This window comes from Ruegeria sp. CI8, assembly GCF_056536865.1.
Window position 1 is genome coordinate 1 of the sequence record NZ_JBQFQL010000002.1, and the last position, 55,920, is coordinate 55,920.

Consider the following 55,920-nt stretch of genomic DNA (forward strand, 5'->3'; position numbering starts at 1 on the left):
GCTTCGGCTTCGGCTTCGGCTTCGGCTTCGGCTTCGGCTTCGGCTTCGGCTTCGGCTTCGGCTTCGGCTTCGGCTTCGGCTTCGGCTTCGGCTTCGGAAGGGCTTTGTTCAACCTGTTCTTCCGGGTCAAGCGTGTAGGCGTCAGTCTTGGCGTCGACCGCTTCTGGCACCTCATCGACCTTGGGGTCGTCGGCCGGTTTCTGGTCTGTGTCTTTCTTGGCAGCCACCGTCACTTCCCCCTGTCGATTCCCATAAAACCTGACGCGCAGACGCGACCAAGTTAATCCGCGCCCATCGCGCCCTCAAGCCGGATCGCGTATTTAACGAGTTTTTTCACGGCTTTCCGCATTTTCTTGGGCGTCGGGCGTTTGGCAATCCGCAAGCGGGCAATCGCCAAGTTTTCAAGGGGCTCGGCGGTCGGTTCGCTCATCACGGCGACCAAAAGCGGTGCCGGTCCGGGCCAAATGTCGGCAAATTGTCGCGCGGTTCGCGGCGAGAACAAGGGCGCAATCACCGGGGCAGAACCAGACGCAGCCGCTTTGGCCTCGGGTGTCAAAGGCAGCAGCTGCTGGCGATAGACCGGCTGTTCCCGCACGGTCAGCCCCAGTTCGGTCAGCCGGGCCGCGATGTTTCCCCGGCTGTGTTCGCCGCGCAGATGCAGCAGCGGGCTGTCCGGGCGCTCTTTCAGCAGTTTGGCCACCAGTTCCTCGGCGGTTTCGCCGGCCATCCGGGCCTCCCACCCGGCCTGGCGGGCCGTTTCGGTGGTGGCCGGCCCCACGCAATAGGCCGGCAGATCCCGGCGCACATCCTGCGCCGCGGCGGCCGCCACGCCATTGGCCGAGGTGAAGATCAGGCCCCTGACTCCGGTCGTGTCCACCGCCTGTTCCATTGGTCGGATATCCAGCAGCGGGGAATAGACCACCTGAACCCGCGACCGCAAACGTTCGGGCAGCTGCGCCACGAACCTTTCCGAGGCGGCGCGGGGGCGGGTCATCAACAGGTACACGGGCGGGCGTTCGGGCCTTGAGGATTGTTTGCTGCGGCGCGGGGTGATACCCCGCGACCAGATCATGATGCAATGGTTCAGGCCGATGGTGCAAACACTTACCGTTCTGGGATTGGAAAGCAGCTGCGATGACACGGCGGCGGCCGTGGTGCGGCAGACCGAGGGCGAACCGGCGCAGGTTCTGTCTTCGGTCGTGCATGGCCAGACGGATCTGCACAGCGCCTTTGGCGGCGTGGTGCCCGAGATCGCGGCCCGCGCGCATGCCGAAAAGCTGGATATCTGCGTGCAGCAGGCGTTGGAGCAGGCGGACCTGACCCTGCGGGACATGGACGCCGTTGCCGTGACCGCCGGGCCGGGGCTGATCGGCGGGGTCATGTCCGGCGTGATGTGCGCCAAGGGGATCAGCGCGGCCACCGGCCTGCCGCTGATCGGCGTCAACCACCTGGCCGGCCATGCGCTGACCCCGCGCCTGACGGACGGGATCGCCTTTCCCTACCTGATGCTGCTGGTGTCCGGTGGGCACTGCCAATACCTGATCGCCCATGGTCCCGAGCGGTTCACCCGGCTGGGCGGCACCATCGACGACGCCCCCGGCGAGGCCTTCGACAAGACCGCGCGCCTGTTGGGCCTGCCCCAGCCCGGCGGCCCCTCGGTCGAGGCCGAGGCGCGCGATGGCGACCCCAAACGCTTTCGTTTTCCGCGGCCACTGCTGGACCGGCCCGGATGCGATCTGTCCTTTTCCGGGCTCAAGACCGCCTTGATGCGGATGCGCGACCAGATCGTGGCCGAAAAGGGCGGGCTGACGCGTCAGGACCGCGCCGATCTGTGCGCCGGGTTCCAGCAGGCGGTCGTGGATACGCTGGCCGAGAAGACCCGCCGCGCCATCGCCCTGTATCTTGACATCAGCCCTGCCGAGCCGGTGATCGCTGTGGCCGGGGGCGTTGCGGCAAATACGGCCATTCGGACTTCGTTAAAGTCTATTTCCGCGGATTCCGGCGCGCGGTTTACTGCCCCGCCGCTGCACCTGTGCACCGACAATGCGGCGATGATCGCCTATGCCGGATTGGAGCGGTTCCGGCTGGGCGCGCGTGACGGGCTCGATCTGACCGCCCGGCCCCGCTGGCCGCTGGACCAGACCAGCCCGGCCATGCTGGGCGGCGGGCGCAAGGGAGCCAAGGCATGAACGTCTCGGTCCTTGGATCGGGCGCCTTCGGAACCGCGCTGGCGATCTCACTGGCGGGCAAGGGTCCGGTCACCTTGTGGGCCCGGTCGGGCGAACAGGCGCAGACGATGCAGGCCACCCGCCGCAACGACACGCGCCTGCCGGGTGTCACCCTGCCCGACGCCATCACGGTGACCGCTGAAATCACCCTGGCCTGTCAAAGCGCCGTGTTGTTGCTGGCCGTGCCCATGCAAAAACTGCGCGATGTCCTGTCGGACCATGCGGCGGACCTGCAGGGTCGCACCCTTGTGGCCTGCTGCAAGGGCATCGAACTGTCCACCGGTCTGGGTCCGATTGCCGTGATCGAACAGGTGCTGCCCGGCGCCCGCACTGCCTTGCTGACCGGGCCCAGCTTTGCCGACGACATCGCCCGCGGGTTGCCTACGGCGCTGACACTGGCCTGCGGCGACGCGGACCTGGGCACCCGGTTGCAACAGACGCTGAGCACCGCCAACCTGCGGCTCTACCGGACCAACGACGTAACCGGGGCCGAGCTGGGCGGAGCGTTGAAGAACGTGATGGCCATCGCCTGCGGGGCCTGCATCGGCGCGGGTCTGGGGGACAGCGCCCGCGCGGCCCTGATGACGCGCGGCTTTGCCGAGATGCAGCGCTTTGCCGAGATCCGCGGCACCCGGCCCGAAACCCTGATGGGCCTGTCGGGTCTGGGCGATCTGGTCCTGACCTGCTCGTCTGACCTGTCGCGCAACTTCCGGTTCGGCCTGTCGCTGGGCCGCAGCGAGTCCTTTGACGCCGCGACCACCGTTGAAGGCGTGGCCACGGCAAATGCAATGGCCGCCATCGCCGCGGCCGAGGGGCTGGACATGCCCATCTGCCAGACGGTGGCGCAGCTCAGCCGTGGCGCCTACAGTGTCGCCGAGGCCCTGCAATCCCTGCTCAATCGCCCACTCAAGGAGGAATGACATGCTTATCGCCCTGATCGCCCGCGACAAGGACGGCGCCCTGCAGACCCGGCTGGACAACCGCGCCGCGCACCTGGCCTATATCGAAGAAACCGGCGTGGTCGCGCAGGCCGGGCCGTTGCTGAACGGCGATGCCATGATCGGATCGCTGGTCATCCTGGATGTCGAGGATCTGTCCGCCGCACAGGCCTGGGCCGATAACGATCCCTACGCCAAGGCCGGTTTGTTCAAATCGGTCGAACTGATCCCGTGGAAGAAGGTCATCGGCTGATGGCGTATTGGCTGTTCAAATCCGAACCCTCGACCTGGAGCTGGGACCAGCAGGTCGCCAAGGGCGACGCGGGCGAGGAATGGGACGGGGTGCGCAACTATCAGGCCCGCAATTTCATGCGGCAGATGAAGCTGGGCGACCGGGGGTTTTTCTATCATTCGCAGAAGGACAAGGCGATCGTCGGCATCGTCGAGGTCTGCGCCGAGGCCCACCCCGACAGCACCACCGACGACGACCGGTGGGACTGCGTGGACATCAAGGCGGTACGCCCCTTCGTCAAACCGGTCACGCTGGACCAGATCAAGGCCGATCCGCGACTGATCGACATGGTGTTGGTGAAAAACTCGCGCCTGTCGGTGCAGCCCGTTTCGGATGCCGAATGGGCGGTGATCTGCGAACTGGGCCAGACCGAACCGGATTAAAAAAGGGAAGGCCCTGACGATGCAGAACCTTCCCTACCCCGCGTGCTCCCTACTCACCACACGCAAAGAAATCTCTGGTTCTGACCGTCCTGGTCACGAGGCGAATGTAGCCCAAGGCACGGCGGTTTTTCAAACATGAAATCAATAGATTATGATTCAAATGCAAAACGCCCGCCGAACCAGTCGGGCGGGCGTTTCTGAATGTCGCGGCGGGATCAGCCGTAGACCGACTCTTTGCCGAAATGCTTGGTCAGTATGTAATAGACCACCGCGCGGTATTTGTTGCGCTCGGACATGCCATAGGTCTCCATGGCTTTGTTGATCGCGGCCATCAGCTCGGGGCCATCCGACAGGCCCAGTTTCTTGATCAGGAAGTTGTTCTTGACCGTTTCCAGCTCACCTTCCTGGCTGGCGGCCACGGTTGCGGCATCCGCGTCATAGATGGCCGGGCCGCACCCAATGGTAACCTTGGTCAGCAGGTCCATGTCCGGCGTCATACCGCATTTGTTCTTCAGATCATCCGCGTATTTGGCGATCAACTCGTCACGTTTTCCCATTGTCCTCTCCTGTGTGGGTTGGGTTCCGGCCTTTGCGGCGCTGGCTGAACGGTAACGGCTGACAGCTTTTCAACAAAGGGAAAAATCCGACGGTTTCCCCCCAAGGCAGGGATACGCGCACCCGCGGGTTGATCATTGTTTCACTTTTATTTAACATTTTAGTTAATCATTGAGTCGAGGAGACTGCCATGACCATCGCCCTACCGAACGAAAGCGCCGAGTACCGAACCGCCCGAAATGCCCTGTTGGCCGCCGAAGCCGATCTGCGTGCGCGGGTCGAGGAAGTGGCCGCGCTGCGCCGGACCTTGCCCAAGGGCGGCCAAATCCCGCAGGATTACGCCTTTCGGGACCTAGGGGACAAAATTGCCCCGATTTCAAGCCTGTTCGGTGATCATGACACTCTGGTCGTGTATTCGCTGATGTTTGGCCCCAAGGCGCAGGACCCCTGCCCCATGTGCTCGGCCTTTCTGGACGGGCTGACCGGGCAGGTCGCACATCTGACCCGAAAAACCGCCTTTGCGGTCGTGGCGCAGAATACACCGGATGCCCTGGCTGCGCTGAACCAGCGCATGGGCTGGCAGGGTCTGCCGCTCTATTCCGCGTTGGATACAACGTACCAGCAAGACTATCTGGCCGAGACCGAGGACGGAAACCAGTTGCCGATTCTGAACGTGTTTCAACGCGATGCGCAGGGAATCCACCATTTCTGGAGCTCCGAGCTGTTCTTTCAGCCCAGCGACTGGCATCCACGCCATGTCGATGCTGCCTGGCCCCTGTGGAACATTCTGGACCTGACGCCGCAGGGCCGCGGCGATTTCGTGCCGCCGCTCCGCTGAGCGCAACAAAAAAGGCGGCCCAGATGGCCGCCTTCTCCGCTTATTTCTGACAGATCAATACCGGTAATGCTCGGGCTTGAACGGACCTTCGGGCGTAACGCCGATGTAGTCCGCCTGTTCCTTGTCCAGCTTGGTCAGCTTGACGCCGATCCGGTCCAGATGCAGGCGTGCAACTTTCTCGTCCAGGTGCTTGGGCAAGATATAGACCTTGTTCTCGTACTGGTCGCCTTTGGTGAACAGTTCGATCTGGGCCAGAACCTGATTGGTGAACGAAGCCGACATCACGAAGGACGGATGCCCGGTGGCATTGCCCAAGTTCAGCAGACGGCCTTCGGACAGCAGGATGATGCGGTTGCCCGAGGGCATCTCGATCATGTCCACCTGGTCCTTGATGTTGGTCCATTTGTGGTTTTTCAGGCTGGCCACCTGAATCTCGTTGTCGAAATGGCCAATATTGCCGACAATGGCCATGTCCTTCATCTCGCGCATGTGCTCGATGCGGATCACGTCCTTGTTGCCGGTGGTGGTGATGAAGATGTCGGCGGTCGAAACCACGTCTTCCAGCAGAACCACCTCGAACCCGTCCATGGCGGCCTGCAGGGCGCAGATCGGATCAACCTCGGTCACCTTCACGCGGGCGCCCGCGCCGCGCAGGGACGCGGCCGAGCCTTTGCCCACGTCGCCATAGCCACAGACCACGGCAACCTTGCCGGCCATCATCGTGTCGGTGGCGCGGCGGATACCGTCGACCAGCGATTCCTTGCAGCCGTACTTGTTGTCGAACTTCGACTTGGTGACGCTGTCATTCACGTTGATCGCCGGGAACGGCAGGTGGCCGTCCTTGACCAGCTGATACAGGCGGTTGACGCCGGTGGTGGTTTCCTCGGACACGCCCTTGATCTGATCGCGTACCTTGGTGAACCAGCCCGGGCTGGCGGCCATCCGCTTCTTGATCTGCGCCTTGATGACTTCTTCCTCTTCCGAGGACGGGACGGGGATGATGTCCTCGCCCGCCTCGGCGCGCGCGCCCAGCAGGATGTACAACGTGGCGTCGCCGCCATCATCCAGGATCATGTTCGGGCCGTCTTCGAACAGGAAAGACTTGTCGAGATAGTCCCAATGCTCTTCCAGAGTCTGTCCCTTGATGGCAAAGACCGGAATGCCCGCCTCGGCGATGGCCGCCGCCGCGTGGTCCTGGGTCGAGAAGATGTTGCACGACGCCCAGCGCACATCCGCGCCCAGCGCGACCAGCGTTTCGATCAGAACGGCGGTCTGGATCGTCATGTGCAACGACCCGACGATGCGCGCCCCTTTCAGCGGCTTGCTGTCGCCGTATTCCGCACGCAGAGCCATCAGGCCCGGCATTTCGGTTTCCGCGATATCCAGTTCCTTTCGGCCGAACCCGGCCAGTGAAATGTCTTTGACGATGTAGTCGCCAGCCATCAGATGCTCCATTCCGATCAACAACGGTTTGGGCAGCCCCTAACACCGTTGGGGAAAAGTGGCAATGTGGGTGGCAGTGGACCGCGAGCGGCGCTCAGTTCAACTGGGCGTCCCCTCGGCTTGGATCTTTGGGATCGCTTCAAAGAAATCGGTGCCGGCGGCGACAATGCAGCTGATGCCGTTGGCGTGGGTCACCAGAACGGTATAGGTCCCGCTTTCGCGTGAGGCCCATACCTCCATGACCGTTTGTCCGCCTCGCGAGTTCTGCAAGCCGCCAAAGGCAAGCTCCTCTGAATAGGTTTGCTGCAGTTTGGCGATCACATCTCCGCGCAAGGCACAGTTCTGTGCCAATGCAGGCGGCGCGGCCGCAGCCATTCCAAAGACAAGTGCCAGTCCGAATACACGCTTGAACATGACAGGCTCCTTTCGGTTGGGTTTCAATCCGAGAGGGGCACACTGGGAGGAGCGCGTGCCCCCCTCAGTCTTCATGTCGTGATCACAAGGTGCCGGTTCAAAGCACGATTGCTCAAGAAATTGTTGGCAGCCAGTGATCAGGATGGCTTAAGCATAGCATAAATCCGGGTCGCGGGCACGGTGGACAAGATGGGGCATGGCAGAATGGCAACACAACCCAGGGCATGGCAACGGATGCTGTCAGGCCGCAGGCTGGACCTGCTGGACCCGACGCCGGTGGATATCGAGATCGAGGATATCGCCCATGGGCTGGCTTTCGTGGCGCGCTGGAACGGCCAAACGGCGGGTGATTTCGCCTATTCCGTGGCCGAGCATTCCCTGCTGGTCGAAGAACTGTTTGGCCGGATCGCCCCCAAGGCGCCGGTGAAATGGCGGCTGGCGGCGCTGCTGCACGATGCTCCGGAATATGTGATCGGCGACATGATCTCGCCGGTGAAGGCGGCGGTCGGCCCCGGCTATGGCGCGCTGGACGACCGGCTGGCGGCGGCGATCCACATCCGCTTCGGGCTGCCCGCCGCGGTGCCGAAAACGGTGAAACGTCAGATCAAGAAAGCCGACCGGATCAGCGCGTGGATGGAGGCCACCCAGATCGCGGGGTTTTCCGAGGCCGAGGCGACCAGGTTCTTCGGCCGACCGGACGCGGCGGTGATGGAGGGGTTGCAGATCACCCTCAGGCCACCAGTTGAGGTGCGGCAGGCATATACGGCGCGGCATGCGGAGCTGTTGGCGGAGCTATGAAACTCGACTGGTAACGGAATCTTGCTTGCCCCCAGCCGCATATTTGCCTTTGCGGCGCCCACGCAGCCCGTTTGTCTAAACTCCGAAGAACGGCCTCATTTACTCGATATCGTACCGCAGAGAAGACACTGCTTGAGCCAAAAAGAGCGGCTCCAGCGTTCGTCTGTTGACAGAAGAACGGCACCGTCAGTCTAATGAGGCGCAACCGAGCCGAGTGATCGTCGTTGTATGAAACGCCTCAGAATTGGAACTTCGGATCTACCGCGCGCATTCCGGCTTCTGTGTTTATCCACAATGATGTTGCTGGGAGCGGCTTCATGCGGCCGCCCGCCGGAATTGGTAGGGATCGATAATCCAAGACTTCCTGCATCTGAGGTAGAAGAGGCCAAGCGCCAAACAGTCTTCATTGCCACGACGCGTCAAGCGTCCGGAGCAGAAGGGGTCTTCTTTTCCGGTGACCGCGGTGAGGGTTTGGGCTTGGCTTCAGTAGTCGTCACCATCCCGCCAATTCACAAAGCAGGAAAAATTGAAAGAGCCAGCTCTCTGCCACCTATTGCCTCAAAGCACTTCACCATAGTTGAACCAAAAGTCTATGCTTCGGAAGCCGCCTTTGTTTCTGAAATTGACAATCAACTCCTGAACCTCAGCGTTTCCGACAGAAACGTTCTGGTCTTTGTGCACGGCTACAACACGACCCTGAGCGATGCCATCCTTAGATTGGCACAGTTTGTCGAGGATACCGAGTATGACGGGATCCCCGTATTGATGTCATGGGCGTCTGCTGCAGAGACTCTGAAATACGTCTACGATATCAACAGCGCCCTCGCTGCCAGATCAGACTTTTTGAAAGCCGGTGAGATCATTTCGCGATCACAGGCTCAACAATTTGACATACTCGCGTTTTCGATGGGAGCGTTCCTTACGATGGAAGCCATCTCACAAGCCGAAATTGCTGGCGAGTTCAATCCCAACAAGAAAATTCGAAACATAATTCTGGCGGCACCCGATATCGATTTGGCGGTATTCGAAAGCCAGCTCTCAACTATCACCCACGACAATCAGAAGATCTTTGTTCTCGTATCCTCGGACGACGGAGCCTTGAGTTTTTCGAAGTTCATTTCTGGCGGAGTCGACCGTGTTGGCGCGGCCGATGCCGCCGAACTCGCAAGGTCAGGAGTCACCGTTATTGATCTCAGCCAAGTACAGGACTCTCAAAGCACAAGTCACTCGAAATTTGCTTCGTCCCCTGAGGTTGTTCGAATTGCTGGTGAAGCAATCCGCACAAGCAGACGGACCGGTAGGCGTTCCACTACAGAACTTCAGGACCTTATTGGCGAAGGTTCGGTGGAAGTTGTAGTCGAACCTTAATTTCTTGATTTCCCAAGCCTGTCGCCAGAACAGTGCCGATCGGCAAAACGCTACCGCGGGCTGCGTTTCGCCAGAATCCGCTGCAAGGTCCGGCGGTGCATGTTCAGACGCCGCGCTGTTTCCGAGACGTTTCGGTCACACAGCTCGTAAACCCGCTGGATGTGCTCCCACCGCACGCGGTCGGCGCTCATGGGGTTTTCGGGGGGCGGGGGCAGTTCGTCGCCCTTGGCCAGCAGCGCGTTGGTTATGTCGGTGGCGTCGGCAGGTTTCGACAGATAGTCGGTGGCGCCGATTTTCACCGCCGCCACGGCAGTCGCAATTGCACCGTACCCGGTCAGAACCACGACCCGGCTGTCGGGGCGCTTTTCCCGCAGCACCTCGACCACGTCCAGCCCGTTGCCGTCCTCGAGCCGCAGGTCCACCACGGCAAAGGCAGGCGGGCGGGCGGTGGCGATCGCGCGTCCGGCGGCGACGGAACCGGCGGTTTCCACCTCGAACCCGCGCTTCTCCATAGCCCTGGCGAGACGTCTCAGAAACGGCTCGTCATCATCCACCAAAAGCAGGGATTTGTCGGGGCCGATGTCAAGCTGAGCACTGTCTGCCATAGTGTGGTCTTTCTGCTATTTCATGCCGATAGGCTTTGAGATGAGTAATAGCAGCGCCACACCAAAGGTCAAACCGACGGTTACTCTGCCGCCTGGTCCACAAAGCAGGCAACGGTGTCGGCCATCTGCTCGGCCGTCGCGTCGCGTTTGAAAAACTCAAGGAACCCATCCTGCGGCGTGACGAGGTAGGTAAATGTCGAATGGTCGACGAGGTAGTACTCGTCGCTCTTGTCCTGGGCCTTGTAATAAGTCTTGTAGGCCTGGCTCGCGGCCTTAACCTGTTCCGGCGTGCCGGTGAGGCCAATCATCTTTTCATGCAGGTTGTAGGCAAAATCCCCCACGACGTCGGGGGTGTCCCGGTCCGGGTCCACCGAGATGAAGATCGGAGTGACCGAATAACCGCGCTCGGTCAGCAGGTCGACGGCCTCGGCATTGCGGGTAGTATCCAGAGGACAGACATCGGGGCAGAAGGTGTAACCAAAATAGATCAGCGAGGGCTCGGTGATCACGTCCTTGTTGGTCACGGTTTCACCCTTGGAGTTGATCAACTCGAACGGGCCGCCGATGGTTGCGGTGCCGCCTGCAATCTGGCTGGACCGGCACTGGGCAAACTTGTCATCCGAGCCGCCGCCGCGCGTCATCAGCCACATGGCGCCCAAGCCCACGGCCAGCACGACGGTTGCAAGAATGGCATAAAGGCGGGTCATGGCGAAATTCCTGACGCATGGGGTTGTTGATCGGTTCGGCCGGGACACCTATCAAGTTGACCAGCGGACGCAACAGGACATAATCGCCCGATGACGGATTCCAACACCAGCCTCTGGCGCGGACAGGAACGCAGCAGCTGGATCCGGCTGCGCACGCTGATCCTGCTGCGGTGGGTGGCAATCATCGGTCAGATCACGGCCATCACCGTTGCCCAGCAGACCTATCACGTCCAGCTGGAGCTTGGGCTGTGCTACCTTGCCATCGGTGTTTCGGTCATGGGCAACCTGACCGCCATCCTGCTGTTCCCGCAGAACAAACGCCTGTCGGAATTTGAAAACTTCCTCATGGTGATGTTCGACCTGTTGCAGCTGGCTTTCCTGCTTTATCTCACAGGCGGTCTGAACAACCCGTTTGCCCTGCTTTTGCTGGGCCCCGTGACGATTGCGGCCAACGTCATGAGCACCCGGTCGACCTTGATCATCGGGGGCGCCGCAATCGTGCTGGCGACGCTTCTGGCCCAGTTTCACCTGCCGCTGCGCACCGATCTCGGCCTTGTTCTGGACATTCCCGACATCTTGCTGTTCGGCAACTGGGCCGCCATCGTGATCGCGATCGTATTCATCGGCGCCTATTCGCACCGCATCAGCGCCGAGGTTCAGTCGATGTCCGAGGCGCTGGCCGCTACCCATATGGCCCTGGCGCGCGAGCAGAAGCTGACCGACCTCGGCGGCGTTGTCGCCGCCGCAGCGCACGAGTTGGGGACGCCACTGGCCACCATCAAGCTGACCAGCTCGGAACTGATCGAAGAATTGGACGACCGCCCGGACCTGAAAGAAGACGCCGCCCTGATCCGCGAACAGGCCGACCGATGCCGCGACATCCTGCGCGACATGGGTCGGGCCGGCAAAGATGACCTGCACCTGCGCCAGGCACCTTTGTCCGCCGTGATCCACGAGGCGGCCGAGCCCCATATACACAGGGGCAAACAGGTACATTTTGACGAAGGCCCGGGGCCTGACGGGGATGTCCAGCAGCCCTCGATCCTGCGCAAGCCCGAGATCATTCATGGCCTGCGAAACCTGATCCAGAACGCCGTGGACTTTGCCCGCGCACAAGTCTGGGTCGAGGCCGAATGGACGCCGGACAGGATCACCGTCAGCATCATGGATGACGGGCGTGGTTATCCGTCACACATCATCGGCCGTATCGGTGACCCGTTCATGCGCCGCAGACGCGCCGAAAGCGATCTGCGCACACGCCCCGAATATGAGGGTATGGGGTTGGGCCTATTCATCGCAAAAACGCTCTTGGAGCGCAGCGGCGCCGAACTGAAATTTGCAAATGGGTCAGACCCTTACCAGGCGGTGACGGACCAGGCCGAGCGACGCGGCGCGATCGTGCTGGTGACATGGCCGCGCAAGCTGATCGATGCGCAGACAGGCGACAACCCGGTGCCGTCGGGCGTGAACGAACGGTTCCAGGTCTGAGTTAAGACACCGTTAACTATTTAAGCGCAAAGTCGGGTCCGGTTTGTTTTTGGGGTAGGCGGCACTGTGGCCGACTGGATCATACTTGCGGCGACCAGCCTGGTTTCGTCGGGCTTTGCCCTGCAGTGGCTCATGCCGCGCCGTCCGCGGCGCGGTGACAATTTTGGTTTGTCTGCGCCGGCTTCGTTGTTGGATGCGGTGTTTCTGTTCAACGGAAGCCGCCTGATCAGCCATTCCGACATCGCCTTGTCCGGGTTCGAAGCGGTGAATGACTGGGATGATCTCAGGCGCCTGTTGCAGCGCGACTTTCCGGCCTTCCCCGAGACTTACGAAACCGTCCGCCAGCAAGGCAATATCGTGGTTTCGGCGATAGATTGTACGGTCGAGCGCGAGGTTCGGTGTGAATGGATCGACGGCATCGTCCGGGTGCAGTTGCGTGATCTGACCGGCATCACCGAACCGACAAGGAGGGATCCGAACGATCCGATCCGCCTCGCCATGGACCGCGCGCCCTATCCCGTGTGGCTTCTGGATCATGCCAACAAGGTAAGATGGTGCAACGCCGCCTATGTTGCACTGGCCCGCAAGGCGCGCGGGCAGGACACGGATCTGACGCAACCCATGTTCCCCGAACTGACCGAAGAATCGCGGCCCGGCAAGAAGACCCGGGTTTCGATTCCGGTGAAGGATAGCAGCAGCAAGTTGTGGTTCGATCTGACGCATGTGGAGCTGGACGAAGGTCACCTGCATTACGCGGTCGACGTAAACGCCATTGTCGAGGCCGAGACCGCCCAGCGCAAATTCGTCCAGACGATGACGAAAACCTTCGCGCAACTGTCGATCGGCCTGGCAATCTTTGATCGAAACCGCCAGTTGGCGCTGTTCAACCCCGCCTTGATCGACCTGACCGCATTGCCGCCCGACTTCCTGAGTTGCCGGCCGAATATCTCAAGCTTCTTTGACCGCCTTCGGGATCAGCACATGATGCCCGAACCCAAGAACTACCGCAGTTGGCGCCGGCAGATGAACGATCTTCTGGAAGCAGCCGAGGACGGAAACTATCAGGAAACCTGGTCACTACCGTCGGGCTCAGTCTATTCGGTCAGCGGTCGCCCCCATCCCGACGGCGCCGTCGCCTTTCTGTTCGAGGACATCACGGCCGAGATCACCCTGACCCGCCGGTTCCGGTCCGAGATGGACCTTATGCAGTCAATCCTCGACAAGCTTGCGGACGCCGTCGCCGTTTTTGCCGATGACGGGACACTGGCTTTCACCAACTACGCCTACCAGCTGCTGTGGGGAGACTCGGACGAGGTCGGCTTTGAACCAGCCACGGTTCTGGACGTCACGCGCCAGTGGCAGTCGCGATGCCAGGCCAATCCAATTCTGGGTGACATTCGGGACTTCGTGGAAATGCGCAACAACCGGGCCGAGTGGAGCTCTGATCTGTACAAGCGCGACGGCACCCGCCTCTTGTGTACGGTCAGCCCTATCCAGAATGGCGCAACCATCGTCCGGTTCACGATCGAACACGCGCGTGGAGAAACGCCGGATATGTTGCAGATCACCGCCTGAACCGGGTTGCAGAGGGTTCGGCCCCCGTTCATTGTGGCGCCATGAATTCGCCCGCTTCGATCACTCTGACATCACCGGAAGAAACCGCCGATCTGGCCAGCCGCCTGTCCGCCCATTTGGCGCCCGGCGACGTTATTTTGCTGGACGGCCCAATCGGCAGTGGCAAAACCCATTTTGCACGCAATCTGATCCAATCGACCCTGCCTGTGCCCGAAGATGTGCCATCGCCCACATTCACGCTGGTTCAGGTTTACGAGGGTGAAGCCGGCGAAATCTGGCACTCCGATCTGTACCGGCTTACCTCGGTGGATGAGATCGAGGAATTGGGCCTGACCGGGGCCTTTAATACGGCGATCTGCCTTGTGGAATGGCCTGACAAGCTGGGTCCGCTACAACCGGCCTCGGCCCTGTTGGTGCAGTTTCATGCCGACCCCGCTGCCGAAGAAACCCGACACCTGACACTGACGTGGTCCGACCCCAAGTGGACCGAAAAACTGAAGAGGATCGCATGATCAACCGCGCAGTTCTGGCCGAGGCGCTGGTCGCACGGACCCCTTGGGCCAAAGCCTCTCGCGCGCCGCTGGCTGGAGACGCCTCGAACCGCCGGTATGAACGCCTGACCGACCCGGATACCGGGCGGACCGCCGTTTTGATGGACGCGCCCCCGGACAAGGGGGAAGACGTGGAACCGTTTGTCAGGGTGGCAAAACTCCTGCAGTCCGTCGGTCTGAGCGCGCCCGAGATTCTTGCCGAGGACGCCGAGAACGGGTTCCTCCTGCTGGAGGATTTCGGCGACGACCTGTTTGCCCGCCTGATCGAGAAGCAGCCGGAGGTCGAGCGTGAATTGTACGAGGCCGCAACCGACGTGCTGATCCATCTGCACTCTGGGCCCCTGCCCTCATTGGACAGCTATGACCCGTCCCTCATGGCGGAATTGTCGGCTCTTGCCTTCACCAAATATGCCCAAGGGATACAAGGCGCCTATGACCAAGACGCCCATGATCGTTTTCAGCATCGGTTCGCCGACATATTGCTGCAGGAAACCTCGGGCACGCGGGTGGTGACCCTAAGGGACTACCATGCCGAGAACCTGATCTGGCTGCCTGAGCGCGAAGGGGTCCGCCGGGTCGGCCTGCTGGATTTTCAAAGCGCAATGCTGTGCCATCCCGCCTATGATCTGATGTCGTTGCTGCAGGATGTCCGCCGTACTGTCCCGGCCGCAATCGAAATGAGCATGGTCAACCGCTATATCACGGCAACAGGTGTGGATGACCACGATTACCGCACGGCGTACAGTGTCCTCGGCGCCCAACGCAACCTGCGGATACTGGGGGGATTTGCCCGCCTTGCCACCGACTATGGCAAACCGCACTACGTGGATCTTATCCCGGCGGCCTGGGCTCATCTGATGCGCGATCTCGAGCATCCGGCGCTGGTCTCGGTCGCGGATCTGGTTCGGCAGGCGCTGCCATCCCCAACGCCCGAAAACCTTGCAAGGCTGAGGGCCGGATGACCGATACACCCGAGGCCATCATGCTGTTTGCCGCCGGTTTCGGCACCCGCATGGGCGCGTTGACCCGCACCCGACCCAAGCCGCTGATCCCAGTGGCCGGACGGCCGCTGATCGACCATGCGCTGGACCTGACGGATGCGCTAAGGCCGCGCCGGGTGGTCGCGAACCTGCATTACCTGGCTGATCAGCTGACAGATCATTTGGCGCCACGTGGTGTCCTGCTTTCACACGAACAGCCGGACATCCTGGAAACCGGCGGCGGATTGCGCGCGGCCCTGCCGCTGCTGGGTCCGGGGCCGGTTTTCACGATGAACACCGATGCGATCTGGTCCGGGCCCAACCCTTTGGAGTTGCTGAAGGCGGCTTGGGATCCGGCGCGGATGGACGCTCTGTTGATCTGCGTGCCGATCGCACAGACGATCGGACATGCAGGCCTCGGAGATTTCAGGATCGACCCCCAAGGCCGGCTTGAACGCGGGCCGGGTCACGTCTATGGCGGCATTCAGATCCTGAAGACCGACGGTCTGGCGGACATTCCGGAAAAAGCGTTCTCGCTCAATATCTTGTGGGACCGGATGCACCGCGATGGCCGGCTGTGCGGTCTGCAGTATCCCGGGCGCTGGTGCGATGTGGGCCGGCCCGAAGGCATCGCCCTGGCCGAGGAGATGCTGGCCGATGTTTGACCCCAGCGCCACCCCCCGGGTCTTCGCGGTGCCGCCCGGTGCGGATTTTCCGCAGGCACTGGTGCGTGGGCTGCGGGCGCGCTGCGACGGCCACCCGCCCGAGGCACTGGCCCGCGTGCAACTGGTGCTGAACACCCGCCGCATGGCCCGCCGCGTGCGCGAGCTGTTCGATCAGGGTCCGCCCTGCCTCTTGCCCCGCATTTCGCTGGTCACCGATCTGGGCGAAAGCGTCGATCTGGATCAGGTGCCGCCCGCCGTACCGCCCTTGCGTCGCCGGCTGGAACTGACGCAGCTGGTGGCGCGACTGCTGGACCAGCAACCGGACCTGGCCGCGCGGTCGTCGCTGTTTGACCTTTCCGACAGCCTCGCTGCCCTGATCGAAGAGATGCAGGGCGAAGGCGTCCCGCCCGAGGCGATCCGGCAACTGGACGTGACCGACCTGTCGGGCCATTGGGCACGGGCGCAGGCCTTCATCGGCATCGCCGACCAGTTCCTGAAGACCGAGGATGGCAGTCTGGACGTGCAGGCCCGCCAACGCCGCGTGGTCGAGAACCTGATCGCCCGCTGGCAGGACGCGCCGCCGCAACACCCCGTGATCCTGGCTGGGTCCACCGGCTCGCGCGGGACCACGCTGATGCTGATGCAGGCGGTGGCGCGGCTGCCGCAGGGGGCGCTGATCCTGCCGGGGTACGATTTCGACCAACCCGCTCATGTCTGGGAACGGTTGGATTCGGCAATGACCTCGGAGGATCACCCGCAATACCGGTTCCGCAAGCTGATGACCGAACTGGGGATAGGGCCGGATCAGATCGCATCCTGGACCCCGGACCAGCCCCCCTCGCCCGCGCGCAACCGTTTGGTTTCATTGGCATTGCGCCCTGCCCCGATCACCGATGCCTGGATGAGCGAAGGCCCGCAGCTGCGCGATCTGGATGCCGCGACTCGCAACATCACCTTGGTCGAGGCGCAATCGCCGCGGGCCGAGGCGCTGGCCATCGCCCTGCGCCTGCGGCAGGCGGCCGAGACCGGACAGACCGCCGCCCTGATCACGCCCGACCGGATGCTGACCCGCCAGGTCAGCGCCGCGCTGGACCGCTGGAACATCCTGCCCGATGACAGCGCCGGCCTACCGCTGCAACTGTCGCCACCGGGCCGGTTCCTGCGCCATGTGGCCGGGCTGTTCGCGCGCCGTCTGGATGCCGAGGCACTGCTGACCCTGCTGAAACACCCTTTGTGTCACAGCGCCGGCGACCGCGGCGCGCATCTGTTGCACAGCCGCGATCTGGAACTGCACCTGCGCCGCAACGGCCCGCCCTTCCCCGACAGCGCCAGCCTGACAGGTTTTGCCGTCGAAAAAGACGTGCCGGATGCGTGGGCTCTGTGGCTGATCCGCAATTTCTGCAACCAGCAGATCAGCGGCACCCTGCCCCTGACCGACTGGGTGCAGCGCCTGCGCGATTTGGCCGAGGCGATTGCTAGCGCCGGAACCGACGGCACGGGCGAGTTGTGGGACAAGAACGCAGGTCAATCGGCGCTGGCGGTGATCTCGGGACTTGCAGACGAGGCCGAGCACGGCGGCGAGATGACGGCGCTGGATTTCGCCGATCTGCTGGGCGCGCTGCTGGCCGGGCAAGAGGTCCGCGACCGCGACGCCCCCCACCCGCGGATCATGATCTGGGGCACGCTCGAAGCGCGCGTTCAGGGTGCCGACCTGCTGATCCTGGGCGGGTTGAACGAAGGCAGCTGGCCCGAGGCTCCCGCGCCAGACCCCTGGCTGAACCGCCAGATGCGCGACCGTGCCGGCCTGTTGCTGCCGGAACGGCGAATCGGCCTGTCGGCGCATGATTTCCAGCAGGCCATCGGCGCGACCGAGGTCTGGCTAACCCGCGCGGTCCGCTCGGATGATGCCGAAACCGTGCCGTCACGCTGGCTGAACCGGTTGACCAACCTGTTGCAGGGCCTGCCGGATCAGGGCGGCCGCGCGGCGCTGGAACAGATGCGCGACCGGGGCAAGACATGGCTGCGCTGGTCCGAGATGCTGGAACAGGCGCCCCGGATCGCCGCCGCACCGCGCCCCTCGCCGCGCCCGCCGGTGGCCGCGCGCCCGCGCCGCCTGTCGGTGACCGAGATCAAGCGGCTGATCCGCGACCCTTATGCGATCTATGCCAAGCACGTCCTGCGCCTGAAACCGCTGGACCCGCTGGTACAGGCGCCCGACGCCCTGCTGCGCGGCATCGTGATCCACGAGATCCTGGAACATTTCGTCAAGGACAGCGTGTTGGACGGCGCGCTGCTGACCCGTGACAACTTCCTGAAACGGGCCGAGGCTCTGCTGGATCAGCATGTCGCCTGGCCCACCGCCCGGAAACTGTGGCTGGCGCGGCTGGAACGGATCGCCGACGACTTTCTGCGCGCCGAGATCACCCGCCGCAGCGACGGCGGCCCGATCGCGTTCGAGGCAAAGATGCGCCTGACGCTGGAACCGCTTGGGTTCACCCTGAATGGCCGCGCCGACCGGATCGACCGCAACAGCCGCGGCGCGTTGACCATCATCGACTACAAGACCGGCACGCCGCCCTCGGAATCGCAGCAGGCCAAGTTCGACAAACAGCTGCTGATCGAGGCCGCGATGGCCGAGCAGGGCGGGATTGACGGATTTGACCCGATGGCCGTGGCCAGCGCCGTGTTCATCGGCATGGGCGGCACCTACAAGGAGGTCCCGGCACCCCTGGACAAAGAGCCGCCCGACAAGGTTCTGGCCGAGCTGAAAGAACTGATTTCTGCCTACTTAGAGCCTGATCAGGGGTTTTCGTCGCGCCGGATGATGCACAAGGACAGCGACGTGGGCGACTATGACCACCTGGCGCGGTTCGGCGAATGGGACCGCACCGCCGAAACCAGGCCCGAGGATCTGACATGACCCCGCGCGACGAAGCGACCGAGCGGCAGGTTCAGGCGGCGCGGCCCGATGCGTCGACCTGGCTGGCGGCCAATGCGGGCTCGGGCAAGACGCGGGTTCTGACCGACCGCGTGGCGCGGCTGCTGCTGGACGGGGTTCAGCCGCAGCACATCCTGTGCCTGACCTACACCAAGGCCGCCGCCAGCGAGATGCAGAACCGCCTGTTCAAGCGGCTGGGCGAGTGGGCGATGCTGGACGACGACGCATTGTTGCGGCAACTGACCGAACTGGGCGTCGAAGGTGTGATCGACCCCGACCGCCTGGCCCGTGCCCGCACCCTGTTCGCGCGCGCGATCGAAACGCCGGGCGGGCTGAAGATCCAGACGATCCACTCGTTCTGCGCCTCGCTGCTGCGGCGGTTCCCGCTCGAGGCCGGGGTCAGCCCGCAGTTTTCCGAGATGGAAGACCGCGCCGCGGCCCTTCTGCGCGAGGAAATCGTCGAGGACTTCGCCGAAGGCCCGCGGGCCCGCCTGATCGAGGACGTGGCCCGCCACATCACCGATACCGGCTTTAACAAGCTGACCGCCGCAATCGCCCAGAAACGCACCCTGTTCACGCCCGCGCTGCAATGGCCCGACCTGCTGGCCCGTTTTGACCTGCCCGAGGAGTTCGACGAGGACGCGCTGCTGGCGCAGGTGTTTCTGGGCGGCGAGGTCGAGCTGATCCGGTCGATCCTTCCGGCACTGGCGGGCGGCGGCAAGACCGACGCCAAGGCGGCCGAGAAACTGTCAGGCTTCACCGAACCTGCGCTGGGTCAGTTGCCGGTGCTGGAAGACGTGTTTCTGACCGGAAAATCCGCCAAAGAGCCCTTTACCGCCAAGATCGGCAGTTTTCCCACCAAGGCGCTGCGCGAGGGGGCTATGGCGGGGCAGATGGATTCGCTTGAGTCGCTGATGCGGCGGGTCGAGGCCGCGCGGGAAGGGCGCCTGGCGCTGGCAGCAGCCCGCAAATCCATGGTGCTGCACCGCTTCGCGGCGGCATTCCTGCCGGAATATGAGCGCCTCAAGCAACTGCGCGGCTGGCTGGACTTCGACGACCTGATCCTGCGCGCGCGCCTGTTGCTGAACGATCCGGCGGTGGCCGCTTGGGTTCTGTACCGGCTGGATGGCGGCATCGACCACATCCTGGTGGACGAGGCGCAGGACACCAGCCCCGATCAATGGGATGTGGTCGAGAAACTGGCGCAGGAATTCACCAGCGGCGAAGGCGCACGATCAGGGGTCGAGCGCACGATCTTCGTGGTCGGCGACAAGAAACAGTCGATCTATTCCTTCCAGGGGGCCGACCCGCAGGCCTTTGACCGGATGCAGGCCGAGTTCGGGCGGAAACTGCAGGAATCAGGCTCTAAACTGTGGGATTGGACGCTGGAATATTCGTTCCGTTCCTCCAGCTCCATCCTGTCGCTGGTCGATATTCTGTTCGAAAACCGCGCCGAGGCAGGGTTTCAGAAAGAGTCGCAGCACCGCGCCTTCAAAGCCGATCTGCCGGGCCGGGTCGATCTGTGGCCGGTGGTGGAAAAGGTCGAGGACGCGGACGAGGGCGACTGGACCGATCCGGTCGATCGGCCCGCGGCGCAACATCACACGGTGATCCTGGCCAACCAGATCGCCGCGCGCATCAAGGCCATGATCGACGCCGGCGAAACCATCCCCGAAGACGGCCCCACGCGCGGCACGTTCGTGCGCCGCAAGGTGCGGCCGGGGGATTTCCTGATCCTGGTGCAGCGCCGCTCGGACCTGTTCGCCGAGATCATCCGCGCCTGCAAGGCCCAAGGTTTGCCGATCGCAGGGGCCGACAGGCTGAAGGTGGGCGCGGAACTGGCGGTCAAGGATCTGGCCGCGCTGCTGAGCTTTCTCGCCACGCCCGAGGATGACCTATCGCTGGCCACGGTGCTGAAATCGCCGCTGTTCGGTTGGTCCGAGCAGATGCTGTTCGACCTCGCTCATCGCCGGCAGGAAAAGTACCTGTGGGCGGCGCTGCGCCAACGAGCCGGGGATTTTCCCGAAACGCTGGCCGTGTTGAACGATCTGCGCGGGCAGGTGGACTTTCTGCGCCCCTACGACCTGATCGAACGGGTGCTGACCCGCCATGACGGCCGTCGCAAATTGTTGGGCCGCCTGGGCGCCGAGGCCGAGGACGGCATCAACGCGTTGCTGTCACAGGCGCTGGCCTATGAGCGGTCGGACATTCCCAGCCTGACCGGTTTCCTGGTCTGGATGCAGACCGACGACCTTGAGATCAAGCGCCAGATGACCGGCGTGGGCAACATGATCCGGGTGATGACGGTGCATGGCTCAAAAGGGCTGGAGGCGCCGATCGTGATCCTGCCGGACACCGGCAAGCGGCAGCCGCCCCGCGATGCCGAGATCATGGTCGCCGACGGAACGCCGCTGTGGAAGGTGCCCACCGACCTGTCGCCCAGCCTTGTCGCCCGCGCCCGCGAAGACGCGCGCCAACGCGAGGAGAACGAGCGGCTGCGTTTGCTGTACGTCGCGCTGACCCGGGCCGAGAAATGGCTGATCGTGGCGGCGGCCGGCGATCTGGGCCGGGACGGGTCCAGCTGGTACCAACTGGTCGAAGAGGCGATGGGCCGGGCAGGGGCAACGGAGATCCCCGACACCGGCATCCGCCGTCTGGCGCATGGCGATTGGGAGGGTCTGCCACTGGACCATCGCCCGACGCCGGAACCGATGCAGGATACCCTACCGGATCTGTTCCACCGGCCCGCGCCCGAGCCGACGCCCGATGCCGAGACGCTCAGCCCGTCCGATCTGGGCGGGGCCAAGGCCCTGGCGGGCGAAACCGGGCTTGAGGAAGAGGCCGCCAAGCTGCGCGGCACCCGCCTGCACCTGCTGCTCGAGCATCTGGCCCCGGCGCCGCGCGACAGGTGGGATCAGCTCTGCGCCCGGCTTCTGCCCGATATGCAGGACGGTGACCGCCGCGACCTTCTGGCAGAGGCGGCGGGCGTGCTGACCGCACCGGACCTGACCCCCGTCTTTGCCCCGGACGCGCTGGCCGAGGTGCCGGTCTCGGCCACTCTGGACGGTCGCCGGATCCACGGGGTGATCGACCGGTTGATCGTGACGGATGACGTGGTGCAAGTCATTGATTTCAAATCAAACGCCACGGTTCCCGATCGGGCCGAAACCTGCCCCGAGGGCCTGCTGCGCCAGATGGGCGCCTATGCCGCCGCGCTGTCGCTGATCTATCCCGGCCGCGAGATCCGCACCGCGATTTTGTGGACGCGGACGGCGCGCCTGATGTGGCTGCCACACGATCTTGTGACAGATGCGCAGGTGCGGGCCCAGATATCTTGACCTCCCCAATTGGCACACCTACGTTCGACTCCCAACCGCATGTCATTCAGGAGACAGAATATGTCGACCGTAGCCGTAACCGACGAAACCTTTGACGCCGAAGTCAAGAACTCGGACGTCCCCGTCGTGGTGGATTTCTGGGCCGAGTGGTGCGGACCCTGCAAGCAGATCGGCCCCGCTCTGGAAGAGCTGGCGGCCGAATATGGCGGCAAGGTCAAGATCGCCAAGGTCGACGTGGACAGCAACCCCAACTCGGCCGCAGCCATGGGCGTACGCGGTATTCCCGCGCTGTTCATCTTCAAGGACGGTCAGGTGGTTTCGAACCGCGCAGGCGCTGCCCCGAAGGCCGCCCTGCAAAGCTGGATCGACGAATCCATCTAATACCGAACGGAACTCAACAAAAAAGGCGCTCCTCATCGGGCGCCTTTTTTGTGCATGGTCTGCGCAAAAAGAAAAAGCCGCCCGGAAATCCAAGCGGCCATTCGTCTTTAGTCGAATTCGGTCTGAATTCAGATCTTGGCGATATCTTCGCGGACCAGACCGATATCTTCCAGCTGGGCATCGCTCAGTTGCGACAGCAGCTTGCGGGTCTTGCGGGAGGTGTTCCATTCGGCGGCAGCTTCGAAAGCGTGCGAGATGCCGTCCACTACACGCAGGATGGTAGCTGCTCCGAGCGGCGCATGGATGTTTGCGGTGGTTGCCATTTGCGCATTCCTTTTTTGAAACAGCCGACCCTGTGTCGGTTGTAAGCCTCATCTAGTCTTGCGACAGGCGACTCACAATTGCTGGTCCGACAACCCCGTGATGCACGGATTGCATATCTTTTGGGCAGTTTGAGAACGGGTTGCGCGGATCGCGCCTCCGGCCCATATAGGGCATCAACGGATACGGAGGCTTGAATGGCGGAGAACGACTTTCCCGGTTGGCACGGCACCACGATCATCGGCGTCAAGAAAGGCGGCCAGATCGTCATCGCGGGTGACGGGCAGGTCAGCCTGGGCCAGACCGTGATCAAGGGCACCGCCCGCAAGGTGCGGCGCCTGTCGCCCGGCGGGTTCGAGATCGTCGCCGGATTTGCCGGCTCCACTGCCGATGCCTTCACACTGCTGGAACGGCTGGAAGCCAAGCTGGAGGCCACGCCCGGTCAACTGGCTCGCGCCTCGGTGGAACTGGCCAAGGACTGGCGCACCGACAAGTACCTGCAGAAGCTTGAGGCGATGCTGATCGTCACTGACGGCCGTGACCTGTTCGTGATCACCGGGGCCGGGGACGTGCTCGAACCGGAACATGACGTGGCGGCGATCGGGTCGGGTGGCAACTTTGCCCTGGCAGCCGCGCGCGCGATGATGGACAGCGACAAGTCGGCCGAAGAGGTTGCCCGCGAGGCCATGGCAATTGCCGCCGACATCTGCGTCTACACCAACGGCAACCTGACGGTTGAGAGCATTTCGGGCTAGGGGTCAGGCCAGCAGGGCCGAAATCTCCTTGCCCTTCCACCGGCGGTGCATCCCGATCAGCCCCAGAATGGCCGAGGCGATCACGATGTAATAGGGCAGGCGGATATCGATGCTCATCAACCCGCCGCCGATCAGCGACATGATTCCACCCGCCAGGCAGAACACGGCCGTGGTTACGCCCATGACCCAGCCCTGATCCGCCTCGCTGACCGACGAGGAGAACAGGCCCAGAAGGGTCGGGTAGGCCACGCCGAACAGGAAATAGAACAGGAACACCGGCACGTAGCTGAGCACGCCGCTGGGGCTGAAGGCAAAGGCAAAGCCGCAGATCACCATGACGATCAGCGAAACATATATGATGTTGTGCTTGCTGAACCGTTCCTGCGCGGGTTTCACGAGAAACGTACTGGAGAAGGCCAGCGCCACACCAATGACGACCATGGCCATGCTGCCGCCGATCACGCCGTAACCAAAAGCGCTGGTCAAGAAATTGTCCACAAACACGTAGAAGGTGACGTTCGCGATCATGAAGAACGCGTATACGGGCAGGATCTTCAGAACCATGGGGTGGCCACGTACGGCGACCAGGCTGTCGGTCACATCGCGGGGACGAAAGACGAAGGGTTCGCGTTCGGTTCGGGTATCCTTGAAAAAGAACAGCACCAGCAGGATCGCGATAAGCACCAGGACAAACGCGCCGTAGAATGGGGTCTTGAGCGTGGCAACGCTGCCCAACAGCGCCGCATCCGACAGGACCGCTCCGATGATCGGGCCGCCGACCAGGCCAAAGCTGACCCCTGTCACGATATAACCCATGTTCCGGTCACGATCGGCCGCATCCGTGCTGCCGTCGATCATGGCCGCCTGCGCAATGGGCTGGTTTCCGGCCGTGAACCCGGTGATCGACCGGCCCACGATCAACAGGATCAGGCTGTTGAGATACAGCGCCGCAATGGTGATCGCATAGCCGGCCAGCGCGCCGCCCAGGCAGACCAGAAGTGCATTCTTGCGCCCGATGGAGTCCGAAACTTTCGAGACATAGACGACGCCCAGAAACCAGGACAGGAAGAAACACCCGATCACCAGACCGTAGTAGAAGTGCCGGCTGCCCATTGGCGTGCTTTCCGGCAGAAAGCCCGATTTCGTCTCCATGATCAGCGAGTTGATGATCGGAAAAACCAGCCCTTGGCCGATCAAGTCCACGAACACCACGAACAGCAGGGTAATCTTGGCAATCTTGGACATTTCACTCTCCGGGTCCCGCGCACATTCCGCCAACCCTATCAGAGGACACCGAAATCTCCCAACACGGAGGTCAGGAAAGAATTGCATTGGCGCCGGGTCATTGTTAACCAACGCGGCCAAATGTGCGGTCTCGGTTGTTTTTGCCGACCCCGTGCTTACCTAAGCCGCAGCTGACTGCCGACCATTGAAAGGACTGCCCTGTGACCGACCTGACCCCGCGCGAGATCGTCTCGGAACTGGATCGTTTCATCATCGGGCAGAAGGATGCCAAGCGCGCTGTCGCCGTGGCCCTGCGCAACCGCTGGCGGCGCAAGCAGTTGCCGGATGACATCCGCGACGAGGTCTATCCCAAGAATATCCTGATGATCGGGCCCACCGGCGTGGGCAAAACCGAGATTAGCCGCCGCTTGGCCAAGCTGGCCCGCGCGCCTTTCATCAAGGTCGAAGCGACCAAATTCACCGAAGTCGGTTATGTCGGCCGCGATGTCGAGCAGATCATCCGCGATCTGGCCGATGCCGCGATCATCCAGACCCGTGAATACATGCGCGAAGAGGTCAAAGCCAAGGCGCATCAGGCTGCCGAGGACCGCGTGATCGAGGCCATCGCCGGCTCGGACGCCCGCGAGAGCACCCGCGAGATGTTCCGCAAGAAGCTGAAATCCGGCGAGCTGGACGACACGGTGATCGAGCTTGAATTGGCCGACACGTCCAACCCGATGCCGATGTTCGACATTCCCGGCCAGCCGGGCGGTCAGATGGGCATGATGAACCTGGGCGACATCTTCGGCAAAGCTTTCGGCGGGCGCACCGTCAAGCGTCGCATGACCGTTGCCGAAAGCTATGACATCCTGATCGGGGAAGAGGCCGACAAGTTGCTGGATGACGAGGCCGTCACCCGCGCGGCGCTGGAATCAGTCGAGCAGAATGGCATCGTATTTCTGGACGAGATCGACAAGGTCTGCGCACGGGCAGAAACCCGCGGAGGGGATGTCAGCCGCGAAGGCGTGCAGCGCGACCTGCTGCCGCTGATCGAAGGCACGACCGTCTCCACCAAGCACGGCCCGGTCAAGACCGACCACATTCTGTTCATCGCCAGCGGCGCGTTCCATATCGCCAAGCCTTCGGACCTGTTGCCGGAACTGCAGGGGCGTCTGCCGATCCGGGTCGAGCTGCGTGCGCTGACCGAAGAGGATTTCGTGCGCATCCTGACCGAGACGGACAACGCGCTGACCCGCCAGTATACGGCTTTGATGGGCACCGAAAACGTCACCGTCAGCTTTACCGAGGACGGGATCGCCGCGCTGGCCCGGATCGCCGCCGAGGTGAACCAGAGCGTCGAGAATATCGGCGCCCGGCGCCTGTACACCGTGATGGAGCGCGTTTTCGAAGATCTGTCCTTTGTCGCGCCGGACCGTGCCGGCGCGGAAATCGTGGTCAACGCGGCCTTTGTGGATGAAAACCTTGGTGAGCTGACCAAATCCACGGACCTGAGCCGTTACGTTCTGTAACATGATCAGCCGGTTTTCGCCGGTTGATCCTGCGCAATTATCTGGACGCGTCGGCAGGTTACGCTATGCGTAGCACGTAACTGTTGGTCTGGGATCGATCCGTGCTGCGCTATCTGATCATTTTCGTCACGGTTTCCGTTTTGGGAGGCTGCGTTGATCGATCCATCTCGGTCACCTTGCCCGAAGCGTTGGACGTCGGAACGGCGCAGACCGTGTTCGCGGCCACCACCCGCGCACGCGAGGCCGATGGCTCATACGGGTATCGTCGCGCTGACCGCCTGCAATTCCTCGAAACCACAGTCTCGATCCCGCCGAACCACCGCCCCGGGACGCTTGAGTTTTCCTATTCGGACCCGAACCCGAGCCGGCAGTTCGTTTTGGCCGGTGTGCGCGAATTTCCGTCCGAGCAGGATCTGAAAGCACGACTGAACGGCGCCAAGGAAGTCACGATATTTGTTCATGGCTACAACGCCACCCAGACCGAAACCGTTTTTCGCGCGGCTCAGTTGGCTCACGACATCGGCCTGCCCGGCAAGACGTTGGTCTATTCCTGGCCCAGCCGAGGGGCCGGGTCGGGCTATGCCTATGATCTGGACAGTATGCTGTTTGCCCGCGACGGGCTGCAACAAACCATATCTTCGCTGAAATCCCTGGGCGTCCCGCGCGTGCTGATCGTTGCGCACTCGATGGGAGGCGCGCTGACCATGGAGATGATGCGCCAGGCTGAGCTGCGCGAGCCAGGCTGGTCGCGGCGCAATCTGGAAGGTGTATTGCTAATCTCGCCCGATCTCGACGTTGACGTGTTCCGGTCGCAGATGGCGGTGATCAAATCTCCGCCCGAGCCATTCGTGATCATGGTCTCGCGCAAAGACAAGATCTTGAACGTGTCCGGACGCCTGCGCGGAACTGCCAAAGGCGAGCGGCTGGGCAACATCAGCTCGACCGAGAAGCTGGCGCAGTACCCGGTCAGCATCATCGACACCACGGCTTTCAACAAGGATGCGGAGTCCTCGCATTTCGTAGCCGCCACATCTCCGGCACTTCTGTCGATACTCAACGCGGCGGGCCGGGTCAGCAGGACCTTTGGCCGGGACCAGGGTGGCATTGATCTTCTGGTGCCGCCGGCCGTGCGAAACGATGCCGGCGCGACCGAGGTTGTTCTGACCGAAACCGGGCAGGTGCGGGTCAGTACTCCGTGATAGGGCGAGGGGTCCGCCTTTTCCTTGCGGACAATGCTCCGTGGTTGGGCGCGGGGGTCTTGCTGACCTTCATGTCCAGTTTCGGGCAGACCTTTTTCATTTCAATCTTCGCCGGGCAGATTCGGGCCGAGTTCGTCCTCAGCCACGGCGCATGGGGCGGTCTTTATTCCTTGGGCACGACTGTTTCCGCGATCGTCATGATCTGGGCCGGAGGGCTGACCGATATTTATCGTGTCCGCGTGCTGGGCCCGGCTGTCCTGCTTGGGCTTGCGTGTGCCGCGCTGGCGATGGCGGTCAATCATTGGGTGATCCTGTTGCCCGTGGTCATCTTTCTGCTGCGTCTGTTCGGCCAGGGCATGTGCAGCCATATTGCCATGGTTGCGATGGCCCGGTGGTTCACGGCCACGCGGGGCAGGGCACTCTCCATCGCAACGCTGGGATTTGCCGTCGGTGAGGCCCTGCTGCCCGTGCTGTTCGTCGCCGCCATGGCCTTTGTCGACTGGCATTTTCTTTGGGCGCTGTCCGCCGCCATCGCGTTGTTGGGAATACCCGCATTGATGCGGATGCTGCGTCAGGAACGGACACCACAAAGCCTGGCCCGGGAAACCAGCGCGACCGGGATGCTTGGGCGGCACTGGACCCGGCGCGAAACGTTGTTGAACCCGCTTTTCTGGTTCATGATGCCTGCGCTCATGGGGCCTTCGGCATTCATTACCGCGTTCTTCTTTCACCAGGTCCATCTGGCGCAGACCAAAGGATGGGCCCATATCCAACTGGTCGCGTTGTTTCCGATCTATACCGGGGTGTCGATCCTGGCGATGTTCGCCTCGGGCTGGGCGTTGGACAGATGGGGCACGGCGCGGATGATGCCGTTCTATCAGCTTCCGATGGCTGCCGGGTTTGCGCTGTTTGCGTTTGTCCAGACAATCCCCGGCGCCGTAATCGGTTTGTCCTGTCTTGCCATTTCGGTCGGCGCCAACAGCACGCTGCCCGCCGCGTTCTGGGCCGAGTTCTACGGCACCCGTCACATCGGCGCGATCAAGGCGATGGCTGCCGCCGTCATGGTGCTGGGGTCTGCTGTCGGGCCAGGCCTGACTGGCGGGCTGATCGATCTGGGCGTGCCGCTCAGCACGCAGTTCCTGTGGATCGCCTGGTTCTTCGTGGCGACGTGCGGCATAGTCTGGATCGGTATTCACAGGGCCCGGCGGCTGCTTTAGCGGATCCGCCTCAGATACACATAGTAAGCCCCATCACCGCCATGGCTGATATGGGCCGGGCTGACCTGAAGAACCGCTTGGGCGAGGGGCGGCAAATTCAACCACTGAGGCACCTGGTTGCGCAGCACGCCGCGGGGCGTCGGGATCGGGCCGGGTTCGTCCCTGTCCTTGCCTTTGCCGGTGACCACCAGAACCAGTCGTTTTCCCGATGCCTGCGCCGACAGGATGAACCGGATCAAAGCAGGATGGGCCGTGTCGACCCGCATTCCGTGCAGATCCAGCTTGCCTTCGGGTTTCAGCTTGCCGCGTTTCATCCGCGCAAAGGCCTTGCTGTCCATCTGTACGGGTGCGGCGCGCAGGCTGTCGCCGATTGCGGGCTTCAAGCTATGGCCGCGCCCATTTGTCGGTGCATTCTGACCCAGTTCAAAGGTGTCTATCCGCGCTTTGGGGGTTTTTCGCGGCTTGGGCTTCGGCAATGTCGATGGGTGAACGGATTGGGGAATCTCCGGGTGCAGCCGCTCGGTCTGCCGGGTCACCTTGTGCCACAATTCAATCTCGTCTTCAGTCAGCTTGCGGCGGGTCATCAGAACTCATCCGGCAGCATGGCATAGGCGCGTTGGATCGGCAGCAGAACGATCATGCGGCCGGGATCCTTGAGCTGGCCCGCTGCCTGTCCCGCGGCGTCCCCGGTTCCGAAAAAGATGTCGGCCCGTTGTGCGCCCTTGATTGCCGAGCCGGTGTCCTGTGCGATCATCAAGCGCCGCAGCGGAGTCTTGCCGTCTTTTTCAACCCAGACCGGCGCACCCAACGGGGTATAGGCCGGGTCCACGGCGATGCTGCGCATTGCGGTGATCGACCGGTTCATTGCGCCCAAAGGCCCGCGGTCTGCAGCTACCCGCGAAACCTCGCGGAAAAAGACGTAGGACGGGTTGTGCATCAACAGCTCGGCCCCAATCTCGGGGTTCTTGCGCACCCAGGACTGGATCATCCGGGCGCTCACGTCATGCGCACCCAGAAGACCGCGCCGGACCAGCTCAACCCCGACCGACCGATAGGGGTGGCCGTTGGCCCCGCCATATCCAACACGCACCGAACTGCCATCCGGCAAACGGATGCGCCCCGAGCCTTGAATCTGCAGAAAAAACAACTCGACCGGGTCATCGACCCAGGCGATTTCCAAGCCGCGGCCCTTCATCACGTCACTGGTCAGCAGTTCGCGCCGACTGAGCCACTGCCCGGCTTCCCGCGCCTCGGGCGGCATCTTGTAGACCGGGTATCTGTAGGTTTCAGTCCGCGTCCGCGAGCCGTTCAATTCCGGTTCAAAATATCCGGTGAACAGTGGGGCCTTTTCATCCTCGATCAGGATGGGCCGGAAGAACAATTCGAAAAAGGCGCGCGCGGCATCGGGCTCGTATGTCCGTGCGGCTGCACACAACGAACGCCAGTCCGGATCGTCCAGATCCCCGCAAGTGTCCAGAAAAACGGACAAGGCCGCGCCGTGGTCATCCTCGGCCCAGCCATCAAGGTCAGCAAATGACAGGATGGATCGCGTCGCCTCGGCTCCGGCGGCATTGGCGGCGGTCAGAACCGCCACCAGCATCAGCGACCGGAGCGTTCCAATCATGCGTCCGTGGCGACAAGCAGCCAGTTCGGATCATCCGCGCCCATGACGCGGGCAAAGGTCCAGCTGTCCTTTTGGCGCTTGATCGTGTTGGGGCTGCCTTCGATGATGTCACCGCCCCGGTCACGCACGACCGACGTCAGCTCGCCGACGAACCGCACGGTGATCTCGGCGCGGTTGGAATCCTTGTCGAATTGTGCATCCACCAGGCCCATTTCACGCACACCGATGAACTCGGCCTCGATCGTCAGGCCCTTGTCCTCGCGATCGGCGACAACCGAGACGAAGGTTTCGAACACTTCCTCGGACAGGAAGGGCTGGATTTCATCCAGGTTGCCCCGCTCGAACCCCATGACGATCAGCTCATAGGCGCCACGGGCGCCCTGCAGAAACTCGCTGACCGAAAAGCTGGGCTCAACACGCTTCATCGCAGCCAGCGTCTGCGCCAATTCGCTGTCTTCGGGAACATGGTCGGTAATGTCACGATCCGGACCGCCGTCGATCACTTCGAAATCACGACGCGACTTCCCGGTGTCGGGTTGCTGCGGCACCGGTGGTTTTTCAAAGCCTTCGCGCGTGCCCAGCACGCTTCTGAGACGCAGGATCAGGAAGATGGCTATGCCAGCCAGCACCAGAAGCTGGATCAGGGGTGAATTCATTTCGTCCTCTTTTCAGCACCGAGACTTTGTACACGCGGCCTCGTGCCACTATGTAGGTGACAGTTGGTGGCAAGTCCACAGCCCGGCCTATGGGAAAGGATAGCGCATATGTATCTGTTCTTGGCATTTTTGTTGGTGCCGATCATCGAAATCGCCCTTTTTATCCAGGTCGGCGGTCTGATCGGCCTGTGGCCGACGCTGGCAATCGTGGTTTTGACCGCCGTTCTGGGTACCGCGATGGTGCGGACACAAGGTCGCATGGCGATGGGTCAGCTGCAGCGCGCCTTTTCCGAACTGGACGACCCGACCGAACCGCTGGCCAATGGTGCAATGATCCTGCTGTCGGGCGTTCTGCTGATGACGCCCGGGTTCTTCACCGACGCAATCGGCTTTGCGCTGCTGGTTCCCGGGGTGCGGGCCGCGGTTTTTCGGTATCTCAAATCACGGGTCACGATTACCCAGTTCCAGATGGGCCCCGGCCCGCAATACGGGGCGGCGCGCGATCCGTTCGGTGAAGATGACATCATAGACGGAGAGTATTCGGAAGTGCGCACAAAACCCGCACAACCGTCGAAATGGGTGGAAGGGCCGCACCAGCATTGAGGTGCCCGGCCCAACTTGATAAGCAGTGGCGAATTTAAATTTTGGAGCGGATCCATGACCGAAGAAACCGCCGCCGGCACAACCGAGCCCCAGGCAGCCCCCCAAATCCAGATGCGCATTCTGGGACAGTTCATCCGGGACATGTCCTTTGAAAACGTGATGGCGCAAAAAGGCGTCTCGGGCGACGTGCAGCCCGAGATCTCGGTCCAGGTGAACCTGGATGCGAAAAAGCGCTCGGCCGACCACCAATATGAGGTGTCGATCAAGCTGAACCTCAAGTCCAAGGCCAAGGGCCTGGAGGACATCCTGTTCCTTTGCGAGATCGATTATTGCGGCCTGTTCCACGTGGAAGGCGTGCCGAATGATCAGTTGCACCCGTTCCTGATGATCGAATGCCCGCGGATGCTGTTCCCTTACCTGCGCCGCATCGTCAGCGACATCACCCGCGACGGTGGCTACCCGCCGGTCAACCTGGACAACATCGATTTCGTCGGTCTGTACCGCAACGAGTTGATGCGCCGTCAGGCCGAGGCGTCCGACAAGACCGAGGCGTGATCAGGCAACCCGCATCTGACCCAGATCAGGTGCGGGACCACAGGGCGTTTTCGCCCAGCTTTTCGACAAATGCATCATGCGCAGCGCGGTCATCCTCGGTAATCCGGGGCTGCAGTGGGTTGGGCCGTGGACCGGGGCGCCAAATGTCGCCACCGGTTGAGCTTTCGGCAGACACCGAAGACAGGACAAAATCTGGTTGGCGTCCGCCGATCAGCTCCAGATAGACTTCTGCCAGGATTTCCGAGTCGAGCAACGCACCGTGCAGAACCCGGTTCGAATTGTCGATGTTGAACCGCCGGCACAGCGCATCCAGCGAGGCGGGCGAGCCGGGAAACCGCTTGCGCGCGATCGCCAGCGTGTCCAGCGCCTGCTCCATCGGAATCGGGGGCAGGCCCATCCATCCCAACTCGGCATTGAGGAACTTCATGTCGAATGAAGCGTTGTGGATCACCAGCCGTGCATCCCCCACGAAATCGCGGAAGGCCTGCCCGACCTTCGCAAAGACAGGTTTGTCCTTCAGGGTGATCTGGCCCGGTTCGGCAGGTTGCGGCGGCTCCAGCAGGTCAGGGCCGATGCCGTGCACGCCGAAAGCCTCGGCCGGCATCGAACGTTCAGGGTTGATATAAACGTGATAGGTCTCGCCCGTGGCGACATGGTTCCACAGCTCGATAGCCCCGATCTCGACGATCCGGTCGCCGCTTTCGGGATCGAATCCGGTGGTTTCCGTATCCAGTACGATTTCACGCATCTGTCAGTCCTGCCCTGATCTGCCTGACCACATCCTGCACCTGTGCGCGGGCATGGTCCAGAGTGTCGGTGACGATCACGAAATCCGCCCGCGCGCATTTTTCGTCATTCGGCATCTGCTTGGCGCGGATCTGCTCGAACTGCGCCTCGGTCATCGTGCCCCGTGCCATGACACGGCGCTTCTGCTCGTCCGGGGGGATCGAAACGCAGGCCACCGCATCCATCTGCGCGTCGCCGCCGGTTTCGAAAAGCAATGGGATGTCAAAGATAAGGATGTCCGACTTGGCCGCCTGTCGAAACGCCTCGCGATCCTGGGCCACCAGCGGGTGCACGATGACTTCGATCCGTTTCAAGGCGGTCGGATCGGCGCCGATGATCCGTTTCAGCGCGTCACGGCTGACGGCCCCATCCTCGATCGCGTCGGGAAATGCCGCGCGGATCGGCGCGACCGCCGCACCGCCTTCCGCATACAGCCGATGCACCGCGGCGTCGGCATCCCACACGGCGCAACCTTCCTGCGCGAACAGGTCGGCGGTGGTGCTTTTGCCCATGCCGATCGACCCGGTCAGACCCAGCGCAAAGCTCATGCCAGAACCGCTGCGCGGGTTTCTTCCGTAACCTCGGGGCGCAGGCCGAACCACCGCTCGAACCCCGGGACCGCCTGGTGCAGCAACATGCCCAGCCCATCGACGACCGTACAGCCGGCAGCCTCGGCCTGTTCCAGAAGGCGGGTTTTCATCGGCGTGTAGACCAGATCAGTCACCACCGTTCCCGGCTGCAGCCCGTCCAGCGGGACGCGCAGCTCGGGCTGACCCTGCATGCCCAGTGACGTTGTGTTCACCACCAGTTCGGCGTTTTCGATCACGTTTCCGGCCTGGACCCAATCGACCACGGTGATGCGCTGACCAAATTCCTCTTTCAGGTGATCGGCGCGCGACCGCGTGCGGTTGGTCAGCAGAATCTCGGGTACGCCGGCCTCGGCCAGCGCCTGCAGCACCGCCCGCGCAGCACCGCCCGCGCCGAATACCACAGCCGGACCATCCTGCGGCACCCAATCCGGCGCGCCCGCGCGAAGGTTCTGCATGAACCCGTACCCGTCGGTATTGTCCGCGTGGATCGAGCCATCGGCCCGGAACACCAGCGTATTCGCCGCCCCGATCACCGAGGCGCGGTCCGACACGTGATCGGCCAGGCGCAACGCGGCCTCTTTGTGCGGAACGGTGACATTGGTCCCGACGAACCCGGCCTTGGGCAAGCTGCGCAGGACCGTTTCAAGATCTGCGGGCGCAACATCCATCGGCACATAATGGCCCGGCAAACCATAGGTCTTCAGCCAATAGCCATGCAGCGCGGGCGATCGGGAATGGGCAATCGGGTGTCCGATCACTCCGGCCAGTGGAATGCGGTTGTCGGTCATTGTTCGATCACCCCTCGGACCGCAAGAAAATTGAGCAGCTCCAGCAGGGGCATACCCAAGACGTTAAAATAGTCGCCGTCAATGCTGGAGAACAGGCGCACGCCTTCTTCTTCCAGCTTGTAGGCCCCGACCGCGTGGCGAATGCTGTCCCAGTTGCGCGCGACATAACCCTTCAGATAGGCATCCGAACTGGCGCGCATCCGCAACCGCACCTGTCCGACATGGCGCCAGACCGGTTCGCCATTCTGATAGATCACCGCCGCCGACAGCAGCATGTGACGCTTGCCGCGCATCGCCTTCAACTGCGCCAGCGCGTTTTCGGGCGTTTCGGGTTTCGACAGAAGCCGTCCGTCGAAATCCAGAACCTGGTCACAACCCAGAACCATCGCTCCGGGCGTCTTGTCACTGATCTTGCGCGCCTTGAGCTCGGCCAGTGCATCGGCGATGTCGCGGGGCAGCGCGCCCTCGGCCAGAAGCGCGCGTTTGGCGGTATCCTCGTCCACGCGGGCGACCTGGACGGAAAACGGCACTCCGGCGTTCCGCAGCAACTGCGCGCGGATCTCGGACCCCGAGGCAAGAACGATGGGGACAGTCATGTGGAAAACCCCGTGGGCAAGTGGATCATTGGTCTTGAACGGTTTGTATGGTTTTCCGGTTGACACGCAAGCCCGCGATTTAGGCATGAAACTTCCCTGAGTCGCTCAAAGACTGTCCGGTCGGGACAAGGATAACTCGGGATCTTGGGACTTCCTATTCATCAAAAGATGTCCCTTGAGTTATCCCCAAGACAGGTCCGCGATGTATGGTTTAAATGCTTGTTTTTATTATGTAAAAAATGAAATCACCAGAATCACCCAGTTTTGGAATTTATTCATCCACCTGGGGAAAACTGGCGGACAAAACAATAATCCACGGATTTTACCCACCCTACAAAACCATCATCCTTTCTCTTTTCTATTTTTTTTATTAGGGAGGGTCCGACCAGTGCCGGGAAACCCGATGACCGATCTTCTCTTCACACTGTACCCTTGGGTGAAATCGCTGCACATCATGGCGGTGATCTCGTGGATGGCGGGGCTGTTCTATCTCCCGCGTCTGTTCGTCTATCACGTCGAAAAGGCACAAGCGGTAGACGGCGCTCCCGAGATCTTCTTTGAAATGGAAGAAAAACTGCTGCGCGTGATCATGCGGCCGGCAATGATCGTGGCCTGGGTCTGTGGCCTCATCATGGTGTTCACGCCCGGCATCGTCGGGTGGGACTGGTCCTGGCCTTGGGTCAAGGGTGCTGCGGTGATCGGCATGACCTGGTTCCATCACTGGCTGATGGCCCGGCGCAAGGATTTCGTCGAAGGCCGCAATACGCTCACAGGGCGCCAGTACCGCATGATGAACGAGGTTCCGACCGTTTTGATGGTCATCATCGTTCTGGCGGTCATTCTGAAGTTCTGAGGGCTATTTCCGCACCGGTTTGACTCGGGCGGCGACCGGCCTTATGTAGGGGTCAACCCATCCGTCCGGATGGCGCATCTTCCTGTTTGAAATTCAACGCTGTGCCGCACCTCTGCGGCCAAGGTCCGTATCATCATGACAATCGAATCCCTGAACCTGTCCGATCTGAAGGCGAAAAGCCCCAAAGACCTTCTGGCCATGGCCGAAGAACTCGAGATCGAAAACGCCTCGACCATGCGCAAGGGCGAGATGATGTTCCAGATCCTGCGCGAACGCGCGGACGAGGGCTGGACCGTGGGCGGCGACGGCGTGCTTGAGGTGCTGCAGGACGGCTTCGGCTTTCTGCGCTCGCCCGAGGCGAACTATCTGCCCGGCCCGGACGACATCTATGTCTCGCCCGACATGATCCGCCAGCATTCGCTGCGTACCGGCGACACGGTCGAGGGTGAGATCAAGGCTCCGGACGAGAATGAGCGCTATTTCGCGCTGACGAAGGTGACCAAGATCAACTTCGAAGATCCGGAAAAGGCCAAGCACAAGATCCTGTTCGACAACCTCACGCCGCTCTATCCGGATGAGCGGTTGAAGATGGAGATCGAGGATCCGACCATCAAGGACAAATCCGCCCGTGTGATCGACTTGGTCGCGCCGATCGGCAAGGGCCAGCGGTCGCTGATCGTGGCGCCGCCGCGGACCGGTAAAACGGTGATCCTGCAGAACATCGCGCACTCGATCGAGCGGAACCACCCGGAGTGCTACCTGATCGTCCTGCTGATCGACGAACGCCCTGAAGAGGTGACGGACATGCAGCGTTCGGTGAAGGGCGAGGTGGTATCCTCGACCTTTGATGAACCGGCGACCCGCCATGTGGCCGTGTCGGAGATGGTGATCGAAAAAGCTAAGCGCCTGGTCGAGCACAAACGAGATGTTGTTATTCTTCTCGACTCGATCACAAGACTTGGTAGAGCGTTCAACACCGTGGTGCCGTCCTCGGGCAAGGTTCTGACCGGTGGTGTGGACGCCAACGCGCTGCAGCGGCCCAAGCGGTTCTTCGGTGCGGCGCGCAACATCGAAGAGGGCGGTTCGCTGACCATCATCGCCACCGCGCTGATCGACACTGGCAGCCGGATGGACGAAGTGATCTTTGAAGAATTCAAGGGTACCGGTAACTCGGAGATCGTTCTGGATCGCAAGATCGCAGACAAGCGGGTGTTCCCGGCGATCGACATCCTCAAGTCCGGCACCCGGAAAGAGGACCTGCTGGTCGACAAGGGCGATCTGGCCAAAACCTTTGTTCTGCGCCGTATCCTCAACCCGATGGGCACAACCGACGCGATCGAGTTCCTGTTGTCCAAGTTGAAACAGACCAAGACCAATTCCGAGTTCTTCGACTCGATGAATACCTGATACGGTCTTGTAACCGACGCGAGGCCTTCGAATGGATACGATATTCGCCTTGGCCAGCGCGCAAGGCAAGGCAGGGGTTGCTGTGATCCGCCTGTCAGGACCGCAGTCGCACCAAGCGGCCAAGGTTCTGTCGGGTGGAGATTTGCCGTTGCGTGGCATGTGCCTGCGTGAGTTGCGGGCACCTGACGGGTCGCGCCTGGATGACGGGCTGGTTCTGACCTTCCACGGTCCATCCAGCTTTACCGGCGAAGATGTTGCCGAGCTGCAGATCCATGGCAGCGCGGCTTCGGTCAACGCGGTTCTGCGCGTCCTATCCGAAATGCCGGATCTGCGACTGGCTGAGCCGGGCGAGTTCACCCGGCGTGCTCTTGAAAACGGGAAGATGGACCTTGCCCAGGTCGAAGGCTTGGCCGATCTGATCGACGCAGAGACCGAGGCCCAACGCAAGCAGGCTCAGACCATTCTGGCTGGCGAGTTGGGCGACCTGGCGGAACGGTGGCGGCGGGATTTGATCCGGGCGGCCTCATTGCTGGAGGCTGTCATTGATTTTGCCGATGAAGACGTGCCAACGGATGTGTCACCCGAAGTCCGATCGCTTGTAACTGCTGTCATGGCGGATCTGGAGCGGGAGGCAAAGTGCGTGAGAATTGCCGAGCGGATTCGCACCGGCTTTGAAGTGGCTATCGTCGGCCCACCGAACGCGGGCAAGTCGACCTTGCTGAATGCGCTTGCGGGCCGTGAGGCGGCAATTACTTCGGAATATGCAGGCACCACCCGCGATATTATCGAGGTGCGGATGGACCTGGCAGGCTTGCCGGTCACGTTGCTAGATACGGCCGGGTTGCGCGAAACCGAGGATCACGTAGAGGGTCTTGGGATCGCTCTGGCCAGAAAGCGGGCGGAAAATGCCGACCTTCGCGTATTTCTGACCGAGGACCCGCAAGCTTTGGGAATCGGTATGCAATCCGGCGACATCCAGGTTCTGCCGAAGTCCGACCTTCGTTCAGATGGGACCGAGGGTGTGTCGGGGAAGACAGGTCAGGGAATCGACCGCCTGATCCACAACATATCGGTAGTCTTGAAAGAACGAACCGCAAGTTCTGGTATTGCCACCCGGGAACGCCATCGTGCTGCAATGCTGAAGTCCTCGGCCGCTCTGTCCGAAACGCTTAGGGTTCTGGATTCCGGCCCGGACCTGTACGATATTGCAGCAGAAGAGCTGCGAACTGCCATCCGCGCGCTGGAGTCTTTGGTTGGTCGGGTAGATGTGGAAAATCTTCTGGACGAGATATTCGCCAGCTTTTGTTTGGGTAAATGAGGAGTGTTTCACGTGAAACATTCGGAGTTTGACGTCGTCGTTATCGGAGCGGGGCATGCGGGGGCCGAGGCGGCCCATGCCGCGGCCCGGATGGGTGCGCAGACAGCTTTGGTGACACTTTCGGAAACCGACATCGGTGTCATGTCGTGCAATCCGGCGATCGGTGGACTTGGAAAAGGCCACCTGGTTCGTGAGATCGACGCGCTGGACGGCGTTATGGGGCGGGTTGCAGACCGGGCGGGAATCCAGTTTCGCCTTCTGAATCGTCGTAAAGGGCCCGCCGTTCAAGGGCCACGTGCGCAGGCCGACCGCTCGCTGTACCGGGCTGCAATGCAGCAGGAAACAAAGGCGCGCAAGAACCTCGAAGTCATTACCGGAGAAGTCATAGATTTCCGAATGGACGGTCATCGTGTTGCCGGGGTGGTTCTGTCCGATGGATCTGAAATCCCTGCAAAAGCGGTTATTTTAACCTCGGGAACGTTTCTGCGGGGCGTGATCCATATCGGCGATGTTCAGAGGCCCGGAGGCCGTATGGGCGACAGGCCGTCTGTACGACTGGCTGAGCGGTTGGATAGCTATGACCTGCCGATGGCGCGGCTGAAAACAGGAACGCCTCCTCGACTTGATGGACGCACGATCGACTGGGACGGATTGGAACGGCAGGACGGTGATGATGACCCGACCATGTTCTCATTCTTGTCCAAAACACCGGTGGCGCCGCAGATTTCTTGCGGCATCACACATACGAACGCGCAAACCCATGAAATCATCGAGAAGAACCTGAGTCGCTCTGCGATGTATGGGGGGCATATCGAGGGAGTGGGGCCGCGATATTGCCCTTCGATCGAAGACAAGATCGTTCGGTTTGCGGATAAGGACTCCCACCAGATTTTCCTCGAGCCTGAGGGGGTCAATGACCACACGGTGTATCCAAACGGGATTTCGACTTCGCTGCCGCAGGATGTCCAAGTCGAGTATGTCCGATCCATCAAAGGCCTTGAGTCGGCAGAGATCCTGCAGCCGGGCTACGCCATTGAATACGACTATGTGGACCCGCGTGTGTTGAACGCGTCCCTGGCCTTGCCGGAGATCCCGGGACTATATCTTGCAGGGCAGATCAACGGAACCACAGGATATGAGGAGGCGGCCGCTCAGGGCTTGGTCGCGGGCCTGAATGCCGCGTTGGAAGTTCAGGGGCGAGATGCGATTCATTTCACCCGAGCCAATAGCTATGTTGGTGTCATGATCGACGATCTGACCACACGGGGCGTGGCGGAACCGTATCGGATGTTTACCTCGCGCGCCGAATTCCGTCTGTCCTTGCGTGCCGACAATGCGGATCAACGCCTTACGCCGCAAGGCCTGGAAATTGGGTGTATATCGGATCATCGTCGCCTGGCTTTTGAAACCAAAATGGAAAAGCTGAGCGCTGTGAAGTCAGTACTCACCGAACGGACCTATACCCCCAAGGAAATTCGCGCAGCTGGCATCGAAGTAAATCAGGATGGTAACCGCAGGGACGGAATGGCAATCTTGGCATTTCCGAACGTGTGCTTCGAGGATCTTGTGCCGCTGATCCAGCAACTGGAGGACGTCGACCAAGACACCCGTCGGCAGATCGAAAGGGACGCGCTGTACGCCAATTATATAGCTCGGCAACAACGAGACGTTGAAGCCATGAAGCGCGACGAAACCCATGCCATACCTGCGGATTTTGACTACTCCTCGCTCACAGGCCTTTCGAATGAGTTGAAGCAAAAGCTGTCAGCCGCGCGGCCGGCAAACATTGCCCAGGCGAGCCGCGTGGAGGGTGTTACGCCTGCTGCTTTGACCTTGGTACTGGCAAAACTCAGAAGCAGTCAGAGAGCAAAAAAGGCATGAACGGCGACTCGTGCGCTTCGCCTGATAGCTTGAATGTTTCACGTGAAACATTCGAAAAGTTGTCAATCTTTGTCGATCTTCTGCGGAAGTGGAATCCAAAGATTAACTTGGTTTCGCGCAGCACTCTGCCTGAGGTTTGGTCCCGACATGTAAAGGACTCGATCCAGGTCTTTCATTTGGTTGAGCCAAAGAACCACTGGGTCGATCTGGGTAGCGGTGGGGGATTTCCGGGGCTGGTCTGCGCGATACTGGCCTCTGAAGCTTCGCCTGAGACGGAATTTACCCTAGTTGAGAGCGATCAGAGAAAATCGGCGTTTTTACGCACCGTCATCCGTGAAACCAAGGCCAATTGCTCGGTGATTTCAAAGCGGATTGAGGCTGTTGATCCCTTGGGCGCAGATGTCCTGTCCGCAAGGGCGCTCGCGGACCTGACGACTTTATTGTCATTTTGTGACAGGCATTTAAAGGAAGATGGAGTGGCCGTGTTTCCCAAAGGCGCCACCTGGAAAAAAGAAATCGACGCGGCACAACGGGAATGGAATTTCACCACGGAGACGGCTAATAGTTTAACTGACCCCCAGGCTGTCATCCTGAAGATCAAAGGAGTCTCACGTGGTTGATCTGTCGCGCCCTGCAGGACCTCGTATCATGGCAGTTGCCAATCAGAAGGGTGGGGTTGGCAAGACCACGACAGCGATCAATCTGGCGGCGGGTTTGGCCGAGGCAGGATGCAAGGTTCTGGTCGTGGATCTGGACCCGCAGGGAAATGCGTCCACCGGGCTTGGGGTCGAGGATCGTGATTGGACCACGTATGATTTGATCCTGGACGAGGCGCCCTTGGAGGCTGTCGTACAGGAAACCGAAATCGAAAACCTCAGTATCGTTCCCGCCACGGTTGACCTCAGCTCGGCAGATATTGAGCTGATATCGAATGAAAAACGCAGCTACTTGCTGCACGACGCGCTCAGGCAACCGGCGATTGACAGGTTCGGTTTTGACTTCGTTCTGATCGACTGTCCGCCGTCCCTCAATCTTCTGACAGTCAACGCGATGGTGGCGGCGCACTCTGTGTTGGTTCCGTTGCAAAGCGAGTTCTTTGCGCTGGAAGGCCTGTCGCAACTGATGCTGACGATTCGAGAGGTTCGCCAGTCCGCGAATCTAGACCTCAGAATCGAAGGTATTGTGTTGACCATGTATGACAACCGCAACAACTTGTCCCGGCAGGTCGAAAAGGATGCGCGTGACAATCTGGGAGAGATGGTATTTAAAACCAAGATACCCAGAAATGTCCGAGTCAGCGAAGCGCCGTCATTTGCACTTCCGGTCCTTCAATATGACTCGGGGTCTCTGGGGGCGATGGCGTACCGGCATCTGGCACGCGAAATCATGCAAAAGAACAAGAAAGTGGCTGCCTGAGCGGCTGTCAGGAGGGCGAAGTGACCGCCAGAAAAGGAAAACCTCGCGGATTGGGGCGCGGCTTGTCCGCCTTGATGGCGGATGTATCACAGGATCCTGAGGGCCGGGTTACGGCTGAACCACGTCGGCCGGACATGAAGGTACCGATCGAGAAGCTGCGGGCTAACCCGAATCAGCCGCGCCGCACATTCTCGCAGGATCAACTGGACGAGCTTGCTGCCTCGGTCAAAGAGAAAGGGATCATCCAGCCCCTGATCGTTCGCCCGGTCGGCGGCGGCGAATATGAAATCGTCGCGGGTGAGCGCCGCTGGCGTGCCGCGCAGATGGCACAGTTGCACGACATTCCGGTCGTCGTGCGCGAATTTGACGACACCGAAGTACTTGAAGTCGCCATCATCGAGAATATCCAGCGCGCTGATCTAAACGCAGTGGAGGAGGCCGCTGGCTACAAGCAGTTGATGGATCGGTTCGGCCACACCCAGGAAAAGCTGGCCGAAGCCTTGGGTAAGAGCCGCAGCCACATAGCCAACCTTCTGAGGCTGTTGTCACTGCCGATTGACGTTCAAACCCTTGTTATTGAAGGCAAACTTTCGGCCGGACACGCGCGCGCCCTTATCACGGCGGATAACCCGTCCGAACTGGCGAAAATCGTCGTGAAAGACGGCTTGTCAGTCCGCGCGACCGAGGCGCTGGTCAAGAAGCAGCAACAGGGCGACAAGGATCGTCCCGCACCGCGGTCGCGTGACCTGAATGCAGGTAAGGACGCGGACACGCGGGCCTTGGAAAAAGACCTTTCCGCGATCCTGGCGATGAAGGTGGTCATCAACCACAAGGCCGGAACCGAAACTGGGCAGGTGGTGCTGACCTATGAAAACCTGGATCAGCTGGATGATCTCTGCGCCAAACTCAGCCGTTAGGGCGTGACCAGATAAAGATCATCACCGCGCCCAAGGTCACGGCCTGAATAATCAGGACATGGCTGGGCACAGAGACCAGAACCGACAAACCAAAGACGGCGGCAACCGACAGGGTCGCCGCCTTTTTTGCGGCTGGCCGGATTGCGCCCGAGGTTTGCCAATCAAGGATCAACGGGCCGAAGGTTCGGTGAGACATCAGCCAGTTGTGCAGTCGTGACGAAGAGCGCGCGAAACAGAAGGCAGCCAACAGTAGGAACGGAACGGTGGGCAGCAAGGGCAGGGCAACACCGATCATGGCCAACGCGACGCAGAGCAATCCCAATGTGGCCCACAAATAGTGCATGACTAATCCAGCAATTCACGGATCACCGCATTGAGAACCGCGCGGCCGTCAGCAGTGGCGGAAACGCGGGGGCCGTCTTGGGTGATCATTCCGATGTCATGCAGGTAGTCCAGTTTGGGTTGAGGCAAAGGGTGCCCGGACAGGCGATTGAATCGGTCCATATCTAGACCCTCATTCAAGCGAAGACACATCATGAGGTATTCGTTCGCCTGTTCTTCGGTGGTCAGCGGGGCCCGCAGCTTTTCGCCATTTCCTTGCGCGGCGGCATTCAGCCACGCGGTCGGTGAAAGATGGGTTTCGGTTGCGATCCGCTGGCCATCTACCGTGATCCGCCCATGGGCGCCCGGTCCGATGCCGACATAATCACCATAGCGCCAATAGATCAGGTTGTGCCGCGACTCGGCCCCGGGAACGGCGTGGTTCGACACCTCGTAGGCGGGCATGCCGTGGGCTTCGCAGATCTCTTGCGTGGCCAGATACATGTCGGCGGCGCTGTCGTCCTCGGGCAGGCCGCGCAGCTTGCCGACAGAATAGCGGTCGCCGAAGGCCGTGCCGGTCTCGATGGTCAGCTGGTACAGTGACAGATGGTCGATCGCCATCGACAGCGCCTCGGTCAGCTCGGCGCGCCAGGCCACAAGCGTCTGGTACTGGCGGGCATAGATCAGGTCAAAGCTGACGCGGTCGAAACAGCTGCGGGCGATGTCGAAGGCGGCGCGGGCCTCGGCCACGCTGTGGATGCGGCCCAGCCGCCGCAGATCTTCGTCATTCAGCGCCTGAATGCCCATCGAGATCCGGTTCACACCGGCATCGCGATAAGCGGCGAACCGTCCGGCCTCGACCGAGCCGGGATTGGCCTCGAGCGTGATTTCCATGTCATTGGCCGGCCGCCAAAGGCTGCGGGCGGTGTCGATCACGGCGGCGACGGTCTCGGGCGCCATCAGCGACGGGGTGCCGCCGCCAAAGAAGATCGTGTTCAAAACCCGGTCGGGGGTTTCGGCGGCCGAGCGCTTCAGCTCGGACAGATATGCGTCAAGCCATTGTTTTTGATCAATATTTCTGGATACATGGCTGTTGAAATCGCAATAGGGGCACTTGGCCTCGCAAAAGGGCCAATGCACGTACAGGCCAAAGCCCCCGTTGCGCCAATCATCCGCCAAAGCAGCCTTTCACGAACAGCTCGACCGCGCGACCACGATGGCTGATCTTGTTCTTTTCCCAGCGATCCATCTCGGCAAAGGTAATGTCGAATCCTTCAGGGACGAACATCGGATCATAGCCGAACCCGTCCTTGCCGCGGATCGGCCAGACCAGATGACCGGGTGCGACGCCCTCAAACACCTCGTCATGGCCGTCGGGCCAAGCCAGTACCAGCGTGCAGCGGAACTGGGCAGTGCGAGGATGCGGGGCGTTGCGCGCCTCAAGCTCGTCATGGGCGCGGGTCATGGCCATCAGGAAATCGCGGCCATTTCCGGTTTCGGCCCAGTCGGCGGTGTACACGCCCGGCGCGCCGTCCAGCGCATCGATGGTGATGCCGGAATCGTCGGACAGGGCGGGCAGGCCGGTGGCCTGTGCGGCGGCGTGGGCCTTGATGCGCGCGTTGCCTACGAACGTGTCCTCGGTCTCTTCGGGTTCGGGCAGGTTCATCTCGGCCGCGCCCACGACGGTCACGCCAAAGGGCTCGAGCAGATGGGCCATCTCCTCAAGCTTGCCTTTGTTGTGGGTGGCTACCAGCAACCTGTCGCCGTCGAACTTGCGGGTCATGCGGTGGCGGCCTTTTGCGCGGCCACCAGCTCGGACACGCCTTTTTCGGCCAATTCCATCAGCTGATCCATCTGCGCGCGGCTGAAGACGGAACCTTCGGCGCTCATCTGCACCTCGATCAGTTTGCCCGAACCGGTCATGATGAAGTTGCCGTCAACGCCGGCCTCGCTGTCTTCGGGATAGTCCAAGTCCAGAACGGGCTGGCCGGCATAGATGCCGCAGGATACGGCGGCGACCGGATCGACCAGCGGGTCCGAGATCACGTCACCGGCCTTCATCAGCTTGTTCACCGCCAGCCGCAGCGCGACCCAGCCGCCGGTGATCGAGGCGCAGCGGGTGCCGCCATCGGCCTGCAGCACGTCACAATCCACGGTGATTTGGCGTTCGCCCAGGGCGACGCGGTCGACCCCGGCGCGCAGGGCGCGGCCGATCAGGCGCTGGATCTCGACGGTCCGGCCACCCTGTTTGCCACTGGCGGCCTCACGCCGCATCCGGGTGTTTGTCGCGCGGGGCAGCATGCCGTATTCGGCGGTGACCCAGCCCAGGCCCGACCCCTTGATAAAAGGCGGCACGCGATCCTCGATCGTGGCGGTACACAGAACATGGGTGTCGCCGATCTTGATCAGGCAGGAACCTTCGGCATGTTTGGTAAACCCGGTCTCGATTGAAACCGGGCGCATTTCGCTTAAATCTCGTCCAGAGGGTCGCATGAGATATCCTTTGTCTGCTGGCTTGGGGATAACGCCCGGCATGGCAGCGATGCAACCCCGATTGACCTTTCTGTTGGCAGCTATTTAATGACCACCCAGCAAGGGAACCACCGATGAGTGAAGCGAGCAAAATTCTGGACGAGTTGAACGACCGATCGCGGGAAGTGTTTCGCCTGATCGTCGAAAGCTATCTGGAAAGCGGCGAACCTGTGGGCAGCCGCACCCTCAGCCGGTCGCTCAGTGAAAAAGTCAGTGCGGCAACGGTTCGCAATGTCATGCAGGATCTCGAGTTTCTGGGCCTTTTGGGCAGTCCGCATGTCAGCGCCGGCCGGGTGCCCACACAGGTTGGGCTGCGCATGTTCGTCGACGGCCTGCTGGAAGTTGGCGACCTGGGCGAGGACGACCGCAAGAAGCTGGATGAGACGCTGGGCAGCAATTCCGGTGATGTCAGCGGTATGCTGGATCGCGTCGGGGCCGCCTTGTCGAACGTCACGCATGGCGCGTCGCTGGTGCTGACACCCAAGCACGAATCCGAAATCAAGCATATCGAGTTCGTTTCCCTGGGCCATGACCGGGCCCTGGTGGTATTGGTTTTCGCAGATGGCCATGTGGAGAACCGGCTGTTCACGCCACCACCGGGTCAGACGCCCAGTTCGATGCGTGAGGCGGCCAATTTCCTGAACGCCCTGATCGAGGGCCGGAAACTGTCCGATGTGCGCCGGATGATCCAGACCGAGATTGCGGCGCGCAGGCAAGAGATCGACGTGCTGGCCCGCGAGCTTGTGGAAAGCGGCCTTGCGGCCTGGGAGGGCGAGGCGTCGGACTCGGCGCGTCTGATCGTGCGTGGTCGGGCGAATCTGCTGGGCGACACCGGTCAGGAAGAGGAGCTGGAGCGAATCCGGGTCCTGTTTGACGATCTGGAACGCAAGCGTGACATAGCCGAATTCCTCGAATTGACCGAGGAAGGCGAAGGCGTGCGCATTTTTATCGGCTCGGAGAACAAACTTTTCTCACTTTCGGGTTCCTCTTTGGTGGTGTCTCCTTATATGAACGCTGATCGAAAGATAATCGGCGCCGTTGGCGTGATCGGGCCGACCCGTTTGAACTATGGGCGGATCGTGCCGATCGTGGACTATACGGCGCAACTGGTTGGGAAACTGATTTCCGATCGGAGCTAGAGGGTAAAAGATGGCAGAGCCGAAGAACGAAGACTTTCTGGACGACATTGCAACTGCCGAGGCGGAAGAACTGGCCGAGGAGATGGCCGAGATCAGCGAAGAAGCGCTGGAACTGGATGCCCTGAAGGCCGAGCGCGACGAGTTGCGCGACAAGTTCATGCGCGCCCTGGCGGATGCGGAAAACGCACGCAAGCGTGGCGACAGGGCCCGCCGTGAGGCCGAACAGTATGGTGGGTCCAAATTGGCGCGCGACATGCTGCCGGTCTACGACAACATGAAACGAGCGCTCGAGGCGGCTACGGACGAGCAGAAAGAGGTTGCGGCCGGCCTGATCGAAGGTGTCGAGCTGACCATGCGCGTGTTGAAGGACGTATTCCAGAAACACGGGATCGAGGTGATCACACCCGAGGTTGGCGACAAGTTCGACCCGAATCTGCACGAAGCCATGTTCGAAGCCCCTGTGCCGGGCACCAAAGCGGGCGAGATCATCCAGGTCTCGGCCGAAGGGTTCATGCTGCATGACCGCCTGCTGCGTCCGGCGCAGGTGGGGGTCAGCTCGACCCCGGCCAGCTGACGGGCCAGTGCTTCACTGACAATTGAATGGGGCGGTCAGGATTTGGCCGCCTCTTTCAGTTTGTAGATCAGGTCCAGCGCTTCGCGCGGGGTCAACTCGTCCGGCAGGATCTGGTCCAGCATGTCGGTGATTGGCGAGGCCTTCGCAACCGGTGGCGGCGGGGGCGGTGCTGCGGAAAACAGCGGCAGATCATCGATCAGCGCTTTTTGCTTGCCGCCCTCGCGCTCGGTCTTCTCCAACTGGTCCAGAACCACCCGTGCGCGCTCGACGACCGAAGCCGGCAAGCCCGCCAGTTGCGCGACCTGCACGCCATAAGACCGGTCGGCCGCGCCTTTGTGGACCTCGTGCAGGAAGATCACCTCGCCCTCCCATTCCTTGACCGCGACGGTGGCGTTTTCGACGCCCTCCAGCTTGCCGGCCAGCGCGGTCAGTTCGTGGTAATGGGTGGCGAACAGGGCGCGGCAGCGGTTGGCGGCGTGCAGATGTTCCAGCGTGGCCCAGGCGATGGACAGGCCGTCATAGGTGGCGGTGCCGCGTCCGATCTCATCGAGGATCACCAGCGCCCGGTCATCGGCCTGGTTGAGGATGGCCGCGGTTTCGACCATCTCGACCATGAAGGTCGACCGGCCCCGCGCCAGATCGTCGGAGGCACCCACGCGGCTGAACAACTGGCTGACCAGCCCGATACGCGCGCGCTCGGCCGGAACGAAACTGCCCATCTGCGCCAACAGGGCAATCAGCGCGTTCTGGCGCAGGAAGGTCGATTTACCCGCCATGTTCGGACCGGTCAGCAGCCAGATGGCCGCACCGTCCTCGGCGCTGAGGTCGCAGTCATTGGCGATGAAGGCATCACCCGATTGCTGGCGCAACGCGTGCTCCACCACCGGGTGGCGGCCCGCGACGATATCAAAGGCGCGCGAACCGTCCACCTGCGGTCGGCACCAGTTCTCGCCCCGCGCCAGGTCGGCCAGCGCGGTGGTCAGATCCAGCTCGGCCAGCCCGCGCGCGGCTTGATTGATGCGGGCAGCATGCGCCAGAATCTCGTCAGACAGCCTTTGATAGAGCCGCTTTTCGATCTCAAGCGCCAGGTTGCCGGCGTTCAGGATGCGGGTTTCGATCTCGCTGAGCTCAACCGTAGTGAACCGCACCTGGTTGGCGGTTGTCTGGCGGTGGATATAGGTCTCGCTGAACGGCGGGTTCAGCATCTTTTCGGCATGGGTGGCCGTGGTTTCGATGAAATAGCCCAGCACGTTGTTGTGCTTGATCTTCAACGAGGCGATGCCGGTATGTTCCGCGTATTTCTGCTGAAACCCGGCAATGACCGAGCGGCCTTCGTCGCGCAGGGTGCGGGCCTCGTCCAGCTCGGCGTCGAAACCGGGGGCGATGAAGCCGCCATCGCGCACCAGCAGTGGCGGGTCGGCGACCAGCGCCTGATCCAGCAGGTCGAGCAGATCGTCGAAGCCCACGAGGTTCTGCACCGCGGTCGCCAGCAGCACCGGCAGGTCCTGACCGGCGCAGATCTCGGCAATCGCCTGCGCCTGCGCCAGCCCGTTGCGGATGGCGGCTATGTCGCGCGGGCCACCGCGCTCCAGCGACAGGCGCGACAGGGCGCGGTCCAGATCGGGCGTCTTGCGCAAGGCTTCGCGCAGATCGGCGGCGATCAAGCTGTCCTGGGCGGCAAAATCAACCGCGTCCAACCGTGCGTGGATCACATCCAGATTGCGCGAGGGGCTGGACAGGCGTTGTTCCAACAGGCGCGCGCCGCCCGGGGTCACGGTCCGATCCACCACCGACAGCAGCGATCCGGCCCGTCCGCCCGACAAAGATCGCGTAAGTTCAAGGTTGCGGCGGGTGGCCGCGTCGATCTGCACGACGCGATCCTCGGATTCTTTCATCGGCGTCTGCAGCAGCGGCAGTTTGCCCTTTTGCGTGATCTCCAGATAGTCGATCAGCGCGCCCATGGCCGAGATCTCGGCCCGGCCAAAGCTGCCGAACGCGTCCAGCGTGCCCACGTGAAACAACCCGCAGATGCGTTTTTCTGCCGCAGTGCTGTCAAAACTGGCCCGCCCGATGGGGGTGAGCGCGATGCCCAGGTCCTGGACCGTGTCGCGCAGACCGGCCTCAGTGCCGTCGGCCACGATCAGCTCGGACGGGGCCAGCCGGGCCAGCTCGGGGCTGAGGCGGACCGAGGTCAGCGGCATCACGTGAAACGCCCCGGTCGAGATGTCGGCCCAGGCCAGCGCGGCCTCGTCGCGCACCTCGGCATAGGCGGCCAGATAATTGTGGCGGCGCGCCTCCAGCAGGGCGTCTTCGGTCAGGGTGCCGGGGGTGACAAGGCGCACGACATCGCGCTTTACCACCGATTTAGAGCCTCTTTTTTTGGCCTCGGCCGGGCTTTCCATCTGTTCGCAGACGGCGACGCGAAAGCCCTTGCGGATCAGCGTCAGCAGATAGCCCTCGGCCGAATGCACCGGCACGCCGCACATGGGGATGTCGTCGCCATTGTGCTTGCCGCGCTTGGTCAGGGCGATGTCCAGCGCCTCGGCGGCGTTCACGGCGTCTTCAAAGAACATCTCGTAGAAATCGCCCATGCGGTAGAACAGCAGGGCGTCTTTGTGGGCCTCTTTGATTTCCAGGTATTGCGCCATCATCGGCGTGACGTTGGACAAGGCTGCTCCCCTCTGGCGTATTCCGGCGCGACCTTACAAATCCCCCAACCGCGACGAAAGGTGAAATCGCATAGTCGTTGAGGCGCGCCCGCGCCTGCGGTATGAGGCGAAAAGCCCCGAAGTCATGGAACCGACCGTCAAAATGCCCAAAGCGAAGATCACCAAAGAAGAGGCGCTGGCCTTTCACCTGGAACCCACCCCCGGAAAGTGGGAGGTGCAGGCCACCGTTCCCATGACCACGCAACGCGATCTGTCGCTGGCCTACAGCCCCGGCGTGGCGGTTCCGTGTGAAGCCATCGCCGAAAACCCCGAGACCGCCTATGACTATACCAACAAGGGCAACCTTGTGGCCGTGATCTCGAACGGAACGGCGGTTCTGGGGCTGGGCAATCTGGGCGCTCTGGGGTCCAAGCCGGTGATGGAGGGCAAATCGGTCCTGTTCAAGCGCTTCGCCGACGTGAACTCGATCGACATCGAGCTGGATACCGAGGACCCCGACGAATTCTGCCGCGCGGTCAAGCTGATGGGGCCGACCTTCGGCGGCATCAACCTGGAAGACATCAAGGCGCCCGAGTGCTTCATCATCGAACAGCGCCTGAAGGAAGAGATGGACATCCCTGTCTTTCACGACGACCAGCACGGCACGGCGGTGATCTGTGCGGCGGGGCTGATCAACGCGCTGCACATCTCGGGCAAGAAGATCGAGGATGTGAAGATCGTCCTCAACGGGGCCGGGGCGGCGGGGATCGCCTGTATCGAACTGCTCAAGTCGATGGGCGCCCGGCATGAAAACTGCATCGTCTGCGACACCAAGGGCGTGATCTACCAGGGCCGGACCGAGGGGATGAACCAGTGGAAATCGGCGCATGCGATTTCGACCGAGCTGCGCACGCTGGAAGAGGCCATGAAGGGCGCAGACGTGTTTCTGGGCGTATCCGTCAAAGGCGCGGTCACGCAGGAGATGGTCGCCAGCATGGCCGACAATCCGGTGATCTTCGCAATGGCCAACCCCGATCCGGAAATCACCCCGGAAGAGGCGCACGAGGTGCGCGTTGACGCGATCGTGGCCACCGGGCGCAGCGACTACCCCAACCAGGTCAACAACGTTCTGGGCTTTCCCTACCTGTTCCGCGGGGCGCTGGACATTCACGCCCGCGCCATCAATGACGAGATGAAGATCGCCTGCGCCCACGCGCTGGCCCGTCTGGCGCGCGAGGATGTGCCCGACGAGGTGGCGCTGGCTTATGGCAAATCGCTGACCTTCGGGCGCGACTACATCATTCCCACGCCATTTGATCCGCGCCTGATCTATCGCATTCCGCCGGCCGTCGCGAAGGCGGGGATGGACACCGGCGCGGCCCGGCGGCCGATCATTGACATGGAGGCTTATGAGCTGAGCCTCAAGTCGCGTATGGACCCGACCGCCAGCATTCTGCGTGGCCTGAACGCCCGGGCCCGCGCGGCGCAAAGCCGGATGATCTTTGCCGAGGGCGACGATCCGCGGGTTTTGCGCGCGGCGGTGACGTATCAGCGGTCGGGCTTCGGCAAGGCGCTGGTCGTGGGCCGGCCCGACGACGTGAAGACCAAGCTGGAAGCCGCCGGTCTGGGCGACGCGGTGCGCGAATTGGAGGTGGTCAACGCCGCCAACACCACGCATCTCGATGCCTACAAGGACTTTCTGTACCAGCGGTTGCAGCGCAAAGGCTTTGACCGCAAGGACATCCACCGCCTGGCCGCGCGCGACCGGCATGTGTTCTCGGCCCTGATGCTGGCGCATGGGCATGGCGACGGTCTGGTGACCGGGGCCACCCGCAAATCGGCGCATGTGCTGGACCGCATCAGCCATGTGTTCGACGCCGACGCCGCCCATGGCGCCGCCGGGATCACCGCGCTGCTGCACAAGGGCCGGATCGTGCTGATCGGCGACACGCTGGTGCATGAATGGCCCGACGAGAACGATCTGGCGACGATTGCCGAACGCGCCGCCACGGTTGCCCGCCACATGGGGCTGGAGCCTCGGGTGGCCTTCGTCAGCTTCTCGACCTTCGGCTATCCGGTCTCCGAGCGGACCGAAAAGCTGTACAAAGCCCCGCAAGTGCTGGAGGCGCGCGGCGTCGATTTCGAATACGAAGGCGAAATGACCGTCGACGTGGCGCTGAACGCCCACCAGCAAGAGGCCTATCCCTTCTGCCGCCTGACCGGGCCGGCCAACATCCTGATCGTGCCCGCGCGGCACTCGGCCTCGATTTCCACCAAGCTGATGCAGGAGATGGCCGGAGCCACGGTGATCGGCCCGATCCTGACCGGCATCGACAAGCCGATCCAGATCTGTTCGACCGGCTCGACCGCGAATGACATCCTGAACATGGCCATCCTGGCCTCGTGCGACATGGCGTGATCCGATGGCAATCTGGAACCTGGGCTCGATCAATGCCGACATGGTTTATGCGCTGCCGCACCTGCCGGCGCCGGGTGAAACCCTTGCGGCCAGCGGTTTGCAGCGGTTTCTGGGCGGCAAAGGCGCGAACATGTCGGTTGCGGCGGCGCGGGCCGGGGCGCATGTGCGCCACATCGGCGCCGTGGGGGCCGACGGGCTGTGGGCGCGCGACCGGTTGACCGAATACGGGGTCGACACGCGGCACATCGCGCAGGTCGATCAGCCCACGGGCCATGCGATCATCGCCGTGGATGCGCAGGGCGAAAACCTGATCATCCTGTACCCCGGCGCCAACCATGCGATCGGAGCCGGTCAGGTTTCCGCCGCGCTGGCAGACTCTGACACGGGCGATCTTCTGGTGTTCCAGAACGAAACCACCGCACAGGTCGCGGCCGCGAAACTGGGCCGCGAGCGGGGTCTGACGGTGTGTTATGCCGCAGCCCCCTTCAGCGCAACGGCGGTGCAGGCGGTGCTGCCCTATCTGGATTTCCTGATCCTGAACGAGGTCGAGGCCGCCCAGCTGCAACAGGCGACGGGGCTGGCCCCGGCCGATCTGCCGGTCGAGCATGTCATCGTCACGCTGGGGTCAAAAGGCGCCCGCTATCATCAACGCGGGCAGGCGGCGGCAGAGTTTCCCGCCCACAAGGTTAAGGCCGTGGATACGACCGGGGCCGGGGACACCTTCACCGGATATGTCCTGGCGGGAATGGACCGGGGGATGCCGATGGCGCAGGCCATCACCCAGGCCAACCGGGCGGCCGCGCTCATGGTGATGCGACCCGGCACGGCAGACGTCATTCCCGACCTGAAAGAGGTGCGCGAGGCCGCACTGGATTAAGATCCGGCAAACGGCGCGGCGCTGCCCCACAATTGCCGGACCCGCGCATCGCGGCCGCAGGCCTTGCGATACGCCTTGTAGGCATTCAGCTGGCGTTTCGGCCCGAACCGGGTGAACACCAGCTTTTTGCCCTTGTAGTAATCCTGATGATAGGCCTCGGCCGGATAGAACGCCCCAAGCGGCAGAACCGGAGTCACGATGGCCTGACCGAGCGCACGCTGCGCATCGGCTTTGCTGCGTTCGGCCAAAACATTTTCGCCTGTGTTAGAGACGAAAATCGCGGTGCGATAGCTGTCGCCCCGGTCACAGAACTGCCCGCCCGCATCGGTGGGATCGACCGAGCGGAAGAACAGGTTCAGCAGGGTTTCACGGGAAACACGGGCCGGATCGAAGGTGATCTGCACCGCCTCGTAATGGCCGGTGCCGCCGCTCGTGACCTGGCTGTAGGTGGGGTTCGGAGTCGTGCCGCCGGTATAGCCCGAAACCGCCTCGATCACGCCGGGTACGGATTCGAAATCGGCTTCGACGCACCAGAAACAGCCGCCCGCCACGGTCAGCGTCTCGGTCCCGGCCGCAGGGGCCGGCTGAGCGCGCAGGATCAGCGCCAGCGCAATCAGTGCAAACAGAAGGGTCAGCTTGATCTGGTCGAGGCAACGGGTCATGGCGGATCTCCTTTCCGCCTCAGGCTGCCGCGCAACGGGGCGGCTGGCAATCGGCTGAAACCGTTTGTCACGCGGTGGTGAGACGAGTTTATCGCCTAGCCCAGCAACTGCCCCAGCTTCATCGCGACGCCCATGTCGCCCGAGATCTTAAGCTTGCCCATCATCACCCCGGTCATCGGGTTCAGCTTGCCGGTCAGCAGTTTGCCCAGGTTTTCGCGCGAGATGCGGATGGTGCAATCGGTTTCGCGGTCCTGGGTTGTGGCCGTGTTGTCGGCCAGCACGATCACGCCATCGGCGCCGCAATCGAATTTCAACGAGCCTTCAAAGCGTTTGTCGGCCAGCCCCTTCTGGAGTCCTTCGGTGATCTCCTGCAGCATCCCTGCCTCCCTTTTTCGCACTTGCGTTTGGGGTGACAGAGGGCAGGGGCCGGGGCAAGCGTGACCTTACGGGAAACCGCTCAGCCTAGGGCTTGCTGCGTGCGCGGGCAGGGCTGACCGTCGTAGAACGCACCCAGAACCGCCTGGAATTCGGGTGGAGCATCGGGCACGGCGGCGAACAGGGTCATGGATGACCGCAGCTTCTTGGCGTCCACCTTGCCCAGAATTTCGGCCGGGTCCTTGCCCGCGTGGGTCAGCATCAGCCGGGCCACCTCGGACAGGCGGCGGCGCAGTTCGGGGTGGGCAAGATAGGCGGCAGCCTCGCCCAGATCCTCGATCCCGTAGAGCTGCGCCATGTGCGACTGGCCCAACTCGGCCAGTTGCGGAAAGACGAACCACATCCAATGGCTGGTCTTCTGTCCCTGTTCCAGTTCGCGCAGGACATCGGACCAGACCGTGTCCTGCGCTTCGATGAACATTTCCAGTTCGTCGTCCAGGCCGTCATCCTCGGTCACTTGGACAACCGCTTGTCGCGTGCCGCCAGCAGCTTGAGCCGCAGTGCGTTCAGCTGGATGAAGCCGGCGGCGTCTTTCTGGTCATAGGCACCGGCGTCTTCCTCAAAAGTCACATGCGCCTCGGAATACAGCGAGTGATCCGACCAGCGGCCCACGGTCGAGGCCAGACCCTTGTACAGCTTCACGCGAACGGTGCCGGTGACGTGTTCCTGGCTTTTGTCGATGGCGGCCTGCAGCATCTCGCGCTCGGGGCTGTACCAGAAGCCGTTGTAGATCAGCTCGGCATATTGCGGCATCAGCTGGTCCTTCAGGTGCATCGCGCCGCGGTCCATGGTGATGGATTCGATGCCACGATGAGCTTCCAGCAGGATGGTGCCGCCCGGTGTTTCATAGATGCCGCGCGACTTCATGCCCACGAACCGGCCCTCGACAAGATCCAGACGACCGATGCCGTGCTTGCCGCCGTATTCGTTCAGCTTGGTCAGGATGGTGGCGGGGCTCATCGCCTCGCCATTGATGCTGACCGGGTCGCCTTTTTCAAAGCCGATCTCGATATATTCGGGCTCGTTCGGGGCGTCCTCGGGGTGGACGGTGCGCTGATAGACATAGTCGGGCGCCTGAACGGCGGGATCTTCCAGAACCTTGCCCTCGGACGAGGTGTGCAGCAGGTTTGCGTCCACCGAGAAGGGCGCCTCGCCGCGCTTGTCCTTGGCGATCGGGATCTGGTGCGCCTCGGCGAATTCCAGCAGCTTGGTGCGGCTGGTCAGGTCCCACTCGCGCCAGGGCGCGATCACCTTGATGTCGGGGTTCAGCGCATAGGCCGCCAGTTCGAACCGCACCTGGTCATTGCCCTTGCCGGTGGCGCCATGCGCCACCGCGTCAGCGCCGGTTTCCTTGGCGATCTCGATCAGGCGCTTGGAAATCAGCGGACGCGCGATCGAGGTACCCAGCAGGTACAGCCCTTCGTACTGCGCATTGGCGCGGAACATGGGGAAGACGAAATCGCGCACGAACTCCTCGCGGATGTCCTCGATATAGATGTTCTCGGGCTTGATCCCCAGCAGCTCGGCCTTCTGGCGGGCGGGCTCAAGCTCTTCGCCCTGACCCAGATCGGCGGTGAAGGTCACCACCTCGCA

General features: G+C 62.0%; 56 protein-coding genes and 1 pseudogene (1 of these 57 only partly in view). 32 read left to right on the forward strand and 25 right to left on the reverse strand.

Features of this window, described 5'->3' with window-relative positions:
- Positions 1–227 (reverse strand): annotated as a pseudogene (locus ACR0DA_RS10600) (hypothetical protein); the annotation flags it as partial.
- 53 nt (positions 228–280) lie between these two features.
- Positions 281–994, reverse strand: a complete 714-nt coding sequence (locus ACR0DA_RS10605; RefSeq protein WP_217360215.1) for a uroporphyrinogen-III synthase — start codon at positions 992–994, stop codon at positions 281–283.
- 97 nt (positions 995–1,091) lie between these two features.
- Here ACR0DA_RS10605 and tsaD point away from each other — a divergent pair, with 97 nt between their 5' ends.
- Genes tsaD through ACR0DA_RS10625 form a run of 4 tightly spaced genes read left to right on the forward strand, consistent with a single transcriptional unit; the run spans position 1,092 to position 3,841 of the window.
- Positions 1,092–2,189, forward strand: coding sequence for a tRNA (adenosine(37)-N6)-threonylcarbamoyltransferase complex transferase subunit TsaD (gene tsaD / locus ACR0DA_RS10610; protein WP_480753937.1), 1,098 nt, complete (start codon positions 1,092–1,094; stop codon positions 2,187–2,189).
- The gene (locus ACR0DA_RS10615; protein ID WP_480753939.1) at positions 2,186–3,148 is read left to right on the forward strand and encodes an NAD(P)H-dependent glycerol-3-phosphate dehydrogenase; all 963 of its coding nucleotides are present in this window, start codon (positions 2,186–2,188) and stop codon (positions 3,146–3,148) included. The genes tsaD and ACR0DA_RS10615 overlap by 4 nt, the downstream gene beginning before the upstream one ends.
- Position 3,149: 1 nt before the next feature.
- The gene (locus tag ACR0DA_RS10620; protein ID WP_480753941.1) at positions 3,150–3,419 is read left to right on the forward strand and encodes a YciI family protein; all 270 of its coding nucleotides are present in this window, start codon (positions 3,150–3,152) and stop codon (positions 3,417–3,419) included.
- Entirely contained in the window at positions 3,419–3,841 is a 423-nt protein-coding gene (locus ACR0DA_RS10625; protein ID WP_480753942.1) for an EVE domain-containing protein, read from the forward strand. Before ACR0DA_RS10620 ends, ACR0DA_RS10625 begins: the two co-directional genes overlap by 1 nt.
- A 215-nt stretch (positions 3,842–4,056) precedes the next feature.
- Here ACR0DA_RS10625 and ACR0DA_RS10630 read toward each other — a convergent pair whose 3' ends face one another.
- On the reverse strand, positions 4,057–4,398 hold the full coding sequence (locus ACR0DA_RS10630; RefSeq protein WP_480753944.1) for a DUF2853 family protein: 342 nt from the start codon (positions 4,396–4,398) through the stop codon (positions 4,057–4,059).
- A gap of 188 nt (positions 4,399–4,586) precedes the next feature.
- On the opposite strand from ACR0DA_RS10630, the gene ACR0DA_RS10635 reads away from it, so the two are divergent.
- The gene (locus tag ACR0DA_RS10635) at positions 4,587–5,234 is read left to right on the forward strand and encodes a DUF899 family protein (RefSeq protein WP_170438870.1); all 648 of its coding nucleotides are present in this window, start codon (positions 4,587–4,589) and stop codon (positions 5,232–5,234) included.
- Positions 5,235–5,288: 54 nt separating this feature from the next.
- Here ACR0DA_RS10635 and ahcY read toward each other — a convergent pair whose 3' ends face one another.
- Together ahcY and ACR0DA_RS10645 are read right to left on the reverse strand one after the other, a co-directional pair.
- On the reverse strand, positions 5,289–6,677 hold the full coding sequence (ahcY, locus tag ACR0DA_RS10640) for an adenosylhomocysteinase (protein ID WP_170340635.1): 1,389 nt from the start codon (positions 6,675–6,677) through the stop codon (positions 5,289–5,291).
- A 99-nt stretch (positions 6,678–6,776) separates the two neighbouring features.
- A complete protein-coding gene (locus tag ACR0DA_RS10645) occupies positions 6,777–7,091 on the reverse strand; it encodes a hypothetical protein (RefSeq protein WP_170340637.1) in 315 nt (104 codons plus the stop codon).
- 204 nt (positions 7,092–7,295) lie between these two features.
- Between ACR0DA_RS10645 and ACR0DA_RS10650 the strand changes: the two genes are divergently transcribed.
- Together ACR0DA_RS10650 and ACR0DA_RS10655 are read left to right on the forward strand one after the other, a co-directional pair.
- Positions 7,296–7,889, forward strand: a complete 594-nt coding sequence (locus tag ACR0DA_RS10650; protein WP_170405534.1) for an HD domain-containing protein — start codon at positions 7,296–7,298, stop codon at positions 7,887–7,889.
- Between the two features lie 294 nt (positions 7,890–8,183).
- Positions 8,184–9,257, forward strand: coding sequence for an alpha/beta hydrolase (locus ACR0DA_RS10655; RefSeq protein WP_480753946.1), 1,074 nt, complete (start codon positions 8,184–8,186; stop codon positions 9,255–9,257).
- 50 nt (positions 9,258–9,307) lie between these two features.
- On the opposite strand, the gene ACR0DA_RS10660 is transcribed toward ACR0DA_RS10655, so the two are convergent.
- Entirely contained in the window at positions 9,308–9,862 is a 555-nt protein-coding gene (locus ACR0DA_RS10660; RefSeq protein ID WP_093963867.1) for an ActR/PrrA/RegA family redox response regulator transcription factor, read from the reverse strand.
- Between the two features lie 80 nt (positions 9,863–9,942).
- Positions 9,943–10,569 carry an SCO family protein gene (locus ACR0DA_RS10665; RefSeq protein WP_480753948.1) on the reverse strand — a complete coding sequence of 209 codons (627 nt, stop codon included), beginning with the start codon at positions 10,567–10,569 and terminating at the stop codon, positions 9,943–9,945.
- A 90-nt stretch (positions 10,570–10,659) separates the two neighbouring features.
- Here ACR0DA_RS10665 and regB point away from each other — a divergent pair, with 90 nt between their 5' ends.
- The 8 genes from regB to trxA all read left to right on the forward strand — a co-directional run bounded on the left by regB (position 10,660) and on the right by trxA (position 22,485).
- Complete coding sequence (regB, locus tag ACR0DA_RS10670; protein WP_093963869.1) at positions 10,660–12,057, forward strand: sensor histidine kinase RegB; 1,398 nt, start codon at positions 10,660–10,662, stop codon at positions 12,055–12,057.
- A 66-nt stretch (positions 12,058–12,123) separates the two neighbouring features.
- Positions 12,124–13,632, forward strand: a complete 1,509-nt coding sequence (locus ACR0DA_RS10675) for a PAS-domain containing protein (RefSeq protein WP_480753949.1) — start codon at positions 12,124–12,126, stop codon at positions 13,630–13,632.
- Between the two features lie 41 nt (positions 13,633–13,673).
- A complete protein-coding gene (gene tsaE / locus ACR0DA_RS10680; protein ID WP_480753951.1) occupies positions 13,674–14,144 on the forward strand; it encodes a tRNA (adenosine(37)-N6)-threonylcarbamoyltransferase complex ATPase subunit type 1 TsaE in 471 nt (156 codons plus the stop codon).
- Positions 14,141–15,145 (forward strand): aminoglycoside phosphotransferase family protein, encoded by a 1,005-nt coding sequence (locus ACR0DA_RS10685; RefSeq protein WP_480753953.1) that lies wholly within the window; start codon positions 14,141–14,143, stop codon positions 15,143–15,145. Before tsaE ends, ACR0DA_RS10685 begins: the two co-directional genes overlap by 4 nt.
- Positions 15,142–15,828, forward strand: a complete 687-nt coding sequence (locus tag ACR0DA_RS10690; protein ID WP_480753955.1) for a nucleotidyltransferase family protein — start codon at positions 15,142–15,144, stop codon at positions 15,826–15,828. The genes ACR0DA_RS10685 and ACR0DA_RS10690 overlap by 4 nt, the downstream gene beginning before the upstream one ends.
- Positions 15,821–18,748: a double-strand break repair protein AddB gene (addB, locus tag ACR0DA_RS10695; protein WP_480753957.1), complete on the forward strand. Its 2,928-nt coding sequence runs from the start codon at positions 15,821–15,823 to the stop codon at positions 18,746–18,748. Before ACR0DA_RS10690 ends, addB begins: the two co-directional genes overlap by 8 nt.
- Positions 18,745–22,104, forward strand: coding sequence for a double-strand break repair helicase AddA (addA, locus tag ACR0DA_RS10700; protein ID WP_480753958.1), 3,360 nt, complete (start codon positions 18,745–18,747; stop codon positions 22,102–22,104). Before addB ends, addA begins: the two co-directional genes overlap by 4 nt.
- A 60-nt stretch (positions 22,105–22,164) precedes the next feature.
- Positions 22,165–22,485, forward strand: a complete 321-nt coding sequence (gene trxA / locus ACR0DA_RS10705; protein WP_093963876.1) for a thioredoxin — start codon at positions 22,165–22,167, stop codon at positions 22,483–22,485.
- Positions 22,486–22,613: 128 nt separating this feature from the next.
- On the opposite strand, the gene ACR0DA_RS10710 is transcribed toward trxA, so the two are convergent.
- Entirely contained in the window at positions 22,614–22,808 is a 195-nt protein-coding gene (locus ACR0DA_RS10710) for a DUF1127 domain-containing protein (protein ID WP_170361078.1), read from the reverse strand.
- Between the two features lie 195 nt (positions 22,809–23,003).
- On the opposite strand from ACR0DA_RS10710, the gene hslV reads away from it, so the two are divergent.
- Positions 23,004–23,561, forward strand: a complete 558-nt coding sequence (hslV, locus tag ACR0DA_RS10715; protein WP_093963878.1) for an ATP-dependent protease subunit HslV — start codon at positions 23,004–23,006, stop codon at positions 23,559–23,561.
- Between the two features lie 3 nt (positions 23,562–23,564).
- Here the strand turns inward: hslV and ACR0DA_RS10720 are convergent, their stop codons facing one another.
- The gene (locus ACR0DA_RS10720; RefSeq protein WP_170361080.1) at positions 23,565–24,806 is read right to left on the reverse strand and encodes an MFS transporter; all 1,242 of its coding nucleotides are present in this window, start codon (positions 24,804–24,806) and stop codon (positions 23,565–23,567) included.
- A 200-nt stretch (positions 24,807–25,006) separates the two neighbouring features.
- Here ACR0DA_RS10720 and hslU point away from each other — a divergent pair, with 200 nt between their 5' ends.
- From hslU to ACR0DA_RS10735, 3 genes are all read left to right on the forward strand, one after another.
- Positions 25,007–26,314, forward strand: a complete 1,308-nt coding sequence (hslU, locus tag ACR0DA_RS10725; protein ID WP_170342594.1) for an ATP-dependent protease ATPase subunit HslU — start codon at positions 25,007–25,009, stop codon at positions 26,312–26,314.
- Between the two features lie 101 nt (positions 26,315–26,415).
- Positions 26,416–27,513 (forward strand): alpha/beta hydrolase, encoded by a 1,098-nt coding sequence (locus ACR0DA_RS10730; protein ID WP_170456983.1) that lies wholly within the window; start codon positions 26,416–26,418, stop codon positions 27,511–27,513.
- A 71-nt stretch (positions 27,514–27,584) separates the two neighbouring features.
- Complete coding sequence (locus tag ACR0DA_RS10735; protein WP_217371997.1) at positions 27,585–28,730, forward strand: MFS transporter; 1,146 nt, start codon at positions 27,585–27,587, stop codon at positions 28,728–28,730.
- Here ACR0DA_RS10735 and ACR0DA_RS10740 read toward each other — a convergent pair.
- Genes ACR0DA_RS10740 through ACR0DA_RS10750 form a run of 3 tightly spaced genes read right to left on the reverse strand, consistent with a single transcriptional unit; the run spans position 28,727 to position 31,010 of the window.
- Positions 28,727–29,314 (reverse strand): Smr/MutS family protein, encoded by a 588-nt coding sequence (locus ACR0DA_RS10740; protein WP_170361086.1) that lies wholly within the window; start codon positions 29,312–29,314, stop codon positions 28,727–28,729. The genes ACR0DA_RS10735 and ACR0DA_RS10740 overlap by 4 nt on opposite strands.
- A complete protein-coding gene (gene mltA, locus ACR0DA_RS10745; RefSeq protein ID WP_480753961.1) occupies positions 29,314–30,354 on the reverse strand; it encodes a murein transglycosylase A in 1,041 nt (346 codons plus the stop codon). Before mltA ends, ACR0DA_RS10740 begins: the two co-directional genes overlap by 1 nt.
- The gene (locus ACR0DA_RS10750; RefSeq protein WP_170340666.1) at positions 30,351–31,010 is read right to left on the reverse strand and encodes a Tim44/TimA family putative adaptor protein; all 660 of its coding nucleotides are present in this window, start codon (positions 31,008–31,010) and stop codon (positions 30,351–30,353) included. Before ACR0DA_RS10750 ends, mltA begins: the two co-directional genes overlap by 4 nt.
- A 108-nt stretch (positions 31,011–31,118) precedes the next feature.
- On the opposite strand from ACR0DA_RS10750, the gene ACR0DA_RS10755 reads away from it, so the two are divergent.
- Entirely contained in the window at positions 31,119–31,613 is a 495-nt protein-coding gene (locus ACR0DA_RS10755) for an FxsA family protein (RefSeq protein ID WP_480753962.1), read from the forward strand.
- 54 nt (positions 31,614–31,667) lie between these two features.
- Positions 31,668–32,168 (forward strand): protein-export chaperone SecB, encoded by a 501-nt coding sequence (gene secB, locus ACR0DA_RS10760; RefSeq protein ID WP_170342607.1) that lies wholly within the window; start codon positions 31,668–31,670, stop codon positions 32,166–32,168.
- A gap of 25 nt (positions 32,169–32,193) precedes the next feature.
- Here secB and dnaQ read toward each other — a convergent pair whose 3' ends face one another.
- The 4 genes from dnaQ to ACR0DA_RS10780 are packed head-to-tail and all read right to left on the reverse strand — an operon-like array spanning position 32,194 to position 34,928.
- Positions 32,194–32,916 (reverse strand): DNA polymerase III subunit epsilon, encoded by a 723-nt coding sequence (gene dnaQ / locus ACR0DA_RS10765; protein ID WP_480753964.1) that lies wholly within the window; start codon positions 32,914–32,916, stop codon positions 32,194–32,196.
- Positions 32,909–33,502 (reverse strand): dephospho-CoA kinase, encoded by a 594-nt coding sequence (gene coaE / locus ACR0DA_RS10770; RefSeq protein ID WP_480753965.1) that lies wholly within the window; start codon positions 33,500–33,502, stop codon positions 32,909–32,911. Before coaE ends, dnaQ begins: the two co-directional genes overlap by 8 nt.
- Positions 33,499–34,332 (reverse strand): shikimate dehydrogenase, encoded by an 834-nt coding sequence (locus ACR0DA_RS10775; protein ID WP_170370398.1) that lies wholly within the window; start codon positions 34,330–34,332, stop codon positions 33,499–33,501. The genes coaE and ACR0DA_RS10775 overlap by 4 nt, the downstream gene beginning before the upstream one ends.
- The gene (locus ACR0DA_RS10780; RefSeq protein WP_480753966.1) at positions 34,329–34,928 is read right to left on the reverse strand and encodes a Maf family protein; all 600 of its coding nucleotides are present in this window, start codon (positions 34,926–34,928) and stop codon (positions 34,329–34,331) included. Before ACR0DA_RS10780 ends, ACR0DA_RS10775 begins: the two co-directional genes overlap by 4 nt.
- 403 nt (positions 34,929–35,331) lie before the next feature.
- Here ACR0DA_RS10780 and ACR0DA_RS10785 point away from each other — a divergent pair, with 403 nt between their 5' ends.
- The 7 genes from ACR0DA_RS10785 to ACR0DA_RS10815 all read left to right on the forward strand — a co-directional run bounded on the left by ACR0DA_RS10785 (position 35,332) and on the right by ACR0DA_RS10815 (position 42,720).
- On the forward strand, positions 35,332–35,781 hold the full coding sequence (locus ACR0DA_RS10785) for a CopD family protein (protein ID WP_170342619.1): 450 nt from the start codon (positions 35,332–35,334) through the stop codon (positions 35,779–35,781).
- A 135-nt stretch (positions 35,782–35,916) separates the two neighbouring features.
- The gene (gene rho, locus ACR0DA_RS10790) at positions 35,917–37,188 is read left to right on the forward strand and encodes a transcription termination factor Rho (RefSeq protein WP_170342621.1); all 1,272 of its coding nucleotides are present in this window, start codon (positions 35,917–35,919) and stop codon (positions 37,186–37,188) included.
- A 31-nt stretch (positions 37,189–37,219) separates the two neighbouring features.
- Positions 37,220–38,506 (forward strand): tRNA uridine-5-carboxymethylaminomethyl(34) synthesis GTPase MnmE, encoded by a 1,287-nt coding sequence (gene mnmE, locus ACR0DA_RS10795; RefSeq protein WP_480753968.1) that lies wholly within the window; start codon positions 37,220–37,222, stop codon positions 38,504–38,506.
- A gap of 12 nt (positions 38,507–38,518) precedes the next feature.
- Positions 38,519–40,387, forward strand: a complete 1,869-nt coding sequence (mnmG, locus tag ACR0DA_RS10800) for a tRNA uridine-5-carboxymethylaminomethyl(34) synthesis enzyme MnmG (RefSeq protein WP_480753970.1) — start codon at positions 38,519–38,521, stop codon at positions 40,385–40,387.
- Entirely contained in the window at positions 40,384–41,007 is a 624-nt protein-coding gene (gene rsmG, locus ACR0DA_RS10805; RefSeq protein ID WP_170456998.1) for a 16S rRNA (guanine(527)-N(7))-methyltransferase RsmG, read from the forward strand. The genes mnmG and rsmG overlap by 4 nt, the downstream gene beginning before the upstream one ends.
- Entirely contained in the window at positions 41,000–41,803 is an 804-nt protein-coding gene (locus tag ACR0DA_RS10810) for a ParA family protein (protein ID WP_480753972.1), read from the forward strand. The genes rsmG and ACR0DA_RS10810 overlap by 8 nt, the downstream gene beginning before the upstream one ends.
- A gap of 20 nt (positions 41,804–41,823) precedes the next feature.
- Positions 41,824–42,720 (forward strand): ParB/RepB/Spo0J family partition protein, encoded by an 897-nt coding sequence (locus ACR0DA_RS10815; protein WP_480753974.1) that lies wholly within the window; start codon positions 41,824–41,826, stop codon positions 42,718–42,720.
- On the opposite strand, the gene ACR0DA_RS10820 is transcribed toward ACR0DA_RS10815, so the two are convergent.
- From ACR0DA_RS10820 to rph, 4 genes are read right to left on the reverse strand one after another with little or no spacing between them, the layout of a single operon-like run.
- Positions 42,710–43,063 carry a YbaN family protein gene (locus ACR0DA_RS10820; RefSeq protein ID WP_093963898.1) on the reverse strand — a complete coding sequence of 118 codons (354 nt, stop codon included), beginning with the start codon at positions 43,061–43,063 and terminating at the stop codon, positions 42,710–42,712. The genes ACR0DA_RS10815 and ACR0DA_RS10820 overlap by 11 nt on opposite strands.
- 2 nt (positions 43,064–43,065) lie before the next feature.
- Positions 43,066–44,220 (reverse strand): radical SAM family heme chaperone HemW, encoded by a 1,155-nt coding sequence (gene hemW, locus ACR0DA_RS10825; protein WP_480753976.1) that lies wholly within the window; start codon positions 44,218–44,220, stop codon positions 43,066–43,068.
- The gene (rdgB, locus tag ACR0DA_RS10830) at positions 44,210–44,824 is read right to left on the reverse strand and encodes an RdgB/HAM1 family non-canonical purine NTP pyrophosphatase (protein WP_170405588.1); all 615 of its coding nucleotides are present in this window, start codon (positions 44,822–44,824) and stop codon (positions 44,210–44,212) included. Before rdgB ends, hemW begins: the two co-directional genes overlap by 11 nt.
- On the reverse strand, positions 44,821–45,534 hold the full coding sequence (gene rph / locus ACR0DA_RS10835) for a ribonuclease PH (protein ID WP_170433554.1): 714 nt from the start codon (positions 45,532–45,534) through the stop codon (positions 44,821–44,823). The genes rdgB and rph overlap by 4 nt, the downstream gene beginning before the upstream one ends.
- 113 nt (positions 45,535–45,647) lie before the next feature.
- Between rph and hrcA the strand changes: the two genes are divergently transcribed.
- Together hrcA and ACR0DA_RS10845 are read left to right on the forward strand one after the other, a co-directional pair.
- Positions 45,648–46,712 (forward strand): heat-inducible transcriptional repressor HrcA, encoded by a 1,065-nt coding sequence (gene hrcA, locus ACR0DA_RS10840; RefSeq protein ID WP_170342649.1) that lies wholly within the window; start codon positions 45,648–45,650, stop codon positions 46,710–46,712.
- Positions 46,713–46,722: 10 nt separating this feature from the next.
- Positions 46,723–47,286, forward strand: a complete 564-nt coding sequence (locus ACR0DA_RS10845; protein WP_093963902.1) for a nucleotide exchange factor GrpE — start codon at positions 46,723–46,725, stop codon at positions 47,284–47,286.
- Between the two features lie 35 nt (positions 47,287–47,321).
- On the opposite strand, the gene mutS is transcribed toward ACR0DA_RS10845, so the two are convergent.
- Positions 47,322–49,937 carry a DNA mismatch repair protein MutS gene (mutS, locus tag ACR0DA_RS10850; RefSeq protein ID WP_480754399.1) on the reverse strand — a complete coding sequence of 872 codons (2,616 nt, stop codon included), beginning with the start codon at positions 49,935–49,937 and terminating at the stop codon, positions 47,322–47,324.
- A gap of 160 nt (positions 49,938–50,097) precedes the next feature.
- On the opposite strand from mutS, the gene ACR0DA_RS10855 reads away from it, so the two are divergent.
- Positions 50,098–52,353, forward strand: a complete 2,256-nt coding sequence (locus ACR0DA_RS10855; protein WP_170342651.1) for an NADP-dependent malic enzyme — start codon at positions 50,098–50,100, stop codon at positions 52,351–52,353.
- A gap of 4 nt (positions 52,354–52,357) precedes the next feature.
- Positions 52,358–53,230, forward strand: a complete 873-nt coding sequence (locus ACR0DA_RS10860; RefSeq protein WP_480753978.1) for a ribokinase — start codon at positions 52,358–52,360, stop codon at positions 53,228–53,230.
- Here the strand turns inward: ACR0DA_RS10860 and msrA are convergent.
- The 4 genes from msrA to ACR0DA_RS10880 all read right to left on the reverse strand — a co-directional run.
- Positions 53,227–53,892, reverse strand: a complete 666-nt coding sequence (gene msrA, locus ACR0DA_RS10865) for a peptide-methionine (S)-S-oxide reductase MsrA (protein ID WP_480753980.1) — start codon at positions 53,890–53,892, stop codon at positions 53,227–53,229. The two genes, ACR0DA_RS10860 and msrA, sit on opposite strands and share 4 nt — an antisense overlap.
- A gap of 95 nt (positions 53,893–53,987) precedes the next feature.
- A complete protein-coding gene (locus ACR0DA_RS10870; protein ID WP_170361121.1) occupies positions 53,988–54,269 on the reverse strand; it encodes an SCP2 sterol-binding domain-containing protein in 282 nt (93 codons plus the stop codon).
- A gap of 80 nt (positions 54,270–54,349) precedes the next feature.
- Positions 54,350–54,748, reverse strand: coding sequence for a DUF1810 domain-containing protein (locus ACR0DA_RS10875; RefSeq protein ID WP_170457427.1), 399 nt, complete (start codon positions 54,746–54,748; stop codon positions 54,350–54,352).
- A gap of 32 nt (positions 54,749–54,780) precedes the next feature.
- Positions 54,781–55,920, reverse strand: the 3' portion of a protein-coding gene (locus ACR0DA_RS10880) for an argininosuccinate synthase (RefSeq protein WP_093963907.1). It continues 87 nt past the right edge of the window; 1,140 of the gene's 1,227 nt are visible here — the last part of the coding sequence; its start codon lies beyond the right edge, outside the window — the gene reads right to left on this strand; the stop codon is at positions 54,781–54,783.

Bases quoted from the DNA above. Each gene is read 5' to 3' on its own strand.
- ACR0DA_RS10635 (WP_170438870.1), top strand. From the start codon at position 4,587: ATGACCATCGCCCTACCGAACGAAAGCGCCGAGTACCGAACCGCCCGA.
- ahcY (WP_170340635.1), bottom strand. From the start codon at position 6,677: ATGGCTGGCGACTACATCGTCAAAGACATTTCACTGGCCGGGTTCGGC.
- mutS (WP_480754399.1), bottom strand. From the start codon at position 49,937: ATGATGGCGCAATACCTGGAAATCAAAGAGGCCCACAAAGACGCCCTG.
- ACR0DA_RS10665 (WP_480753948.1), bottom strand. From the start codon at position 10,569: ATGACCCGCCTTTATGCCATTCTTGCAACCGTCGTGCTGGCCGTGGGC.
- ACR0DA_RS10710 (WP_170361078.1), bottom strand. From the start codon at position 22,808: ATGGCAACCACCGCAAACATCCATGCGCCGCTCGGAGCAGCTACCATC.
- trxA (WP_093963876.1), top strand. From the start codon at position 22,165: ATGTCGACCGTAGCCGTAACCGACGAAACCTTTGACGCCGAAGTCAAG.
- addB (WP_480753957.1), top strand. From the start codon at position 15,821: ATGTTTGACCCCAGCGCCACCCCCCGGGTCTTCGCGGTGCCGCCCGGT.
- hslV (WP_093963878.1), top strand. From the start codon at position 23,004: ATGGCGGAGAACGACTTTCCCGGTTGGCACGGCACCACGATCATCGGC.
- ACR0DA_RS10785 (WP_170342619.1), top strand. From the start codon at position 35,332: ATGACCGATCTTCTCTTCACACTGTACCCTTGGGTGAAATCGCTGCAC.
- ACR0DA_RS10860 (WP_480753978.1), top strand. From the start codon at position 52,358: ATGGCAATCTGGAACCTGGGCTCGATCAATGCCGACATGGTTTATGCG.
- ACR0DA_RS10870 (WP_170361121.1), bottom strand. From the start codon at position 54,269: ATGCTGCAGGAGATCACCGAAGGACTCCAGAAGGGGCTGGCCGACAAA.
- ACR0DA_RS10625 (WP_480753942.1), top strand. From the start codon at position 3,419: ATGGCGTATTGGCTGTTCAAATCCGAACCCTCGACCTGGAGCTGGGAC.
- rdgB (WP_170405588.1), bottom strand. From the start codon at position 44,824: ATGACCCGCAAGTTCGACGGCGACAGGTTGCTGGTAGCCACCCACAAC.
- tsaE (WP_480753951.1), top strand. From the start codon at position 13,674: ATGAATTCGCCCGCTTCGATCACTCTGACATCACCGGAAGAAACCGCC.
- dnaQ (WP_480753964.1), bottom strand. From the start codon at position 32,916: ATGCGTGAAATCGTACTGGATACGGAAACCACCGGATTCGATCCCGAA.
- addA (WP_480753958.1), top strand. From the start codon at position 18,745: ATGACCCCGCGCGACGAAGCGACCGAGCGGCAGGTTCAGGCGGCGCGG.
- ACR0DA_RS10735 (WP_217371997.1), top strand. From the start codon at position 27,585: ATGTCCAGTTTCGGGCAGACCTTTTTCATTTCAATCTTCGCCGGGCAG.
- rph (WP_170433554.1), bottom strand. From the start codon at position 45,534: ATGCGACCCTCTGGACGAGATTTAAGCGAAATGCGCCCGGTTTCAATC.
- ACR0DA_RS10820 (WP_093963898.1), bottom strand. From the start codon at position 43,063: ATGCACTATTTGTGGGCCACATTGGGATTGCTCTGCGTCGCGTTGGCC.
- ACR0DA_RS10655 (WP_480753946.1), top strand. From the start codon at position 8,184: ATGATGTTGCTGGGAGCGGCTTCATGCGGCCGCCCGCCGGAATTGGTA.
- ACR0DA_RS10620 (WP_480753941.1), top strand. From the start codon at position 3,150: ATGCTTATCGCCCTGATCGCCCGCGACAAGGACGGCGCCCTGCAGACC.
- ACR0DA_RS10780 (WP_480753966.1), bottom strand. From the start codon at position 34,928: ATGACTGTCCCCATCGTTCTTGCCTCGGGGTCCGAGATCCGCGCGCAG.
- tsaD (WP_480753937.1), top strand. From the start codon at position 1,092: ATGGTGCAAACACTTACCGTTCTGGGATTGGAAAGCAGCTGCGATGAC.
- hrcA (WP_170342649.1), top strand. From the start codon at position 45,648: ATGAGTGAAGCGAGCAAAATTCTGGACGAGTTGAACGACCGATCGCGG.
- secB (WP_170342607.1), top strand. From the start codon at position 31,668: ATGACCGAAGAAACCGCCGCCGGCACAACCGAGCCCCAGGCAGCCCCC.
- ACR0DA_RS10720 (WP_170361080.1), bottom strand. From the start codon at position 24,806: ATGTCCAAGATTGCCAAGATTACCCTGCTGTTCGTGGTGTTCGTGGAC.
- mltA (WP_480753961.1), bottom strand. From the start codon at position 30,354: ATGATTGGAACGCTCCGGTCGCTGATGCTGGTGGCGGTTCTGACCGCC.
- ACR0DA_RS10615 (WP_480753939.1), top strand. From the start codon at position 2,186: ATGAACGTCTCGGTCCTTGGATCGGGCGCCTTCGGAACCGCGCTGGCG.
- ACR0DA_RS10875 (WP_170457427.1), bottom strand. From the start codon at position 54,748: ATGTTCATCGAAGCGCAGGACACGGTCTGGTCCGATGTCCTGCGCGAA.
- ACR0DA_RS10690 (WP_480753955.1), top strand. From the start codon at position 15,142: ATGACCGATACACCCGAGGCCATCATGCTGTTTGCCGCCGGTTTCGGC.
- coaE (WP_480753965.1), bottom strand. From the start codon at position 33,502: ATGAGCTTTGCGCTGGGTCTGACCGGGTCGATCGGCATGGGCAAAAGC.
- rho (WP_170342621.1), top strand. From the start codon at position 35,917: ATGACAATCGAATCCCTGAACCTGTCCGATCTGAAGGCGAAAAGCCCC.
- ACR0DA_RS10645 (WP_170340637.1), bottom strand. From the start codon at position 7,091: ATGTTCAAGCGTGTATTCGGACTGGCACTTGTCTTTGGAATGGCTGCG.
- msrA (WP_480753980.1), bottom strand. From the start codon at position 53,892: ATGACCCGTTGCCTCGACCAGATCAAGCTGACCCTTCTGTTTGCACTG.
- ACR0DA_RS10605 (WP_217360215.1), bottom strand. From the start codon at position 994: ATGACCCGCCCCCGCGCCGCCTCGGAAAGGTTCGTGGCGCAGCTGCCC.
- ACR0DA_RS10755 (WP_480753962.1), top strand. From the start codon at position 31,119: ATGTATCTGTTCTTGGCATTTTTGTTGGTGCCGATCATCGAAATCGCC.
- ACR0DA_RS10750 (WP_170340666.1), bottom strand. From the start codon at position 31,010: ATGAATTCACCCCTGATCCAGCTTCTGGTGCTGGCTGGCATAGCCATC.
- ACR0DA_RS10775 (WP_170370398.1), bottom strand. From the start codon at position 34,332: ATGACCGACAACCGCATTCCACTGGCCGGAGTGATCGGACACCCGATT.
- ACR0DA_RS10740 (WP_170361086.1), bottom strand. From the start codon at position 29,314: ATGACCCGCCGCAAGCTGACTGAAGACGAGATTGAATTGTGGCACAAG.
- ACR0DA_RS10845 (WP_093963902.1), top strand. From the start codon at position 46,723: ATGGCAGAGCCGAAGAACGAAGACTTTCTGGACGACATTGCAACTGCC.
- ACR0DA_RS10685 (WP_480753953.1), top strand. From the start codon at position 14,141: ATGATCAACCGCGCAGTTCTGGCCGAGGCGCTGGTCGCACGGACCCCT.
- ACR0DA_RS10855 (WP_170342651.1), top strand. From the start codon at position 50,098: ATGCCCAAAGCGAAGATCACCAAAGAAGAGGCGCTGGCCTTTCACCTG.
- ACR0DA_RS10630 (WP_480753944.1), bottom strand. From the start codon at position 4,398: ATGGGAAAACGTGACGAGTTGATCGCCAAATACGCGGATGATCTGAAG.
- mnmE (WP_480753968.1), top strand. From the start codon at position 37,220: ATGGATACGATATTCGCCTTGGCCAGCGCGCAAGGCAAGGCAGGGGTT.
- ACR0DA_RS10650 (WP_170405534.1), top strand. From the start codon at position 7,296: ATGGCAACACAACCCAGGGCATGGCAACGGATGCTGTCAGGCCGCAGG.
- rsmG (WP_170456998.1), top strand. From the start codon at position 40,384: ATGAACGGCGACTCGTGCGCTTCGCCTGATAGCTTGAATGTTTCACGT.
- regB (WP_093963869.1), top strand. From the start codon at position 10,660: ATGACGGATTCCAACACCAGCCTCTGGCGCGGACAGGAACGCAGCAGC.
- ACR0DA_RS10660 (WP_093963867.1), bottom strand. From the start codon at position 9,862: ATGGCAGACAGTGCTCAGCTTGACATCGGCCCCGACAAATCCCTGCTT.